Below are 54365 nucleotides of genomic sequence, written 5' to 3'. Positions count from 1 at the left end.
GCCGGGCGGCCCTCCGTGCTGGGCCGGCGCGGGCCGACCCGGGCCGACCTGGTCCACGCCTTCGTCGGCCAGGTGCTGACCGAGCAGCACGGCGTGACGGCCTGGGCCCGCTTCCGCAACGCCAGCGACATCTGGACGATCGACTGGATCCCGACCGAGACCGGCACGCCGGCGGCGGCCCAGGTCCGCGAGCTCCTCGACCAGGACCCGCAGCTGGCGCCGTTCAGCAAGAAGGTCCGCCTGCTCGGCGACGAGATGCGGATCGTCCACTGGGCGCGGCAGATGCTGCAGCCCGGCCGCGCCGTCCTGTGCGACACCGAGACGGTGGACCTGTGGGGGGCGGTGTGCGAGATCGCGGTCGTCGACTGCGCCACCGGCGAAGTCCTGCTGGACACTTTGGTGAATCCCGGCGTGCCGATCAGCGAGGGCGCCCGCGAGGTGCACGGGATCTCGGACGCTGACGTCGCGTCGGCGCCGACCTGGGACCTGGTGCTGCCGCGGCTGCTGGAGGTCACCCGGGGCCGGACCGTACTCGCCTACAACGCCGAGTACGACCGGTCGGTGACCGTGTCCGACACCCGCAGGCTCGGCCTGGACCCGCAGCACCTGGGCAAGGCGGACACCTGGGACTGCGTGATGGAAGCGCTGGCCGACTGGGACGGCAGCGGCCGGTGGTCGCCGTTGGGCGGCGGCCACCGCGCGCTGGGGGATGCGGGTGCGGCGCTGAGGGTGCTGCACGAGCTGGCCGAGCCGCCGCAGTGGTGCGTGCCGAAGAAGCTGCGCCGCCCGGCACCGGTCGCGGTGGGTGCGTGATGCCGCAGATCAGGCTGATGGGCTCCGACGAGAGCGCCGTCGAGGAGACGGCCCAGGCGATGCTGCGGGCCCTGCGGGCCTCCCCGGAGCTGGTGGTCGGCGACGTGTCGACGGTGCCCAACCGGCGCGGTCCGGGGATGCGGGTGTATGTCGAGCTGCTGCTGCGCGAGCCGGGCGAGCAGACGGTGACGGTGACCGTCGAGCGCGAGGCCCGGGCCGAGCAGCACCGTTCGCCGGCACGGGTGCGCGGCGCGCGGGCGGCGCTGCCGCCGGCGGCCTCGAGGTGATGGCCGGTCAGCCGATCCGCTCGGCGGTGTAGGAGGCGATTCGCTCCGCGTCGTGGCCCATCAGGGCGGACAGGTGTGCGCCTGCCCACAGGGCGAACGTCAGCGCCACCTCGCGGGCGTCCTCGACCTCGCTGCCTTCCCGCAGGTAGCGCAGGTACGGCACGGCGATCCGGGCCAGTTGGTCCGCCCCGGCGGGCTGGTCCGGGCGGGCGGTGGCGTCCGCGGCGATGACCGACATGATCTCCACGGCCGTCGGCCCGGCCGGGTGCGGGTGCTTCTGGCCCTGGCACACCCGGTCGCCCTCGTCGCGCAGCCAGCGGTCGAGGCGTTCCTGGTCTCCTTGGTGCTGGAGGACGTAGGCGATCATCTCGGTGGCGAGCCACTCGGTCAGCAGCAGGGAGTCCTCCGCCAGGGTCCCGGTGGCGTGCCAGGTCTCCAGTGCGGCGGTCAGCGCCCGGTACATCTCCCAGTTGGCTGGCGGCATGCCGTCGCCGCCTCGCCGGTGGTGGACGGCCTCGGCCGTGGCGGTCGTGCGGATCAGCTGGAACGCGGTCGTGCGCCGCGTGGTCTCGGCGGTGGTCTCGGGCATGGTGGGCCTTCCTGTGCCGGGGGCGGCGGTCAGCGGGGTCGGCTGGCGGCGAGTTCGCCGGCGAGGGCCTGGCGGAGCTGGGGCAGTGTCTTGGTGGCGCCGAGGGCGGCCAGGAACTCGTCCGTGCTCCAGCCGATCAGCGCGCCCTGGCGGGCGAGGTAGAGGCTCAGCACGCGGATGCGGTGCTGGTCGTCGTAGTCGAGCAGCAGGTAGCCGGCCAGCTGGTAGAGCTCGCGGATCCCGATGTTGGTCGGCTTCACGGTGGCTTTGCAGTCGATCAGTTCGCCGCCGGTGACGAAGTCGGCGTCGGCGCCGCCGACGTGCGCGCTGCCGGCGAACACCGGGCCGCACGCGACCTGGCGCCCGGGCAGCCACCCGAGGGCCTCGGGGTCCGCGGCGAGCTGCAGCTGGGCGTCGATGTCGGCGAGCGCGTACGGCGGGACCGCCTCGAGCAGGCTATCCAGCGTGCTGGCGGCGCTCGCCTCGGCGAGCAGCCCCTCGACTTTGCCGGAGCGGAAGACGGCCTCGAAGTGCGAGGCGAGGAAGCACAACCGGACCAGGCGCTCGCCCTCGGGCCCGGCCAGGGCCAGCGGCGGCGTGCTGGTGTGCGTGGTGAGTTCGGCGATCATCTGCTGACCGGCGCGGTGGATCGCGGCGCTGGCCTCGGGCGGCGGCCCGGCCGGCCGGCTGCCAGCGAAGGCGTCGACGCCGATCCGGATCGGCGGGCCGTAGGCGCTGCCCAGGCTGATGCGGATGCGGTGGTCGATGGTGTGGCCCAGCATCGGCCAGGCGATCTCGCCCTGGTGGCGCGGGCGCAGTGGCCTGCGCAGCTGCCCGGCCCAGTGCCCGTACCGGGCCGCGAGCTCGGCGACGCCCGGCAGCTCGCGCGCGAAGAACCGGGAGATCGGCGAGTCGGGCCGGCGCAGTTCCGAGGTGAGGCTCACCAGCGCATTCTCCCGCCCGGCCAGCCCCTGGTGACGGCCTTTCGGAGAAGTGCACCCCGGTGCTGGTCTGCGTCGACAAGTCGATCCTGGTTACCGGTTCTGGAGCCCGGCCCGGGCCTGTCAGCCACGGCGGCGCCGCGCCCGCCCACCGGCGGGCGGAGGCAGTCGAGCCGCGCGGCCGGCCACGGCTGTGCGGCGCAGCCACCCGCGCGGCGCCCGCCACCCCCGCTGTCGTTTGACGTCTCCTCGACCAGCCATCGGGGACTCTCAGGACCGCTGCCGCTCACCGCGGACAGGCGGATCGCAACGCACGCCGCACGCGAAGCGCGCTCAGCCACCGTCCTTGGCCCTGGGCCCTACGGGCGGGCGGTCTCGCTGCCGCCCCGCGCGGGCACCGCGGTGGAGCCGGCCGGGGCGGTAGGGGCGGGGGCCTACGCAGGCTCGACCCGGATCTCGAAGTCGAGTCCGCCGATCTCCAGCCCGACCCCGACCTCGCCCAGGAACGCGGAGATCGGACGCACGCGGGTGACCAGTGGGTGGGCGCCCAGCAGCTCCACGATCAGGTCCCTGACCCCCTCGCAGCTGGGGCCACTGGTCGGTGTGATCTGCAGGTCCTCGGCGTCCATGTCCTGGTCAACGACCGCGCCAGCGAGCGGGTGACGCCGCGATGTGCGCTCCGGTGCGCGGCTGACGATCATCTGCTCCGAACCACAGGCCCGTGACAGGGCGTTATGGCATGCTCACCCGAAGGGCGACGGTGGTCGCCATACGGACAACCGAGGTACCAGGGGTGGGACCAACATGCTGTCGGTCAGCGCGGCCGTGTTCTTCGCAATCGTTATCTACGCGCTGCTTGCCCGGCGTACCGAGGCCCGCAGCCGTGTGAATGAACGGCTGACCGCGTTCGTCTGCGTGGTGTTCGGCGTCCTCATCGCGTCGAGCTCCTGGGGGCAGATGATCCTGCACTTGGTCGGGAGCGTGGCCGACGCGGTGAACCAGGCGGTCCGCTGACGCTCTGGTGTGCGCTTCCGTGCGCGGCTGACGCTCTGTCAGGGATGGGTGATGTGATGGGTGCCGTAGGCATGTCCACGTACTGGGGGTGGGGCCGGGTGGCTCGGCTGGCACGAACCGCGACTGATCGCATCGGGGGCGGCCGGTGAGTACGCACAGACCTCCGGCTCGCCGCAGCGGCGGGCGCCGGCCGAAGAAGAAGGACGACGGGTCGGAGCTGCTGCTCGTCCTGGGCGGCGTGGTGGTGGCCGTCGTCCTCGTGCTCGCGGTGCTGCGCTGGCTGGCGGCCCACGTCTGGGTGGTGGTCGTGCTGGCGCTGATCGGGGTCGGCGTCGCGGTCTTCTTCGTGCGCCGGCTGCTGGAGCAGAAGCGGGCGGCGGAGGCCCAGCGGCTGGCCGACCTGGAGCGCCAGCGCCGGCTGCGGCTCACGCTGACCGGGCCGGGGGGCTTGGACCACATGCGGCACGACGCCTTCGAGTTCGCGGTGCGCGACCTGCTGCTGCGCGACGGCTACGCGGCTCAGCGGGTCGGGCAGGGCGGCGACCAGAGCGCGGACGTGCTGGCCACGGACCCGATGGGCCGGACTTGGGTGTTGCAGTGCAAGCACAAGCAGGACCCGATCGGCGGGGCGCCGGTCTCGGTCGGCGTGCTGTACAGCCTGGTGGGCGCCAACGAGCGCGTGCACAAGGCCCAGGTGCCGGTGGTGGTGACCAACGGCCGGTTCACCAAGCCGTCGCAGAAGTGGGGCGCCGAGCAGAGCGTGCTCCTGGTCGACCGCGAGGTCCTGGGGCGCTGGGCGTCCAGCGGTCGGCCGCTGTGGGAGTTGCTGCCCCGCATCCCGGGGCCGCGCGGCGGCCAGAACAACTGATCTGGCCTCACCACGAAGCAGGGCCCCGTGTTCGCGCGGGGCCCTGCTTCGTGGTGATGGTGTTCTCGAACGCGGGGCTGCTACTCGCGGCACTCGCAGTTCGGGTTCGGTGTCGGGTGGGCGGGTTGGCTCGTACGGGTGACGCTACGGGCCGGGGGCTCGGGTGTCCGGGGGAGTGCGAGCGGTCGGCGACCGCCGGCTTCCCTCACCGGACCGGCGGCGGCCTCGGGCTGGCCGACGGCCTCGCCGAACCAGATCGCCTCGGCCCTGGGTGTGTGAACGACGGGAGCAGGGGGCTCCTGGCGGTCGTAGCCGGAGCCGAGCTGGCGGCGCCGGGGTGGAGGCTGCGTCATGCTGCTGGGCTCCTGACCTCGATGGCTGGGCGGTCGATGGCGCGGGGGCGGGGGATCTCCTCGCCGGCCTGCAGCGCGGCGAAGTCGGCTTCGGCCTGAGCGACGGCCTCGGGGTACGCCTGGCGCTTGGCGTGCTCGGCCAGCGCCCGGTAGATGGTGGCCACGCCGGGGCTCTGGCCCTTGCGCTTGCCGGTGGGGATGATCAGGTCCGGGCGGATCTGCTCGACGGTCTCGCCGTTCGCGCGGCGGCGCAGCACGGTGTGCAGCATGTCGTCGGTGATGACGGGCGGCCGGCCGCCGTGCTTGCCCTTGCGGGCCGCGGTGTCGAGCCCTTCGAGGGTGGCCTCGCGGATGCTCTCGCGCTCGGTCTCGGCCATCGCGGCGAAGAAGCCGAAGAGCAGCCGGCCCGGGCCGCTGGGGTCGTAGATGCCGGGCAGTGGGCCGGCGAGCATCTCCAGGACCAGGCCGTGGGCGGTGAGGTGGTCGGCCAGCGCGGTGAGCTCGGCGGCGTCGCGCCCCAGCCGCTTCATCTCGTAGACGGTGAACAGCACGCGGCAGTGCGGGGCGTGGGCCTTGATCTCGCGGGCCGTGGCCAGGGCTGCCTCGAACTGCGGGCGGACCCGCACCCGGGTGCTGATCTTCTCGGAGAAGATCTTGTCGCGCGCGATGCCGTGCGCGCTGAGCGCGTCCAGCTGCGACTGCAGTTCCTGGGTGAGGTGGCTGCAGCGGGCGTAGCCGATGCGGATGTCGGCGCCGGGGGTGTCGGAGGTGGGCGGGGCCGGCGGCGGGGTGCCGGGGCGCCAGGGCTGGCCCGGGCCGCGGCCGGCCGGGGTCGGCACGCGCAGCAGCTTGGCGAGCCGGGGCACCTTGGTGAAGCGGCCGGTGTGGTAGATCGAGGCGACGGCGCCGCCGCGCGATCGGCAGGGCGATCCGGGCTGGACCCCGCAGCGGGTGCAGGGGTGGCGCTCGATGTCGTCGGCGTCGTCGGGGGGCGGTTCGTGAGAGTCCGTCACCCCCAGATTTTCTCACAATGCAGTTCCCACAAGGGGGTTGATCCCGAAACTGAGTGAGAACGTGTTGCGGGAACGGATCCGGCTCCCAGGGCACCTTCGCCGGCTTCGGTTGATCTTGCTCTCAGAACGGATCGTTTCAGGGAAATAGGAGGCGGACCGGCCGGGCGCCTTCGCACTCATGCACGACTGTCCAATGGCTTGACATGTCTAGTGAGTTGACACATCATCAAGTCATGAGCACTGAGCGTGAGCGCACGATGGCAGAACTTCGAGCCTGGGGCGCCGAGCCCGCCGGGACGACCCGCGCCCGGTTGGTGGCGGCGGCCTGGCGCGCGGGCGAGCGCAACATCAGCGCCCTGGCGGAGGCCGCCCGGGTCTCCCGCCAGACGATCTACACCGATCTGGAGTCGCACGGGATCGACGCCCGTGCCGAAAGGGTTCTGGGAGGAACCGTGTTCGAGAAGCTGACGGAGCTGGACGGCCACACCGGCGACCAGGACGCCGACAACCGGCTCCTGCACGAGCGCTGCCAGGCCGCGGCCACCACGGAGGAGGCCGCGGAACTGCTCAGGGAGTCGCTGATCCTGCACCACTCGATCAAGTGGCACAACAACCTGGTGGAGCTCGCGCCGAAGGAGATCGAGGCCCGGGCCGAGCGGGACCGCGCGCTGCACGCGGTGGACCTGCGATGGGAGGCACTGGCCACCACGCCGAACTTCCAGGCGGCCCACCACGCCTGGATCCTCACCCACGACCAGGCCCACCAGGCGGTCGCGGCCTGGCAGACGGCGGCCCAGGCGTGTGTCGACGTGCCGGGCTGGGCGGACGCGATCGAGTGGGGCCTGTACGCCAAGCACGTCCCGGAGGCCAACCGGATTCCCCGGATCACCGAAGACCCGGCCGAAACGGCGGCGGCCCTGCTCGACGCGCTCGACACCGAGCACGCCCGCCGGCGGGAGCTCGCCGCGCAGACCCTCGCCGTAGCCGGCGCCGCCCAGTAGCAGCGGTGCGGCCACGGAAAGAGGAAACGGGAAACCCCTGTTCAGGGCCCCAAACCACCGATGGAATGGACGACATGAGCAACGACAGCACCGCACCCGACGACCTGACCGGGTTGTACCCGGTCAACCACATCCAGGCGGTCTTCACGACCCTGGGCACCCTTCACGGGGACCTCCCGGAGGGCAACGGCCTGGTGGTCGACGTGACCCGCGCACTGCGCAACCCTCCGGACGACCCGCAGGTGCGCGACCGGATGCTCCGGCTCACCGGGCTGGACGCCGAAGTGCGGGACTACGTGCTCGCCACCCCCGGCGCCCGGCAGCTGATCGAGGACGTGATCGAGCAGGCGTGGCTGCTGCACACGCACTTCACCAATCCGCGCCGCAAGCTGCTGAACATCTACGTGAAGTGCAGGGGCGGGCTTCACAGGTCGGTGGTCGTAGCGGAGGAGGCCGCGGCCGGCCTGCGGGCCCGGGGCGTCGGCGTCGAAGTCGAGCACCGCGACATCGGCAAGGGCGTCGTCACCAAGTAGGCGGTCCGGGACCGTCGCAACCGGCCCCGGACCAGCACAAATGATCGCATCTCCCGGCCCCCGCACAGCAGTGCGGGGGCCGTCGCGTTTCCCGGAGAGGGCAATGGAGTCAACAGAGGTATTGGAGTGCGTGTTCTTACGGCGCGCACATCAATCGAAACCGCGACTCGAACTTAATGAATACTCGTCAACCAGTTGACAGATAGCCGAACTTGACGACAACCTGTTTTCAGGCGGAGATGCCGCCGAGGGAGGAGACCTGAGATGACGAACGATTCCGTGGCCGTGCCGGACATCAGCCTGGCCCGCTACGAGGCACCGCGCGTGAGCGTGACGCCGGTGGCCGAGGTGATCTCGTCCGAGCCGATCGGGGGCCGGATGGAACCGGGGCACTACCAGCACCTGCTGCTGAACACCGCCACCGGGGAGCTGAGCTTCCACGAGTCGACCGAGCACCTGGAGCCGTGGAACCCGGCCTGGCGGGCCATCAACGACGTGCCCCGCGAGACCTGGAAGCGCTGGCACCCGGGCGACCACTTCAGCTTCCGGGGGCCGCACATGTGGTTCCAGCCGGTCCCGGAGCTGCTGTCCTGGACGATCGACTCCGGGGTCAAGGAACTGCCCTACCTGGACGCCGTCGCAGCCAACGCGCTGCTGACCGAGCTGGCCCCGTACGCGCAGTCCCTGCTGAACAGCCTGTTCCAGGCGGGCGGCGAGCTGGACTGGTCCGCCGACTCAGCCCGCGCGGGCCGCAACATCGGACGGCTGGTCTCCCGGCACCGCCAGGCCGCCGGCCCCGAGGTGGACGCCGACCTGGTCGACTACACCGAGATCGTGCAGCGCTTCCCCCAGGTGTACAAGCCGGGCCTGCTCGGCAAGTCGCTCGACAAGCTCGCCGAGGAGTGCGAGTACATCACCCGCTACCTCGGCTTCAACGAGCACTGGCACCCGGAGATCAAGAAGGTCTACGGCACGCCCTCCAGCGACGGGACCTGTGTCCACCTGGACGTCATGGGCGTGCGGGCCTGGTACCGGACCCTGCTCCTGGACGGAGACCCGCGCCCGGTGCGCGACTTCGCGGACTGGGACGCCGAGCACGGCCGCCTGAGTGCCGGGGAGATCGTCTCGACCACCACCGACGCCGAGTTGGAGGGCTGGGCCGAGCGCGAGGAGGCACGCGCCGGGCAGGCCGGCCTTCGCCTGCTGGGAGCCCTGGAGGCCGCCCGCGGCCACCGCGCACGGCTGCGGGAGCAGGACTGGGACCGCCTCGCCGTGGTCGGCGCCGACGTCGCCCGCCTGGAGCGGGAGCTGGCCGACGCCCGCAGCGCGCGGCTGGAGCTGATCAACGGGGCGATCGCCTGGGGCCAGGGGGACACGCCCATTGCGGAACGCGCCCGCATGACCCGCCAGGCCGTGTACAAGATCCGCACCAACGACAAGGCCGACGGCGAGACCAAGTAGGCGGCCCGGGACCGTCGATACCGGCCCCGGACCAACCCCCATGATCCACCCCCGGGCCCCCGCACAGCCGTGCGGGGGCCCTTCGTGTCTCCTGAGGAACCAATGGAGTCAACAGAGGTATTGGGGCCGGACTGCGGGTTCAGCCGGATCGTCGCCGGCACCGCGAGCGCAATGGTGGAGGTGTCACGAACCGATTGTGGGAGACGGCACCGATGAGGGCAGCGCGGCGATCGCCGCCGACCACGGGTAGGTCTCCGGCTTGCTCTGCCCGGGCGGGTGGGGAACGAAGCCGTCCTCGCCGCCGAGCAGCACGTTCACTCCGGCGCCCCGCAGGGCGGTGACGTTGCGTTCGACGGCGGGGTGGGCGGCCTGGGCGTTGTTCCAGTGCGGCAGGGCAACCACGGCCGGGCGGTGCGCGAGGCCCAGGGCCTCGGTCAGCAGGCCCACCGCGAGGGTGTCGCTGTGACCGTCGGCCCACTTGTTGAGCGTGTTGAAGGTGAGCGGGACGGCCAGGAACGCGTCCGCCGGCGGCAGGACGTCGGCCTCGGTGGGCAGCTTGTACTGGTGCCGGACGGGGTGGCCGGTCAGCTCGGTCAACTCCTTGGTGCCGAACCCCAGCTGCGGGTCGGGGTCTTCGAGAGCCCAGCGGTAGGCGTAGGGGGTGAGGACGAGACAGACGTCCCACCCGTAGCCCTGGGCGAGGCGGATGCCGTGGGCGATCCGGCGCACGGGCGGGGCGGCACAGGCGACGACGTACAGGGTTCGACTCATCCGGGCAGTCCACAGCGATCGGCCAGTGCGCGCAAGCGGCCCTGGACGGGGCCGGTGCCCAGCAGCCGCAGGTCCTCGACCAAGCGGCGGGTGCGCGGGCGGCAGTGCACTTCCTCCGGCACCTCGTCCTCGGCCTTGAGCAGGGTGGTGACGGCGTCTTCGTAGCGGCCGGCCTGGGTGTAGCCGCGGGCGAGGTCACTGTAGAGGTGGGCCCGGCGTTCGCGTGGCAGTGCGGCGGTCGCCGGCGCAGGGATCTGGCCAGCGACGGCGACCGCGTTGGCGCCCTCGATGAGCTGCACGTGCGCGGCGACGCGGTACAGGCGGCAGTTGGTGGAGCCGAAGGCGGTCCAGAGTTCGTTGCCGTCGCGGCCCAGCCGGACGGCGTGCTCGTCGGCCTGGTCGAGGAGCTGGAAGACGGCCGCCGCGGCCGGCCTCTCGCCGACGGCCTCGGCGATCGCCGCCTGCGCGAGCGCGGCCTTGAGGTAGAGCATGCCGAGCACGCTGGTGCTCGCCGCCGAGCCGCCGCGCGCGGTCAGGTCGGGGGTGAGCCGGTCGGCGGCGGCCAGGACGAAGGCGGCGGCGGCCTCGGGCTGGCCGTGGCAGGTCATGGCGTCGGCCAGGTGGCGGGCGGCGGACGCCTTGATGACGGGGTCCTCGGACCGCTCGGCTGCGGCCACCGCGCGGTGGCCGGCCAACAGGGCCAGGTCGGTGTCCCCGGCTTTGATCGCGGCGGCCTCGGCGAGCTCCAGCGTCAGTGAGAGCAGTCGGCAGGCGGCCAGTTGCTCGTCTCCGGACAGCTGGGCGGCGGCCTGGTTGGCGGCGAGCACGAGGTCGGGGACGGTGCGCCCGACCGACGCGAAGTGGCCGGACTGGAAGGCGCTGCGGGCGTGCACCAGTTGGGAGCGCAGGGCGGCGACGGGCAACGGATCGCCGGCGCTGCTGCCCGCCGTGCCAGTGAGCACGTCGTGGTGCTGCAGCGCGGCCCGGATCATCCCGAGCTCGGTCTCATCCGCGCACTTCGCCGTCGGCGCGTCAGCGAGCAGCGCTTCCAGGGGGATCGTCAGGACCCGGGCGATGGACTCCAGCACCGACAGCCGGGGGTCGCTCTGCCGTCGGCCGCCCTCCAGGTCCTCGACCCAGCGCACCGACCTCTCCAGCAGCGAGGCGAGGACGTCCTGGGTCATGCGCCGGCGGATCCGCCAGTAGGCGACGCGGCGGCCGATTGCCTGTCCGTTCACGGTGCTGCTCCGGGCTGGGGGACCACAGGCCACGCACTATGCGTGGGTACGGTCCGTTGTACCCGGATTACGGTCCGAACATGGCCAGTTCATTGGAGACCGTGCCCGCCTCGGTGGGGTGGGCGGTGCTGCGGGAGCCGGACGCGTGGACCGTCCACCGGATGAGGTACGCCTGCGAGCACCACGCCGTGCTGGTGCCGTGCGGGGATGCCTGGGACGCGGTCGTGGTGGCGCCGCTGGAGCGGGGCCTGGCCGCGCTGGACGTCCTCGGCCTGCCGCTGGAGGACGGCTACGGGGTGCTGGCCGACTACGCCCGCCGCGAGCTGGTCGTCCAGGTCCCGCTCGGCGGCGCGGTGGGCCTGGCCGGTCTGGAGGGGGTGCGGGTGCTCTCGGCCGGCTCCTGGCTCCTGGTGCCCGCCAACCGCCTGCAGTGCCACTACGCGGCGACCTGGCTCAGCGGCATGGGCGAGTACGGCAGTTCGTACCTCGACCCCGCTGAACTGCGCGAGGCCCTGATCGAGGCGGACGCCACTCGCGCCCGCCTGGGCTTGGCCGCCTTGAGCCGGGCGGTGACCGGAGCGAGTGCGGGCGGGCCGGTCACCGCCCCCTGATTGGCCGGTACCGACCTATCCCCCGCGGCCGGTGCCGGTCCAGGCCCCCGGATCCCGTCCTGGCTCCGGGGGCCCTGTCGTGCCCGCCGCGGCTGGCCTGGGGACGACCCACGCACCGTGCGTGGGTGCGGCGCGCGGCGGCGCCCCTAGATTCCGGTCATGGCACACACCCTGAACTCCCCTGCAGAAGAAGAGGACGGAGCCGGTCTCTTCCCGGCTCCGCGGACCCCGGACGAGGCGCCGGCGCTCGAGGCCCGCTCGGTCCTGTCCGCCGTCGGGCGCGACCTGGTGCGCGCGGTGGGCGACGCCAGCGCGGCGGTGCGCTACCTCAACGCCGTCGGCGAGCACGACGTGACGGTCAGCGCGATCACCGTGCTGGAGTGCCTGGGCTCCACCCAGGCCGAAGCGCTGCAGGCCGGTGCGGACGCGCTGCGCTACGGCGACACGCTCACCGTGCACGGGCTGCTGTGGGCGCGGGTGCCCGGGGTCGAGGACCGGCTGGTGCCCGGGCCCGAGCAGGTGTGGAGCTACCGGCTGATGCTGCTGGTCTCCACGCTGGACCCGGAGCTGGGCGAGGTCGAGGACCCGACGCACCAGGCCGACGCCGGGAACTGCGGAGTGGTCATCTACCTCGACGCGGGCACCACCGCCCCCGAGCGGGCGCTGACGGGTCTGCCCCGCCAGGGTCTGACCCAAGCGGGAGCGCTGCAGGCGGCGGCGGACACCGTCCGTCAGCGCCCCGAGCTGGCCATCGAGGGCCTGCTGTGGGCGAGGGTTGCGGCGCGTCGCGCCGGCGCGTGGGAGTACCGGCTGACCCTGCTGACCGCCTCGGCGGGTGGGCGCGAGGGCGGGCAGCAGCCCGTCTACCTCGACCAGGCCGGGCGGTGACCGGGCGCCTGGGCGCCGCTCGGCGCAGGAGACCCCCATCCGACGGGTGGGGGTCTCCTGCGTGCCGGTTGGTGGCCCGCTTGCTCCCGCTGGTCAGGGGCCTGGGCTGTGACAGAGCCGGCCGCTACGGTCAGCGCAACGTGGTATCGGGGCGGGGGTGTTGCTGTGCTGTTGGGAGAGCCGGGCGGGACTGAGCTGGGTGCGCTGGCCTGCGGACAGGTCTGGGTGTGCCCGGTGTGCGCGTACGCGGTTCGCGGTGAGCGGGCCCGGGAGGCGGGGCTGCTGACGGCGGCCCACCTGCGGGCCGGCGGGCAGGCGTGGGCGGTGGTGTGTGATCCGGGCGAGGTCGAGCAGGCTGGGCTGGCCGCGCGCTGGCAGCTGTTGTCGGCCGCGTGGCGCCGGGTGGTCTCGGGTTCGGGCTGGGCGGCGGAGGCCCGCCGCAGCGGTCGCGTCGGCGTGGTGTGGTCCCCGGAGGTGACCTGGTCGGGGCAGGACGGGTGGCGGGTGGTGCTGCGGGTGCTGCTGCTGGACCACCCGCTGCGCGAGGAGCTCCACCAGGAGACCGTGGCCCGCTGGACGTCGCAGTGGGCGGCCGGTGCCGGGGCGAGCGGCGCACGGGTCTCCTGGCGGCCCGTCACGGACACGGTCGCCGCAGGCGGGCACGTGGCGGCGGTGTGCGACGCTGGCGCGGGGCGCCGACTGGGCGAAGGCGCCCTGGGGCCTGCGGACCTGCTCGCCCGGGCCCGGCGCACGGGGGAGGAGCCCTGGTGGGAGCTGTGGCGCGAGTACACCCGGGCGGCCACCCCGGCCGCCCGCGGCCACCGCAGCCCGGTGACGTTCTCCCGGGGGCTGCGCTCCGCGCTGCTGCCCGGCCTGGTCCACCGGGCCGACGCGGACCTCGCCGTCGAGCAGGCCCGCGCGACGGTGCCGGCGCTGACCGGCAGGGCCTGGCGACGGCTGGCAGCGGACGGCGCGCTGCAGCTGCAGGTGCTGGACGCCGCGCTGCGGGGCCCGGCGCACCTGTCCTGGACCCTGGCGGACCACGGCCTGGCCGCCGGCGAACCGGCCCGGTTAGCGGCTGCCTGACCTGCGCAGGTTTCATAAGTAGCCGGTCGAATGAGGCAGTTGGGGTACGCGTTCCCGCTGCGATGCCGGTAGCCGTGCCCGAACCGGGGCCAGGGCCGGACGCGCGGCGCCCCTGACCTGGGCAAGGGCGGCGGATGGTGTGATTTTTCGACCGCTTTTAAGGGGGGCCGCCCCGGTCAGCGCGGCTCCCAGTCGTACTCCTCGACATCGAAGACCAGGTCGTCCTGCTCTTCGCCGTCGGGCAGTTCCTCGTACTCGAACCCGTGCTCCTGGTCCACGGCGGCCTACCGGCGCCCGGAGCGCCGGCCGCTGGCGCGCAGGTAGCGGTCGACGTCGGCCTGGTCGATGTTGTTCTTCTTGAGCCGGGCCGGGTGAACCCCGTTCCTCGGCCGCTGGAAGCAGCGCTCGCCCTCGAATGCCTGGCAGGTGGGGCAATGGCCCTTCCGACGCGGATCGGTGGGCTGCTTGGGCAGGTCGGTGCCGGCGTCGGCGACCAGGCGGGCGATGCGGGTGGTGAGCGTGGTGGCGCGCAGGTCGAGGCCGGTGAGGAATTGGTCGGCCAGGGCGAGCGCGTCGGTGGCGAGCCCCGGGTCGGTGAAGGCTGCGACCAGCGACAACTGGGCTTGGCAGATGGCGCGTTCGCCGGCGACGGCGTGCTGCTCGGCCTCGGCGCGGGCGGCCTGGTAGGCGGCTGCGGCTTCCTCCATCTCGGCGTGGAGCCACCACAGGTCGCCGGTCACGCGCTGGTGGTGGCCCTCCCAGCCCAGGGACTGCGCGGTGGCCAGCGCGGTGGGGAAGTCGCCGGCCAGGCGGGCCAGGTGCGCCAGGCCGCGGCGGGCCGCGGGCGCCAGGCGGGTGGTTCCGGCGGCGACCTGGCGCATGCCCTCGTGGGAGTCGGCGGTGCGGCCGATGTCGCGCTGCCCCTTGGCCCGGTAGTAGCGGGCCAGGTCGGTCAGGTCGTCGGGCAGCAGGCCGCTGTCGAGGACGGCGGTGAGGCGCTCGACGGTGCGTTCGCGGTGCTCGTGCTGGCGGCGCGCGAGTGCGGAGAGGGTCTCGACCAGGGCGTCCGCGGGCGTCTGCGGTTCGCCGGTGGCCGCTCCCGGGCGCTGCGGTGGGGCCAGCGGTTCCCAGATGGAGTCGCCGATGTAGGCCCAGGCCGCCTGCGTGAGCCAGTCCAGGTCGAGGCGGTGGTCGCGGGCCAGGGCCAGGCCCTGGCGCAGGACCGCGACCAGCAGGGTGCGGCCCGGGTTGGTGCTGGTGGTCCACTGCTCGCCGAGGGCGGTGTGGGCGCGCTGGGCCGCGTCGCGCCAGTCCTGGGGTGACCAGCGGTCGTCGGTGCGGTCGTCGGCGCCGCGGATGGTGGAGCGGACCAGGTCGTGCAGGTTGAACGGCCACAGCGCCCACTCGTCCTGGCGGACCAGCGGCCGTTCGGTCAGGCGCAGGGCGGGTGCTTGGTGGTTCAGGCCGGCCGCCTCGGTCGCCAGCGCCACGTCCCAGGCGTCCAGCAGGGATACCGCGCGCAGGACGTGCCGCTCGTCGGGGGTGAGGTCCTGGAGGGTGCGGGCGACCAATGAGGAGAAGTCGTGGTCGAAGTCGCCCGGCTCGGGCTCGCGGCCGGTGCGGCGGATCTCCAGGAAGCGGGTCGCTGCAAGGTCCAGGTAGAGCGGCAGGCCGTGGCTGCGGGCGGTGATGACGGCGCGGATCGGTTCGCTGATGAGCGGTCGGCCGTCCTTGGTCAGGCGCCGGGCCAGGTAATCGTCACAGTCCTCGGGGGCGAAGTCCCCGATCAGGATCTGTCGGCCACCGCCGTGGCCGCCGGTCGCCGCGGTGCGGGCGGGCGGGACGTGGGCGGCCAGGCCCGGCCAGGCAGCGGGTCCGGTGTAGTCGAGCTGCCCCTGCAACTCGCTGTCGGCCCACTGCAGGCGGGTCCTGCCGGTCACCACGAAGAACGTGGCCGGCATCAGCCACACGATCCGTTGGACGAGGCGCTCGAGATCGCGGTGGGTGCGGTCCCCGATGTCCTCCCAGGTGTCCAGCAGGACCACCGGCACCACGGCCTTCTTGGCGGGCAGGCGGGCGATCTCCCAGGCCAGCAGGTGAGGGTAGAAGGACAACGCGTCCAGATCCGGGTCAGCCTCCAACAAGTCCGCCAGGCGTGCGCAGCCGGTCAAGGCCCGGGCCCGCTCGTGGCGCTGGCGCACCTCGTGGGCCAGCGCCGTCGTCAGCCGGCCCACCGCCGAGCCGACGAACCCGGGCAGCGCCAACTGCTGGGCGACCTCGCTGATCGCCGACTGCACCTGCCCCGGCAGCGCCTTGCCGAACCGGGCGGCCAGGCCGGTGCGCTGCAGGTACTCCTCCAGCGGCTCACCGGGATGGTTCGCATCCCACCAGCGGCGCAGCGCGATGTCGAACGCCGGCAGCGCCCGCCCGACATGCTGGGCCAGGGCCAGGCGCAGCGTCAGGACGATCCGCTCGAAGCTGACGTCGGCCGAGCGGGCCAGGTCGATGCGAACCGGCAGGATCCGGGCCCCGGCCGCCCAGGCCGGCTCGCCCCAGTGGGCAGGCCGCTGCTCACTGTCGGCCAGGGCGGCCTCCAGGTGCCGCGACAGTGTGCTCTTGCCGATTCCGCCCAGCCCGAAGAAGGTCAGCACGTTGTGCCGCGGGGCCTCCATGTCGTCGACGCTGAAGTCCGGTGCGGCGATACGCTGCAGATGATCGCTCAGCGCGGCGCTGAAAATCGCCCACTGGCCCTGCCGGTTGGTGAACGCCTCGTCCGCGGTCAGCGACCGGTCGTTCGTGCCGAACACGGCTCGCAGGTCCCTACCAGCCACCACTACCCCCAAAGATCAACTGACCTTCCAACAACCCTAAGCCTGCCCGGGCCGTATGGCTGCGCCTTGCGCAGAAGGCCAGGTCAGCGGGCCCAGTGTGGGGGACCCGCGGCTCTGGCTCCCGCAGGGCCCCCGCCGCAGCGCAGCGGGGGCCGCTCGCCGAGAATGGTCGGATTGCCCGTTACGACACCAAGGCGGTCCTCGTCATGCACGACCCTGTGAACCCTGCTGATCCCGGCGCCGGCCCCCTCCCCTCGGACGAGGCGTCAGGCAGCAGCTACGAGCGCGTCGTGGACCGGGTGCGGCGGGTGATCGCCTGGTACGGCGAGCAGATCTTCGCCGAACGCCAGCGGCCGGCTCCCGACGTGGAGCGTCTTCAGCGGCTGCTGGCCGAGCGGAAGGCGTGCAACGCGGACCTTCAGCGCCTGGACGAGGCCAACGCGCAGGAGCTCGCCCGGCTTGGGGACCTCTACGACGCCAAGCTCAGCGAGCTGGCCGGCCCGTAGAGCGGTGTGCGCCGCGCCGGGAGGGCGAGCGTGGTCGTGCGGCCCAGGCGCCCGGGTTGCAGGTGGGGCGGCAGCAGCGGCCAGGCCAGAGCGGTGATCTGGTCGATCTCAGCGCGGTACTGCGGCAGCGCCGCGCGCAGCTCGCGCTGGAGAGTGAGGAACAGCACGGCTTCCTGCTCGCTGTAGGGCCGCACGCGGCCGGTCGCCAGGGCTCGGGCGGCGCCGACCGGGCCGGCCCAGCGGCCGTCGGCGCCGAGTTCGCCTCGGAAGCTGGCGGTGCCGTCGCGCCGCACGACCGTGATGTGGTCCACCGCCGCGTCCCGCTCGGCCTGCCCGACGGCGTCGAGGACGGCGTCCGCGCACCGGTCGTGTCCCGACGCGGTGGTGAACGGGGCCGGGAGGTCGCCTCGGCTCAGGTCGGCGTAGCGCAGCGCGGTGCCCTGGCGGCTGTCGGCGGCCCGAACGTCCATGACCAGCAGCTCGATGCGGTGGCCGGCCCGGCGCCACTTGCTGGCGTTGATGAGGAACTGCTCGGCGCTGCCCGGGGTGATCTCGATGACGGCGTCCCCGCGCCGGGACCGTACGTACTCCTCGGCCTGGTCCTGCCATGCCTCGTAGTCCGCGCGGATGCGCGAGCCGGCGGTGCGCGGGTGCTCGCGCAGCAGCCGCAGGTAGTCGGGGTGGGCGGATTTGAAGTGGTCGCCGGAGATCCAGGTGGGCCTGCGCGGGCGCAGCGCCCGCAGGACCAGCTGCGAGGCCCTGGTCTTGCCCGCCCCGGGCTGGCCCATGATGTAGACGGTGACCGGCTGCTCGTGAGCGGTGATCTCCCCGAGGTCATCCAGGATCAGGTTCTCCCAGATCCAGCGGTGCTCCTCGGTGGAGAGCCGGTGGTAGTCGACGCCCGGCGGTTCGCGGCGGGGCTGCGCGATGCGGCGTACCGGCTCGGACAGAGCGAAGGCCCGCTCGGCGTCGGCCCGCACCGCCAGGCGCAACCGCTCCGGTACGGCGCTGGTGTGCAGACGCACCTCGGCCCGCGAGGACGTGGTCCTGAACGCCTGTGTCTCGACGGCGTTCCAGGGCCGGGCCCGCTCCGCCGCGACCGCCTGCGCGGCGCCCGGCGCCTGGGACCACGCCCCGTCCACGAGTTCGTTGCTGTACAGCACCTCCCCGCCGCGCCGCACCACGGTGACACGGTCGGCCAGGTGCTCGGCCTCGATGACGGCCAGAGTCGCGATCAGCCCGGCCGCGCACGCGTCGTGGTTCTCCCAGGAGACGTAGCGCGCCGTGCCGGTGGCGGTCACCTGCTCGACGAAGCGGTCCAGCACGCCGAGCTGGCTCCACGCCTGCGGCGTGGCCAGGGCCACGATCTCGATCCGGTGCCTTGAGCGCCGGTAGGCCCGCGCCTGGGCGCGGAACTCCTGCGGGTTGGCCAGGGCGCTCTCGACGACGGCGTCGAAGCCCCGCTCGCGGACGTGGTCCTCGACATCGCCCTGCCAGCGGCGGGTGTCGGTACGGACCTTCACCCCCGCGCTGCGCACGTCTTGGGCCAGCAGGCTCGCGTAGTCGCGGTGCTCGCCCTTGTACAGGTCGCTGGCGATGCGCACCGCGCCCCCGCGCCGCTGAAGAGCGGCGTGCACCACGTCGGCGACCTGGGTCTTCCCGCTGCCCGGCGGGCCGCTCACGACGACGACCACCGGCCTGGCCTGCCGTACGGCGTGCCCGGTCCAGGTCGGAAGGATGACCCCCTCCAGCACCTCGGCGCTCTCGGTGTCCGACAGCACCACCGGGGCAATGTCCCGCTCCCTCACCGCTACTCCCGCTGCTTCATGCCTTGATAGACGGACCGGCAAGGGCATCCACCCTCGGACTTGATCATAGCGTGTACGGGTACGTACCCGTACACGCTTTGCAAGACGGGTACGTACCCGTATCCTGAGGGCGACTGAAAAGGAGAACCCGATGCCCGACGCCAACATCCGCGTCACCGCCGAGACCCGCGACCGTCTCGCCGAGGTCGCCGCAGCCGAGAACCTGTCCGTGCGCGCCTACCTGGCCCGCCTCGCCGACAGCGTGCTCACCCCCGCCGAGCGCGCCGAGCGCGCCGAGCAGGCCCGCCAGAGGCTCCACGCCTGGAACGGCTACGACCCCGACAGCGCGCACACCGAGCAGCTGGACGCCGAGCTCGACCGGCGCCTGGCCCAGGCGGGCGGCCAGTGACCGACCTGCACGTCGTCCTCGACGACACCGCGATGGTCGCCGCCGGCCGCGGCAACATCCTCGCCTCCCGCCTCATCCACCGCGCCCACGCCGAACCCGGCTGGTACCTCTACGCCCCGGCCTGCGCCCTGGTGGAAGCCGACCGTGAGCGTCCCGGCACCGCCGAACACCTCGCCGCCCTCCCCGCGGTGACAGTCCTCGACCTCGACCTCGCCGCAGCCCTGGCGCTGGCGAAGGAGAGCACCTGGGCCGAGGCCCACACCCGGTACGCCGCCGCTCCCACTCCCGAGCGCCCGGACGGCGCGGTCGTCGCCACGGTCGACCCGATCCGCTGGAAGGGCCAGCCGGTCCGGATCATCGACCTCACGCCCTGACCCGACCGCCGCGCCGCCGCTGCCCGGCAGCCGCCGGCCGGTAGCGTTCGGGCACGCGCCCGCCGGACCCGAGACGTACACCTTGGGCCATCACCGGCGGGCGCGGCCATGCCCCGTGAACTGTTGCGATCCAGGGCTCGGGTACGACACATCGCGCCCGGTGCGGGCCCGCGCAGCATCCGGGCGGGCCGGTTCTCGTTGATCCCGGCATGGTGATGACTGTCGAAGACCTGCTCGCGTCGATGAAACTCGACGTCGGGATCTCTTGGGTGTGCTGGGCCTGCAAGGTCCAGGGATGGGCCGTCCACCCAGGGCTGGACGCCGCTCGCCACGATGCCGCCGGCCACGCCCTCGGGGTTCACCGCGACAGGCTCGCCCTCGCGCAGATCGCGCTGCGGCTGGTCTCCGCACAGGAGAAGGAGCAGCGGGTGGCGGCCATGCTCGACGGCCCGCCGATGATCCCGCCGGTCGAGGATCCGTACGAGCGGCCGGCGCTGACGGACCTGCAGCAGGAGCTGGTGTGCGATGCGCTGGGCTGCCCGCCGCACTCCCGGCACCGCCGGCGGCGGGCGTCCGCTTCGGCCTGAGCTACCGGCTCCACCCTGGTGGCGGGCTGTAGACGACGGGTTCCTGCAGCTCGGCCAGGCGGGCCTCGGCGGCGGCGGCCCGGCGCGGGGCTCCGACCGTGCGCAGGACGGCCGCCAGGCGCCGGCCCAGCTCCTCCAGCTGCGGCTCGTCGTCGTCCAGCGCCTGCCAGCAGGCCAGCGCGTTGCGGGCCGCGAGCTTGACCGTCTCCTGCTGCGGGTCCGTCCACTGGAGCCGGTGCTCGGCGGTGGCCAGCCACCGGTCGGCGGCGCGGACGTCGGTCCCGGCGGCAGCCGCGATCGTGGCCTGGACCTCCAGCACGTCGCCCATCAGCGGGGAGTGCAGCCCGGCCGAGCGCAGCACCGCGCGTTCCCACTGGGCGGCGAGCTCGGCGGCGGCGTGGTGGTGTCCGGCGTGCATGGCCTGCGCGATCGCGGGCCGCAGGTCGGTGACCGGCTCGGCGGCGGGCGGTGCGGGGGTGGGCGTCGGGATCGTGGCGAGCAGTTGCTGCGCGGGCCGGGGCCGGGGGACCTCGGGAAGCGGGGGTGCGGGCGGGGCGAGCAGCACGGTGCCGGGGGCGAGCTGGGCCTGTCCGGCGGCGAGCGCGTGGAGTTCGGCGAGGTGCCGGTTGCCGGGGGTGTGTCGCAGCAGGTCCGCCAGCGCCAGCGTGTAGGCCGGTGCCTGCCAGGGTCCGCGCCGCACCGGCGGCGCCACCGCGCCCCACGGGGTGATGTGGTCGGGCAGCTGCAGGTCCTCGGGCTGCATCGGCAGGCAGCTCGGATCGGCGACCAGGTCGAGGACCAGCGCGGTGGTGCCCGGTGGGCGCCGGGCGAGCTCCCGGGCCAGCCAGGCCCAGGGCAGCGCGGTGTAGCGGATGGTGCGGGGGGTGGTCGCGCGCAGTGCGAGGTGGATCTGGCGCTGGCGGTGGTCCCTGATCAGTTGCCCGCACAGGTAGACCAGCAGGGGGCCGCCGGCCGTGGCGGCGGTCTGCAGGCGGGCCAGCACGGCCTGGGGCTCGCCCGGGTCGACCACCTGGACGAGGTCCACCGCTCCGGTCCACCCGGGCAGCAGGGCGCTGGGCGCAACCGTCGCGAGGGCGTTGACGCCGAGCTCGGGGTCCAGGAGCCGGCGGCGGCTCGCGCGGGGGGCCGCGGCCAGCAGCAGCACGTGGCCACGGGCGGAATTCCGGTCCTCCCCGATGATCGTCATACCGGCACCGTAGCGCTCACCGGTGTCGACCAGCGCAGACGAAAGGCCCGGACCGTGCGGACGGTCCGGGCCTGCCGTGGAAGTCGCCATCGTGCGGGGGTGGTTAGGGCGTCTGGGCGGCGCCGGCCCCGCCGGTGCTGGTCACCGCCGGGCTCGGATTGTCGGTGGTGGTGCCGGCGGTGTGGCTCCCACCGCCGAACAGCAGCAGCAGGATCAGCAGGGCCACTCCACCGCCACCGCCGGCGGCGGCGACCGTCGTGCCGCTGATCTGCCGGGTGTGGGCCCGCACGTACGTGCCGTCGGCCCGGGTGTGGCTGCGCACCGGAACGGTCAGGGTGCCGCCGGCGGCGGCGTGACCACCGACCGCGGCGGTCCTGCCCCCGTTGACCTTCCGGGTGTGGGCCCGCACGTACGTGCCGTCGGCCCTGCGGTGGCCGCGAACAGGAACGGTCTTGGTCATGTCTCCCCCAGGAGGGTTTGTTGACGGTGCTCCCCGCACAACCGTCGAGTACAGCACGAGCCACTGACAACTACCGTTCTGTACGGGGAGGTTGGGCCCTGACGTGCGCATTGGACAAGCGTTCGGACATGTCAAAGGGGCCCGCGCCCCCGGCGACGGAGGTACGGGCCCCTGGGGTAGGGCGGGTCAGCCGGTCGGTCCGGCGATCTGTCCCTGGGGCAGCAGCCGGTACACCTCGCCGAACTTCTCCTGCAGGGCCTCCCAGGCGTCCCAGTGCTCGGGCCAGGCGTCCTGGTGCTCGGGCTCCTTGGTGTTCATCCCGGTGTAGGACTGCTCGATGGCCTGCAGCGCGTGGTAGACCGCGTCGCGGTCGGCCAGCCGTGCCCACGGCATCCCCGGCGTCGGCGCCGGAGCGAAGACCGGGTCCCCTCCGCGGTCCTCTTGCATGACGTAGCAGACGCGGTCGCAGGCCATCGTCAGTGCGCGCAGCACGGCCTGGAAGTCGGCGTGGGTGGCGGCGAGCCGCCAGTGGTGGGCCAGGCGGTGCAGCAGGATCTCGATCTGCACGACCGCGTTGGCCCGGAGGTCGCCGGCCTGCCGGGCCCGGGTGTCCAGACGCTCCAGCAGCGCGGTGTCCATGGCCGGGTCGAGGGTGCGCCAGTGGTCGAGCACGCAGTGCGTGGCGTCCAGCACCTCGCCGTCCCGGTCGTCCTCGGCCAGGGCGTGGAACCAGTCGATGTCCTGTTCGTAATCGTGCTCGCGCGGGGTGTAGCAGTGCAGGAAGCCAGCGCTGGCGCGCTCGGGGTCGCGCCGGGCGACCAGCTGGCCCATCCCGTCGGCGTGGACGGCCAGGGCCGCGATGTCCAGCCGCTCGCAGACGTGGTGCGCGCGCTCGGGGTCCGGGTGGATGACCAGCAGCTCCACCGGGTGGCCGGCCTCGCCCGTGTCGGACAGGAGGCGCAGTTCGGCGGCCAGCAGGTCCCAGGTGAGGTACGGCCACACCAGCGCTTGGCCATCCAGGTGGGGGCGGGCGGTCAGCGTCAGCACCCGGCGCGGGTTCCACCGCCCGTAGGTGCGCAGGTCGGCGTTCACCAGCACGAGGTGCCGCAGGTGGCGGTCCTTCTCCTGGGCGCTGACCCAGGCGATCGCGCGCTCGTCGGTGGTCTCGGGGTCCCAGGTGTCCAGCACGTACTCGGTGAGCCCGTCCATCCAGGCGTCCAGCGGCACCACGCGGTCGCCGGCCGGGTCGTGCGGGTCCGCCTCGGTGGCGGTCTCGGTGGTGTCGGTCATTGAAGTTCCCTCCGGTGCTGGGCGGTTGGCCCGGGCGGCGGTCACCGCCCGGGCGGGGCTTGCTACTTGCCGCCTGCGGCGGCGATCGCGGCCGGGCGGTGGGCCTCCAGCGCCCTCTCGGCCTCCTGGTAGAGCTGCAGGTAGTGCTCGCCGAGCTCTTCGGCTCCGTCGCCGGCGCCCTGGTCGCCGACCGAGTCCCATGCGGCGACCAGCGCACCGACACGGTCGGTCAGGTCGCCCAGGATGGTGCGGCGCACCGACAGCCAGCCCCACCGCTCCAGCGCGCCTTCGGGCTCGCACGCCTCGACGCGCGCGAGCCGGGCCTGGTCGTAGTGCAGCGCGGCCTTCGCCTCGTCCGGCGTCAGGTACTCCTCCTCCACCGTCTGCTCCCTCACAGGTCCATCTCGAAGTCGTCGTCGCCGGGGCGCAGGTCGGGGTCGTGCGCATCGCCGGGGGTGAAGAGGGTGCCGGGCAGGCCGGGGCCGTCCTCGACCGCGCGCAGGTAGTAGGGCTCCTCGACCCACGGCTCGGTGGGGATCAGCTCCATTTGGTAGAAGTCGAGGTCGACCTGGTGCTCGCGCATCTGGTCCGCGTAACTGCGGTTCATCTTCGTCTCCTTCACAGGGAGATGGTGGCCCGGACAGGGCCACCACCGGGGTCCTACAGGTCGATCTCCACGTCCAAGGACGGCGGCTCCACCGGCGCGGCGACCGGCTGCTCTTCCTCCCAGGCGCGGTCCTGCTCGGCCCGCTCCAGCTGCGCCTGCTGCTGGCGGCGGGCGTCGTCGGCCTCCTCCATCTGCTGCTGGTGCTGCGCGAGGGCGGTCTGCAGGGCGGGCAGGTCGGCGGCCACCGGCTCGACGGAGGCGGTCTCGGTCACGGTCGGGCTCCTTCGGTGGCGGGGTAGCGGGTGACGCGCAGGACGGTGGAGCCGTACATCGGCGCCTCGACGACCGTGTAGCCGTGCCGCTCACGCAGGAACTGCGCGAGCTTGGCGCGCTGATCGGCGCGCTCTTCCTCGCTGCCGCCCAGGTGGTCGACCTCCACGGCCCGGTACCGACTGCGGGCGACGAACCCGGGCAGCCGGGGCGCCAGGCGGCCGGCGCCGTCGCCGTAGACGGTCTTCGCCCGCTGGAACTTCTTGGCGAGCTGCTGGGAGACGGTGGGGGCGCCGATCGGCAGCCGCTGCCCGTCGCGGTAGACGAGGTAGTCGCGGCGCACGGCCTCGATCGGGCTGCCGGCGGCGAAGGTGAGGTCCTTGTAAACCAGGGCGGCGTGCAGAGCGGCCGCCGCGGCGAGGTGGTTGTCCGGGTCGGCGAGCGCGCTGCGGTCGAGCACCGCGGCCTGACGCAGCGCCAAGTGCTGCTCGTCGGTGGGCGGGATGTAGGCGCGCTCGCGCCGGCGGCGGGCGTGCTCGACGGTGAGCGCTGCGACCGCCTTCACCTCGACCTCAAGATCGGGGGCGGTAGCGTACGGGTCGAGGTGGACGGTGGTGTTCACAGGTCGATCTCCATCTCGGCGTCGCTGTCCGCGCGGTCCGGGCCGGACTCGGTGGGAGGTAGCTGGTTCCAGGCGGGCACCCACAGGTCGCCGTCGAGCTCCCAGCCGCCCATCGCGGCGCGCACGTCGGCGCCGGTCAGGCGGTCGCCCTGGTCGGCGAGCGCCTGGGCGACGTTGCGGGCGGTGTCGATGAACCCCTCGCTGTGCAGGATGGCCACCGCGTCGTGCTGGGCGCGCTGCCCGTCGAGCCGGTAGCCCTGCGCGGCGGAGTCGGTGATCACCTGCTCGACGATGGCGCGGTCGTTGAACCCGAGGGCTTCGACGGAGAACTCGACGAGGTCTTCGGGGTAGCCGGCCTCGCGCAGCTCCTGGGCGCCGCCCTCGGCGCCGATCAGGTACACCACGGACTGCAGCTGGGAGTCGGCCGCGGAGTTGCGGTACTGGCCGCCGAGGGCGACATCCCGGTCCGGATTGGCCCACACGTCCACCACCGGGATTCCAAGGGCCTCGCTGGCGACGACGTGCGAACTCTCGTGCATCCGGGTCATCGCGGCCCAGTCGGCGGGGTCGATCGCGTGGTGCCACGGTGTACGGCTCACAGCTGGTCCTCCGTCTGGCCAAGCCGGGCATCGGGGGCGCTCAGGCAGGCCGGGCAGGTGACCTGACGGCAGCCCACCGTGAACTCGACGATCTCGGGGAACGGGTAGACCGCGCACGCCAGCGTGTGACCGCTGGCGGAGCCGCGGGCGCCGTGGACCGTGCCGTCGGCCTCGATCGAGCGGGCGAAGTAGGCCAACGGAACCAGCGGGGCGCTCACTTGACGGCCTCGCGGGCCCCGGGCGGCGGTCCACGCCTCCACCTGCTCGGGGGTGGGCTGCTGCAGCACGTCGCGCAGCAGGCTGCCCGCGTCCAGTTGCGGTAGCGGGCCGCGCTCCAACTGCGGCACCGACGAGGTGGAGGTCAGCACGGTGCCGGGCACCGTGCTGGTGGCGGCGTCCAGGCCGGTGCGGTGCTGCATCGCCTCGACCAGCGCGACGGCGTAGACGCCGGCCTCGCGCTGCTGCTGGATGCCGAGTTCGGCCAGTTGCAGCTCGCGGTAGGTCCGCAGCTCCTCCATCTTCATCTCGTGGCGGCGCGTCTCGCGTCCGCGCCGGTCCTGGCGCCAGCCGAGCGCGGCCAGCACGTAGGCCAGCGCGGTGGGGGCCAGCGCCATGGCCAGCGCCAGCGGGGTGGAGGCGGTGGCGGCGGCGACGTCGAAGACGGCCAGCGCCCCGCTGATGCCGAAGGCGGAGGCGGTCAGCAGGCTGTCGCCGTGCTGCTTGGACGCCGAGACGAGGCCGGCGGCGGCGGTGGCGGCGGCCAGGGCGCCCAGGGTGACGATGTTCGCCACGTCGGTACCGCCGTCCATGTGCAGCCAGCGCGCCAGCGAGAAGCCGGCCACCCCGGTGACGGCGGGCCACACCTTGGAGGGGTTGGCCGTCAGCCAGCGCAGCAGCCGGGTCATCGTGCTGGGCTGGGCCGGGGTCAGCTGGGCCAGCCCGTAGCCGCGCTGGGCGAGGAACCAGGCGGGATCGGAGGGCAGGTGCTTGCTCACAGGTCGATCTCCATCTCGGCGCGGGGCGCGGGCACGCCCGCGGTTTCGGGGTTCTGGGTGGGGCCGTCGAGGGCCAGCAGGCGCTGGTGGGTGGCGGTCAGCGGGGCGATCGCGGCGCTGGAGGCGGTCAGCAGCGCGGGCACCGACAGCGAGGTGTCGGCGGCGAGCTGGGTGACGTGGGCGCCGGCGTGGTCGAGGCGGTCCAGGGCGGCGGCGCCCAGCACGGCGCGGCCGGCGTACTCGGCCTGGCCGGGCAGCGAGTCCCGCTCCAGGCGGTCCAGGTGCGCGGGGTCCAGCGGCACGGTGCCCCGCTGGGCTTCCCAGGTGACGGTCAGCGCGTCGATCGGGGCCTGGCGCTGCGTCAGGCGCTCGATCGCCCGGTAGACCGCCGCGTGTTGGGAGTCGGCGAAGTCCGCAGCGTGCAGCCAGCGCCCGACCTCCTCCATCTGCTGCGGGTAGCGCAGCAGGGAAGCGACGGTGGTCTCCTCGGCGACCGCGTCCACCCGGGAGCGGACCAGTGGCGGAGCGGGCGTCGGCGGCCGGTCGGCGGCGGTGTCCAGCAGGGAGCGCACGGTCTCGGGCACGGTGGCCCAGCGAACCCCCATCCCGGGCAGCTGCTGGCCGGTGGCCACCGCGTCGGCGACCAGCTGGTCGGCCTCGTCCAGCTGGCCGTGGGCGGCGCGGGTGCGCAGGTCGGAGCCGACGAAGTCCACCGCGCGGTGCAGGGCGGCCTCCAGCACCATCCCGCCGTACAGCGGGGCGTGGGCGGCGTTGGGGCAGGAGGCCACCATCCCGGCCACGCGGTGCGGGGCCAGGATCTGGCGGGTGCCGGGGTCGGCGTCGGCCAGCGCCGCCGTGATGGCCACCGGGTGGACCCGGTCGGGTCCCATCCGGTGCAGCGCGTTCCACAGCCAGCCGCGCGCCGGGGTGGCGAAGTCGACCGGGTCGATCCAGCGCAGCCCCGGCAGTTGCTCGGGCCGCAGTATCACCGCGCCGAGCAGGGCGTGTTCGGCGCGCTCCACGGTGCCGCTCATGCCCAGCCCTCCCGGCGGCGGTGGCGGCGAACGGCCAGCGCCAGGGAGGCGAGGATCACCGCGGTGATCCGCACGCTGGAGAGCGCGACCGCCCACGGGTCCACCCGCTGCCAGGCGACGGCGATGGCGACGGTGAGCCCGTAGCCGGCCCCGAGTGCCTGCAGCGGGCCCACCCCGGCCGCCGGGTGGGTGAGCGCGAAGGTCAGGGCGAGGACGGCCACGAGCAGGGCGGCCATCGCCACGATCTGGGTGCGGGGCTCCTGGGCCCGCTCGGAGACGGTGTTCACCGCTGGGCCCCGCTCTCGTCCATCGCCAGCAGCAGCAGGACGGTCGCCTCGGCGACGGCCAGCGCGTCCGCGATGTCGGCGGTGGCCATCCCGGTGTCGGCCAGCGTGCGGGCCATCTCCGCCCAGGCGGCGGGCCGCTGCTCGACGGGCACGTAGGGGGAGGGGAGCCCGGCGGGCTCCAGCAGGCCGGACAGCTCCCGGCGGCGGGTGAACAGCGTGCGGCCCAGGAACGGGCCGGAGTAGGTGCTGGCCACGGCCGCCAGCGCCAGGCGCATCCGGGCGGCGGCGCTCTCGGGCACGGCGCCGTACTCGGCGATGATCTGCTGCTCGCAAGCGCTCTGGCTGAGCTTGTGCAGGGTGGAGCGCACGTGCAAGCGGACCTCCGCCGGCGCCGGGGCGGTGCCCTCGGCCAGCGGGAGGGGGCTGGCGTACAGCAGCTGGGCCAGCATGAGGCGCACGTCGTGGACGGCGTCGAGCTTGGTGGTGCGGGGCATGACAGCCTCCGGAAGATCACACGAAAGGGGTGTGGGTGCGGAGGGCGGCCCGGCCCGGGTCGGGAGTGTTCACCGCCCGGGCCGGGCGCCCGGCGGTGTCAGGTCGGCTGGCCGACGGGCTGACCGGAGGACTGCGGGGAGCCACCGCTCCACGCGCCGCCCGCCTCGTTGCCGTGGTTGAGCGCTCCGGCCTGCTGCTCGCGCCAGGCGGTCTGCGTCTCGGGGGAGTGGTGCCGCGCGTAGTCGGCGGCGGCGGCCTGGAGCTCGGAGGCGACGCTCATCGGGCACCCGCCTCGGGGCCGCAGGCCGGGCAGTACACGGTGACCAGCTGGTTCTCGCCCGTGTCGATGTCGCGGACCGTGATGAGCGCCTCGCCGGCGCCGTCGCAGTGCGCGCAGGGGTCGAACGCGGGGCCGCGCTTGCCACCGGCGATCAGCTGACGGCCGGAGGCCGCGAACACGGCCGCGTCGAACACCTGGACCTCAATGGTCCGGTCCGGGGCGGGGATGAAAGACTGCTGCACGGAAATCCCTCCAGATAGGGGTGTCCCAAGCCCGGGGAGCGTTGGCTCGCTCGCCTGGGCGGAGAGGGCCGGGCCGGCAAGCCCGGCCCTCTCGCTTGCCCTTCCAGGTTAGCTCAATGCCTCCATTGACGTCAATGCCTCCATTAGATATCTTGGAACGTGTCGGGGAGGGCGCTGGCCAGGGAGGTGAGACGGTAGTGCGGTCAAAGACTCCATTGGAGGGAGTGGAAGTAGTGCGGGTAAAAACGGCAAAGACTGCAGTAGAGGCACTGCCTCATCCGCGCCGCGCGGTGTTCCTGATCAGGGGACGACGCGTGATCATCGTCGTCCTGAACCAGAAGGGCGGCGCCGGCAAGACGACGACCGCCGTGACCTTGGGCGCCATCTGGGCGGAGGAGGGCGACGTCGTCTACATCCTCGACGCGGACCCGCAGCTGGGAGGCAGTAGCGGGTGGCTGCTCAAGAAGACGCTGCTGTCCGACGAGGCGACCGAACTGCCCAAGGGGACCAAGAGCCTGCGGGGGGTCTACTTCGAGGAGCACGGCCTGCTGGAGGCAGCCATCGAGGTCTCGCCCCGGCTGTGGCTGGTGCCGTCCGACAAGAGCCTCAAGGACGTGGAGACCGTCCGGCCGCCCGGCGGCGAGTCGGCCCTGCGCGAGGCGATCGACGCCCTGCCGGAGGACGCGGTCGTCATCATCGACTGCCCGCCGAGCCTTGGGCTGCTGGCCGTCTCGGCCCTGGTCGCCGGCAACCAGCTGGTGATCCCGGTCCGGGCTTCCGGGCTGGACCTGCCCGCGGTGCGCGAGCTCAACGGGACCCTCCGGATCGTCCGCCGGCGCCTGAACCCCCAGCTGGAGACCGTCGCCGTACTGGTGACGGACTCCCACCCGGACAAGCTCACCGATCAGACCTTCAACAGTCTGCGCAACGAATACGAGGACACCGCGGTCATGAAAATCAGGCACAGCGTGCGCGCTGGCGAAGCCCCCACCCTCGGCAGGACGCTGCCGGCGCACGCGCCGGACGCGACCACGACGAAGGACTATCGCACCCTGGCCAACCGGCTGCGGCCCGGCTCGGTGACGGTGAAGAAGCACCGCGGCCTGGTGGTGCCGCGTGGCTAAGGGACCGGAGTTCGAGGTCCCCTCCACCAAGGGCGCCAAGGACGACCTGGACGAACTGCTCGGCGGCGGGCAGCAGAAGGCCAAGCCGACGGCCGCCGCTCGGAAGATGAACGCCTACGTCGACCCGTCCGTCCAGGCTGCGGCGAAGCGGGCCCAGTTCTGGACCCAGACCCAGCCGCACGGGTACCGGACGTTCTCCGAGCTGGTGGAGTCGGCGCTGGAGCTCGTCACCAAGCAGCTGCAGGACGCCTACCACGAGGGCGAGCCGTTCCCGGAGATCCCGGACAGCAAGGACAAGCTCCGCTCCGGACGGCGTACCGGCACGTAGCAGGCAAAGCCTCCAGCAGCTCCAACGGAAGCATCAGAGGCAATGCCTCTAATAACAGGAAATGCCTCGACGGCGCTTAGGACCGCCGTCGAGGCGAACGCGCAGATTCGGAGACCCGCATGCGTCATAACCAGGGTACGGCCAGTCGTCCCGGCTGGTCAGCCACAGAATCCAGCCAGGCCAGCGGCCTGAACCTCCATCAGCTGAACGTTCTGCACGGCGTCTCGCCCTCCGTCCTGGTGGCAACCGCCGGCGCGGTCGCGATCGCGGTGATCGTCGTCGCCTACTTCGCCGGCAAGGCGCTGTGGCGAAGCTCGGCCCGCGCGCGCAGGCGCACCCGGGCGGCGGTGGTGGCCACCGACGGCCGCAAGCCCCGGTTGTTCGCCGGCATCGGCCCCCAGGCCGTGGTCGCCCTCGGCGGCGTCGCGGTCAGCGTCTACGGCCTGTGGGGGTTCGGCACCGACTTCGCCAAGCTCCCGCTCGAGCTGCGGGTGGGCTTCGTCTCCGTCTTCGACGCCGCTGAGCTGGTGTTGTTCGGGATGCTCTACCGCAGCGCCGACCGCGATACCGGTTGGACCGACGAGCTGCGGCTCATGCACCGCACTGCCTGGACACTGGTGTCGTTCAGTGCGGCGATGAACGCGGTGCACGCGCCGAACTGGTGGTCGCGGCCGGTGCTCGCCGCGATCCCGGCGCTGTCGGCCTGGCTGATCGAGCTGCAGCTGCGGGCCAAACTGCACGACCCCAACGCGGATGAGGACGAGGGCGCCGTCGCCGGCCCGCTGCGGCTGCTGGTCCTGCTGTGGCAGAGGGCCTGGGCCGAGCTGTTCGCCAAGCTCGGACTCGACCCGCGCACCACCCGCGGGAAGCTCGCCCGCAGCGCCCTCGCCCAGCGCGCCGCCCAGAAGGCGTACAAGCTCGGCCTGGTCCTGGAGCCGATCGTCGCGCTGCAGGAGAAGAAGGACGGCGGCACGGCGCTGAGCCGCGGCGAGGAGAAGCGGCTGCAGAAGGGCCTCAAGGACGTGGTGGCCTTGCGCAAGCGGGCCCAGACGGCGATCGACCGCTCCGACATGGCGACCGACTCCGCGCAGGCCCTCGCGCTGGTGCGCCGCCTGGTCGGGCTCACGCGCGTGGACGACGTTGCGCTGGCCGGCAAGAAGGACCCCCAGCAGATCATGTCCCTGCTGGAGGAGCTCGCCGTCGTGCCCGCCGCGAACCTGATCGAATCCTCGGCGCGCGCCGCAGAGGCGGAGAGCGCGCGGCAGCGCGCGGAAGACGCGCGGTTGGCAGCCGAGACCGCGCGGCAGCGCGCGGAAGACGAGACGAAGGCAGCGCGGGAGGAGGCCAGCCGCGCGCAGACCGCGCGGGAGGAGGCCGAGAAGATCAAGGCGGACGCCCTGATCGAGACCGCGAATGCGAGGAAGGCGGCGCAGGACGCCGACGGTGCGCGGCAGCGCGCGGAAGACGCGCGGCAGCGCGCGGAAGCCGGTTTGTCCGAGGATGCGAAGAAGGTCGCAGACCTGCAGTCGGAGGCCGACGAGGCCGTCGCTGCCCGTGACAAGGCGCTGGAGGAGCTCGAGGAGATCCGCTCGGCGACGGCTGCGGCGGTCGGCGAGCACCAGTCGATCGCCGAGCAGGCGGAGGGCGCCCAGCGCGACCTCACCCAGTTGAGCGAGGCCCGCGAGCAGGCGGCTGCCCAGCGGGCGACGGCCCAGCGGGAGCTGGAGCGCGCAGCCTCCGAACTGACCCGGGTGAAGGAGTCGATCGAGGCCCTGGGGAGCGACCACCGGCAGGCGAGTGAGGCGGCCCGACTGGCCGCTGACCAGCAGAAGGAGATCGAGGACCGGGCCGCGGCGGCGAAGTCCGCGCTGCGCGAGCTGGGCGAGAACGAGGCGGCGCTGCGGGTGCGGATCAGCGAGGCGGCGGCCGTGCTGAACCGGCTGCGTGGGGAGGTCGCCGACAGTGTCGATCCCGATCTGTCGACGCTGGGCGAGGGCCCGGTGTGGAAGTCGGAGGCCAAGGAGGCCGGCTGGCGGGACTGGCTCCGCGAGATCCTGGCGGGGCGCGCGGAGCCGACCGGCGCCGAGCTGGCGGCCCGCCACGGGGTCGATGACGGCACCGGGCGCAACTGGCTGCTCACCTTCCGGGCCAAGCGTGCTCAGATGATCGCGGCGGAGGCCGTTTCGGCCGACGCGCGCCTGCCGCGCGCTGCCGCGCAGGAACCGCGCGCCGACCACGCGGAGCCGCGCACCAACCGCGCACCCGCTCCCGAAGAAGGCGAGGACGGCCCGCGGAGGACCCGTATCAACGGCCAGCGTCAGCCGGTCTGAGGCGCCGTACAAGAGGGGTCGGTCCACCGGGCCGGCCCCTCTTGCCATGCCGCCGCGCGGCGCGCGGTTCCAACCGCGCGCCGCGCACCCCTAACCACGCGCACCGTCGGCGCTGGCGCTCGCCAACTGCACGCCTGCCGCGCGGCGCGCGGTTGGAACCGCGCGCCAGCCGCGCGCTGACATTGGAGGCATTGACGGTAATAGAGGCATGGTATTTAATGGAGGCGGTACCGGCAGCCTGACGGCTTGGCCCAGCGCGAACGTAAGCAGCGGGGCGGCCCGCACCACGGTGGCCCACGGAAATCCCGTGGGCTCCCACAGATCCCGGTGCGTACTCTGCGTCAGAGTTCGCGCCGGGATCGTGACAGTCTCGTGCCCCAGAAACACCGACTGGCACAGCACGTCCGCTCTACAACAGCAGAGTGGCCCCGGTGTCTTGCTTGGCGGCTACACCGGGGCCCCAGACCACGAAGGAGCAAGCCTTCATGACCACCTCCAACCGTAGGGCCCGCAGCGCCCTCCGCCGCGCCCGGGCCACCGCTACCGCGCACCCGTACACGGCGGCCGGGGCTCCGGCCGGCCTGTTCCTGGCCGCTCCTCCGGCGTTTCACCACGCGGCCCTGGCCGCGGCCACGGCTCCGGCGCCGCTGCCCAACCCCAACGGTTCCTCGCTGATCAACGTCATCAACGACGTGGCGACCGCGCCGCTGCCGCTGACCATCGGCACCGTCGCCGTGGCCGGCGGCCTGGCCGTGGGCGCCATCCACTTCTGGAACGGCACCCAGTGGGGCGGCGCCGCCGACACCGGCTTCGCCACGCGCCACCAGCTGCGGCGCAACATGGGACCGCGCCAGATGCGCTCCAAGAAGCGCCGCAAGGAGCTGCGGCCCGCGCTGGTCTCGATGCCGCGCCGCCAGATCCGGCCCATTGACCTGGGCTTCTACACCGGTACCTCGGTCCACAACAAGGTCGACACCTACGCCAAGATCGGCGACGCGCTGCTGATCGTCGCCCCGCCCGGCGCGGGCAAAACCGAGTACTTGGCGCGCAGCATCCTGGACGCGCAGGGCTCCGTCGTGGCCACCAGCACCAAGCTGGAACCGATCTTCGACGACATCGCGGAAATCCGGGCCGAGAAGGGCCCGGTGGAGTGGTTCAACCTGGAGCGCCTGGGCGACCGGGACAGCACGCTGATCTGGGACCCGGTCATCGGCTGCGCGGATGCGCGCACCGCGATGCGCCGCGCCGGCTACCTGCTCAGCGGGTCGGCGGCCACCGCCGGCACCGAGAACCGGGCGTTCTGGCAGGGCAGCAACTTCGACATCCTCAAGAGCCTGCTGTGGGCGGCCGACATGGCCGGCCTCTCGCTGCTGGACGTCGCCCGGTGGACGAAGAACCCCGCCGACCGCGAGCCGATCGAGATCATGGAGCGGTTCGGTCGCGGCGTGCCGGAGGGCTGGCGCGAGGACCTGGAGCAGGCCCAGCAGAACCCGAAGGACAAGACCGTCGTCTCCATCTACAAGACGCTGGCCCTGACCTTCTCCTTCCTGGCCGATCCGGCGATCTCGGCGATCATCAAGGGCGCCCGGCAGCAGGCGAACGCCTTCGACCCGGTCAAGTTCATCACCAGCAACGGCACCCTGTTCCTGCTCGGCGAGGACAAGGACTTCGCCGGCGTGGGCCCCATCTTCACCGCGCTGACCGGCGAGCTGTACCACTACGGCAGCCAGCTGGCCGCGGCCAACCCCGCCAACCGGCGCCTGGACCCGCCGCTGACCTTCGTTTTGGACGAAGCCGCGCTGATCTGCAGCGTCCCGCTGGAGAAGTGGACCTCGGACGCCCGCGGCAAGGGCATCACCATCCACATCGCCATCCAGACCATGTCCCAGGCCCAGGCCCGCTGGGGCCGGTACGCGGCCGAGACGATCTGGACCAACTGCACCCGCCTGATCCTGGGCGGCCTGGCGGTGCCCGAGCAGCTGAGCAACATCTCCCAGATGTGCGGCGAGCGCGAGGAGAAGTCCACCACCAGCACGATCTCCGGCGGCAACGGCCAGCAGGGCTCCGGCTCGAAGAGCACCTCGACCAGCACCCGCCGGGTGCCGGTGATGACGCCGGCCGACATCACCGGCCTGGAGTTCGGCACCATGCTGATGCTGCGCCGCCAACAGAAGCCGGTGCTGGTCACCTACACGCCGGCCTCCCAGCTGCCCGCGATCAAGGCGGTGCGGGCCCGCCACGCCAAGGCAGCGGCGAAGGCCCGCTGGGCCCTACGGCGCAAGAAGCTGGCCGCGCTGCGCGAGCAGTGGACCCCGCAGCGCGCGGCCGTCACCCAGGAACAGGCGGCGCCGCTGTGGGCGCCGCAGGAACCGCAGGACGACCCGGTCTACCAGTGGTCCGCCCCGGTGCCACAGCAGCCGTCGGCGCCGCAGGACGCCCTCCCGGCCCACCAGGCGCCCGTCCAGGCCCCGGTGACGCTCCACAAGGCCCCCGTGGAGCCGCCGAAGCCCGCGCACTCCCCGACCGTCCACCTGCAGCCGCAGGCCCCCGTCCAGGCCCCGGTGACGGCCGCTCAGCCCACCGCCGACAGCCTGTTCACGATGCCGGATGACCCCTGGGCCGGCGAGGCTCCGGAGGACCCGTGGGCCGATGAGGAGGCGATCTGATGGCGCTCGACCCGGAGCGGGTGCTGTCCAACCTGATGGGCGACGTCGCCCTGCTGCGCTCGCGGCTGGACAAGTTCGACGAACTGCAGATCCCCGAGCGCCTCCAGCTGCTCGACCAGGGCCTGGTCCAGGTCGTCGAGCAGACCAGCCACGTCGCCCAGCTCCTGATGGAGCTCCAGCAGGAACAGGAAGAGGTGGAGCCGGACTTCGACCCGACGGTCGCCCCGGACTTCCTGACGCTGAACCAGGACCAGGCCACCGAAACCTGGGACTGGCTGGTCGCCTGGTGCGCCAAGGTGCTGCGGCCCGCCTACCTGGGTGCCCGAACCCGCTGCTGGCGGCCCTGCTGGTACCACCACCGGCGCGTCCTGCTGGAGCTGATCTGGGCGTGCGCCTTCTGGCACTGGTCCTACGCGAAGGGCGCCCCGCCGGCCCGGGCCGCCGAGTGGCACACCCGCTGGCTGCCCCACCTGGAGACCTTCCTGGCCAAGCACTTCGAGGCGTGCGGCGCCGGCGAGACGTACACCACCGGGAACACCGCCAAGCCCAAGGTGCGGATCCACCGCCACCCCGATAAGTACGTCACCGCGTTCTCCTTCCCCTACGCCGCCGACTACCAGCCGGAGCCGTGGGAACTGGACCCGGACCGCAAGTGGCGCCCGGTCCCGCTCACCGAGTTCATCACCGCGGACATCAACCGCCGACCCCTGGCCGACCCGAAGAAGACCAAGAAGGGCCCGACCCCGTGACCAGCCACAATCCGGACCTGCCCAACAACGAGGACATGTCGCACGGCCTGCTGCTCGCACTGATCATGCACCTGGGTGGCAGTGTCGACCTGCCCGCCAGTGCCTTCGAGTCGGACGCCTTGGGCGGCTCGCAGGGCGAGTTCTACGCGGTCCAGCTCGACCCGCTGAACGACACCACCGTGCGCCTGTCGGTCGTCCCCCGACCGCCCGGGGTCTGATCCCGGATCACCAGGTGGGGCCGCTCCGGACCGTCCGGAGCGGCCCCACCGCCGTATTCGCGCAGGTCACGCGGGAAAGGGTGGCCGTACCGATTGCCGGTACGGCCACCCTTGCGTGCTGTTCAGTGGTTCGCTGTCCAGTGGTAGAGCCCGGACCAGGGCTGGTCCTCGGTCTGCCCGAGCAGCCACATCGCGGTGTGCTGAACACCGACGGCGTAATCCCGTGGGACGCCCCGGCTGTGGATCAGCTCGTCAGCCACATCGTCTTCCCTGTCCAGGGCGGCCTCGTCGACCGGCCCGGCGTGGCCGGTGACGGGCCCAGGGCGGCGGCCCAGCGCCCAGTGGTAGGTGTCGAGGATGGCGTCCTCGAACTTGCTCTCAAAGGACTGCGGACGGCTCCGCTCCTGCTCCATCGCCGTAACGATGGCTTCGACCTGGGCACGTTCCCGCACGCCGATGAGGTGGGCGGTGGGTGCTGCTGCCGGGGGAGGGGGCACGGCGCCAGCGGGCCAGCCCTGTGCGGGCCCGGCGGGGGCGGAGGTCGGCTGGGGCCACGGCGTGCTGTCCATACCGGCACGGTAGCCGTCGGCGGGGACACAGAACAGCGGCTCCGGCGAAGCGCGCCGGAGCCCCTGCGCGTTTCTACATCCCCATCGAGGGGCCCTCGGCCTGCGGCGGCCGGTAGGCGGGGGCCTGGTGCTCGGCCCTGGCCGGTGCCGGGGCCGCGCGCTCGAGCGTCGGCGCGGCGTCCTCAATCTGGGGGAACAGCTGGTCGCGACGCATCCGCTCCAGCTCCTCCGCGCTGAGCGAGGGCTCCTCGACCGCTGGCGCGGCGGTGGCCTGCTCGCGCTGCTGAACGCGCTCCTCGATCGTGCGCTGGGCCTGCTTGGCCACGCCCAGGATCTGGTCCAGGTACTCCTGGGTGTAGACCGGCCCGGCGGGCTGGCTCGGGGCGGTCGCCGCAGCGGTGTCCGGGGTCTCGGGCTGTTGCGCCTCGGGGCCCTGGGCCGCCGTCGGCTCGGGTGCCTGACGGTGCTCCAGCTCCCGGGCCGCGAGCTGGGCGTCGGTGCGCGTCTGCGTGGTGTGCTCGTACCAAGCCTTCCGGGCCTCGTGGACCTTCGAGAGCACCCCGGCCCGCTCGTCGGCAGTCTCCGACATCGCGCGCAGGGTCTCGGCACGCTCCTCCATCTCGGCCTGCAGCTCGCTGGCATCGACCCCGCCGTGCAGGTGGGGGACCTGCTGCAGCGCCAGCATCTGGGCCGTCGCCTGGTCCTCGGGCGACAGCTCCGGGCCGGTCATCGTGCCCAGGACGGCTTCGCTGACGGCCTCCTGGTGCTCGGCGACCTTCTGCTCGGCGTCCTCCTCCGCCCGCAGCTCCAACTGCAGGGCCTCGCTCTTGTAGTCGTCGCGCGCCATCGTCTGGGCCTTGAGCTCGTCGGCCACGTACGGCGGCGCCCACGCCTCCTCGCGCTCCTGGCGCTGGACCATCGCGGTGAGCTCGGCGTCGCTGGCCCGGGCGATGTCGGCTGGCTCGCCGTCGACGCCCAGGGCGCGGCGGGCCGCCTCCCAGGCGCTGTTCGCCGCGACCGCGCCCTCGGGCGGGGCCGAGCCGATCGCGTCGTGCTCGACCGTGTAGCCGTGCTCCTCGCGGTAGGCGGCGACCAGGCCGGCCCGGCGCCCCCAGTCCTCGCGGGCCAGCGGGTCCTCGGGGACCTCGCCGAGCCGGGCGATCGCCCACGGCGGGGGGTTCTCCGCAGCGCGTTCGCCCAGCTCGACGGCACGCTCGTCCATCACCTCGGTCAGGAACTGCAGGTAGTCGCCCTTCGGGCCGTCCAGCCGGCGGGTGCGCTGCTCGTAGCCGAGCCGGTCCAGGCTCGCGGCCTCGGCGGCAGCGGCCTCGCGCTGCTGCTCGTACCGGTGGTGCACCTCGGCGTCCTGCCAGCCGTGCAGCACCTCCGCGCCCAGGTTGACCGCCATGAACTGGTCCAGCGCGGCCTGCTCAGCGGCGGCAGCGGCTGCGGCGTCGGGGGCCTGGATGTCGAGGGTGACCCAGGTGTTGGTGGTGAAGTCCCAGACCTGCGGCGGCTGCGCGTTCTCCTCGGCCTGCGGCTGCCAGACGTCGGGCTCGGTGGGCGCCGCGCCGGCCAACTGCTGGGCGGTGACGGCGTTCAGCACCGTCTCAGCCTGCGTCTGCACCGCAGCAGTGGCCTCGCGCTCCTCGGCCGCAGCCAGCGCCTGGGCCTCGATGCGCTCGGCCCGTTCCGCGGCCCGGTCGGCCTGGCGGACCTCGTGCTTCATCCGCCAGTGCAGCACCTCGCTGACGCTGTCCGCGTCGTCCAGCCCGCGCGGCGCCTGGACGACCTGGGTGAGCATCGCCTCGACGTCGTGGCCCCGGGTCTCCTCGTGCATCGCCAGACGCACCAGGCTGCCGTACGCCTCCTCCTGGCTGATCTGCCGGTACGCCTCGACGCCCAGGGTGTCGACCAGGACCTGGCCGACCCGGCGCTGGGCGTCCTCCTCCAGCAGGTCGGAGCGGATCGGCCCGAGCACCGCGAGGTGCTTGGCGCGCTCCATCTCGGCGCGGATCACCATGGTGGCGGACTGCTCGCGGTCCTCACGCTGCAGCACGCCGTCGAAGACGGCCATCATCTCCAACCGCGGCGGCTCCTCGTCGAGCGCGACCTTCTGCACGTCCGGCTCGGTGATCGCGTAGCCGTAGTTGCCATCGCGTCCACGGGTCAGCGCGACGTACAGGAAGTTGCGGTTCGCGGTCGGGTCGACCAGCGCGTGACACGTGCTCACCGTACGGCCTTGAGCTGCGTAGACGGTGCCCGCGTAGGCGAGGTCGACGTGGCCGGCGACGTACTGCTTCGGCAGGCTCAGCAGGTCCCCGTTCTCGTAACGGACGGTCAGGGTGCCGTGCTCGTCCAAGCCGACGACCGTCGCCACGTCGCGGTTGACGGCCCAGCGGCCGTCCGTGCCGACCAGCTTCCGGTCGTTCTTCCGCAGCTGGATCTCGTCGCCGATCCCGACCCGGATGACCTGCTTGTCGCGGACCAGGTCGACGCCCTCGGCCTGGACCCGGCCGGCGCGCACCAGGTCCGCGCGGGCCCGCATCGCCAGCTCGTGGGCCTGGTTGTTCGTGGCGGCGATCAGCAGGGAGTCGGTTCCGCCCAGGTGGTCGGCGAGCCAGCCCTGGTAGGCGCGCTCCTTCATCTCCTCCGCGCTGCCGCCGCGCAGCCGACCATGGGCGTCGTAGTCCAACAGCACCTGGCGGTCGCCGTCGCGCAGAGCAAGTGACGCCGTCTTCTCCCAGTCGCTACGGAACCGCATGACCTCGTCGAGGACGTGCACGTGGTCGAGGTCTTCGGCGAGCTGGCGGAACATGCCGCCGGCGCCCACCGAGCCGAGCTGGGCGTGGTCGCCGCTGAGCAGGACCTTTGCGCCCGCGCGCTCGGCCAGGCGGCGGATCTCGTCGAGGTCGGTGGTGTCAACCATGCCGGCCTCGTCCACGATCAGCAGGTGCCCGGGCTGGAGCTGGTAGAGCGCGCGCTCTTCCGCGGACACGTACTCGCCAGCCTCCATCCGCTTGTTGGAGTTGAGCAGTTTGGTGAGGTTGGCGACGTGTTCGACGCCTTCCTCTTCGAGGACGTTGGCCGCGCGCTGGCCCACCGCGATGCCCAGCACGGAGCCGCCGGCGTCCTCCCAGACGCCGGTGAGGGTGGCGACCAGCCGGCTCTTGCCGGTGCCGGCGGGGCCGACGAGGACCTCCATCGCCCGGCCGGAGGTGGCGATCGCCTCCAGCGCGGCGGCCTGGCGGGTGTTCAGCGTGCCGTTGGCCAGCGCGGCGTCGACCAGGTCCCGGTCCACGACCCGCCCGCCGTATGCCTCGGCCCGCTGCCGGATCCGGTCCTCCCGCTTGAGGTTGTCCTCGGTGGCGTACCGGACGAATCCGTTGGGGTGCGATTCGTAGAGGAAGGTGCCGTCGGCCCGGGTGAGCTCCTCGGGGATCGGCACCAGGTGCGGAACGCTGGTGCGCACCACCCCGGTGCCGGATCCGGGCTGCAGCGCGGCGTCGGCGAGCTCGCCGAGCAGGCCGGTGACCTGCTCGGCGCCCAGCGCGCCCAGGCAGTCGGGCAGCTCCTTGTTCAGCGCGACGATCAGGTCCGGGCGCGTCCAGGTGCTCTTCTCGACCTGGAGCGACGCGATGGCCTGGTCGATCACCCGGCTCGGGTCGAACGGCTTCACCTCGTCGGCCTGCAGGGACTCCCAGCGGACCTTCGCGGGCACGTCCTTGAGGCTCTCGCGGGTCTGCGCGATGGCGTGCGCCTCCCACCGCTCCAGCAGGGACTCGCGGGTCGGCGCGGTGTGCTTCTTGCTTTCCCGCAGGTCCAGCGTGACGAATTGCGAGATCTTCGACAGCTCGTAGGCGCTGGGAGTCCGGCCGTATGTCTCCTCGAATTCCTTGACGTACGAGCCGACCTCTTTGCGGATTTCCGTGGAACGGGTCGAGAACTCCTCGCGCATTTCCACGGAGATGCCCAGGATCTCGCGGGCCTGGCCGTCCGGGCGCATGCCGAAACGCACGCCCTGCAGGCGCGTGAGCTCCTCCTCGGCGACCCTTTCGGCGATGTGTCCGCCGGCCTGCTTGTGCTTGTAGAGCTCCTGGCCGTGCAGCGCGCGCCACACGGTCCGCTCTTCGCCGGTCACCGGGTCCACGTCGATGGTGGGCACCTTGTTGAGCACCGGCACGTGAACGTGAAGATTGGGCTCGTCGTTGCGATTGGTGTGCTGCCGGAAAACGGAATAGACCCACGTCTTCGCCTCGACGAAACGCCCCGAGGCACGTCCCTCGACGGGCTGCCCGTGATGTCCCGCGCGGGACATTCCGGCCTGCTCCTGCATGTATTCCATGCCCGCGTTGACGCCGGTCATCCACGCGTCCCAGACCTGCGCGGCCTCCTCGTGCCGACCGGCAGCCTGCAGCGACGCGTGATAGATCGACCACGACTTCGGCGCGGAGAACGTCAGGTCGAAATAGGTATTCGCCTCACGGGTCTCCCGGCGGACCTTCTGCTCGATCTCCGCGCGGCGCTCCGGAGTCGCGTCCGGCTCCTTCGCCAGGGCCGTCTCGATCCGCTTCGGAATGCCCTGCTTGTAATCGCGCGGCGCGTCACCGAGCAGGTATCCCTTGCGGATCTTGCGGCCCTCGGCACTGTCGGCCTCGACGCCGGCGGCCTCCAGCTCGGCGAGGTAGGCGTCCCGTCGGCGGGGGTCCAGGAAGTCCTTGTAGAGGTCCTGCATCACGGCCTCGCCGTGCGGGTCGATCGTCCCGCCGAGCCCGAGCATCTCCGCGCCCTGGCCCATCCACAGGCCCGCCGGCTCGCCGGCCTGCTCGATCGCCTTGAGGTAGTAGTGCTCCGCCCCGCGGCCCACCTCCTTGGTGAGGTAGCCGGGGTCAGTCCCCTTACCGATGCTGAGCACGCGGTGACTCTACGCAACATAGCAAGATCGCGCAAGCGTCCATCGGGTCGTGATGCATAGGAGTGGGGGATTTGGTCTTTGACGTGCATTGATTACGGAGGGTGAGTTGGCTTGGTTGAGTCGTGGCATGCGTGGTGCTTTTGGTCTTGTGGGGTCGCGTAGGTGATCTTGTTGGGCTTGGGATGTTGCTGGGGCTTTTGATCTTGGTGGGGCATCGGGTGATCGGTACGCGGGTGTGGGCCCTGGGGCCTTGGCTTGATCGCTCAGGGATCTTGGAGAGGGGGCCGTCGCCGGCGGGCGGCGGCCCGGGCTGCGGGGCGGCGTGCGGGTCTGGCCGCTGCGCCCTTCACCAGAGTCAGCGCGGCGGTGGCCGCGGGCCTTCCCGGCCTCGGCCGCTGCGCCCCGCGGGTTTTCCCGGGCCGTCGGGGAGGCGGTTCGCGCTATCCTGGCGCGGCGGTTCCACCGGAGGTCCGAGCCCAGCGCCCGCGCGTCCGGGGCGTGTTCTTCCGGGAATGTCGGATTCTGGACGGCGGTGCTCAAGGTCGCTACCATCGCCCCGAGCAGTCCACACCACGCAAAGCCCCCGGGACGGATGTCCCGGGGGCTTTGGACTGTTACCCAGTGGGGGTTTACCAGAGGGTTTCTTGATGGCTCTTGGACGGGTTTCCCGCCGCGATCGCGGCGGTGATCGCGGTTTCCACGTCCGCGCTTTCGGCGAGGGCGGTGGTAATGGCGTCGCGGATGGCGACCGCCCGGTCGTGCGGGCCGCGCACGTCGCCCAGCGCGTGCCCGGCCAGGCCGCGCCGCGCGAGGAAGTCGGCGACGTTTTCCAGCCGTTCTCCGCTCCTCCAGTGACGGGGGTTCTGGCACGATCCCTCGTCGCACGTGTGCCTCACCACCCGGCCGTCCGCCAGGGAATCCGGGCCGTTCTCGATCGCCCAGCCGAGCTGGTGGGCGTTCACCACTCGCCTGGTCCCGTCGGTCCGCGACCCGCACCGCAGCTTCCCGTGGCCCGAATCGGAAATCCCGGACAGCCAGTACCAGCACTGATCGGCGCCGCGCCGGTGGATCTTTTCGAGGTAGCGCCGGACGATGCCGGGATCGGCGACCAGCGCGGCCCAGGGGACCGGCGGTCGGGAATTCACAGGTCCCATTCCGGGCCGTCCTCCTCGATTCCCTCCTCGCTGCGCCGCACGTCCCGCCAATCCTGCGGCTCGATATCGGCGGGCCGGCGGGCGACCGCGCTGCCGGTGCCCTCGCAGTGCCCGCACTGCTGGTTGCCGTCCACGTGCGCGTTGCGGTTGGTGGCGCTCTCGTCCATCACCAGGCCGAGCAGCCACTGCACCTGGCCCGGCTGCAGCTCGACCGCGCCCTGGGCGCCGGCGAGCGTGAGCACGGTGGCGGGCCCGGTGTCCTCGGGGTCGGTGGGGTACTCCTCCATCAGGTGCTGCAGCGCCGTCATCAGGGCCTGCGGCTCGACCTCGTTCTTCACGTGCTCCTCCTTCGCGAGCGCGGCCGGCTGGCCGGTGACGGTTCGTCGGTTTCCCGGCCGGATCGGGCCGGTCGCGCTGTACGTGCTGCCCGGGGTCGGGTATCTCTCAGAGGGGGAGAGATGTCCCTCCGTGGCGTGATGGGTGATGACGTGGGAGTCGCGATGCAGCGCGAGCACCTGGGCGGCGTCGGCGACCGCCGGGCCCGGCCCGCGGGGCCGACACTCCTCGAGGTGCTGCCGGCCCTCGCGCTGACGGTCCTGGCCCTGGCGCTCCCGCTGTCCGGGCTGCTGATGCTCGCGGTGAGCCTGGGCTGGTGGACCTGCCTGACCAGCGCGGTGATCGCGGTGGTCGCCGGGCTGGTGGTGCTGCGCTGGCACCGCACGCGCTCCAACCGCACCGAGTCCGAGCCCGCTGCTCCCGCCGAAGCCGCGTCGGTGCCGGCGGCTGCCCCGCCGATGCCGGCCCGCGCGCCGCACCCGGCCGGAGCCGCGCAGATCGCGGCCCTGGACGACGCGGGCTACCGCGCCGCGGTCGCCCGGCTGCTGGACCGCGACGGCTGGCAAGTCCGCGAGATCCCGGTGGGCGACGACGTCCACCTGGTCGGCGACCACCGCGCCGACGGCACCCGGATCGGGCTGCGCTGCCTGCGCGGCGAGTCCTCCGCGGGCGAGGGCGAGGACAGCGCCGCGCCGCTGCGCCCGATCGGCGCCCCGCCGGCGGGAGCGCCCACCGGCACGCTGTGGCTGATGGTCTCCACCGGCAGCTGGTCGCGCGCCACCGTGCGGTGGGCAGTGCGGACCAACGTGCGGCTCGTCGACGCTCCGCTGCTGGACCGCTGGTGTGCCGGTGAGGACCTGGCAGACCTCCTGCACCTGCGCGCCGACCCGCCGGCCACCGCAGCCCGGTAGCCGCCCGGCCCGACGGCCCGTCACGGCAGGTCCGTCTCGATGCCGATCCGCAGCCGCAGTTCCAGCCGCTGCCACAGCGCCGCGCCGGCCTCCGCCCGGCTGACCCGCAGGTCGAAATCGGCCTCCGCGCGGGCCTGGACGTCGGCGACCAGCACCGTTCGGATGCCGTCCTCCCGGCGCGGAACCGCGCCGCTGATCGCCCAGTCGGCGGCGTTCAGGATCTGCCGGCGCCGGTGCTCGGCGCCGCGCTCCGCCGCGCTCCGCGCCCGCTCGGCGGGCCTGTTCACCCACAACCGCCTGCCGGTGGCCACCGCCGCGGCCGCCGCGACGGTGGCCGTCCACCCCGTGGCCTGGTCCACTGCGCTCCCCTCCCCGCGATCCCCGCCAGCCCGTTACGCCTGGCGGGGGTCGGCGATGCCGTGCTGCTCCAGCAGCGCGCGCAACCGGTCGGTCTCGACCTCGGCCTTGCCGGCCTTGCGCTCAGCCTCATTGCGCTCGCTGGACAGGGTGTTGACGTCGTCGCGGCGCTCGTCGGCGGCTTTCTGCAGCTTGTCGATCCGGTCGTTGGCGGTCTGCAGGCTGCCGACGAGGGATTCCAGCGCGGTCTTGCTGGCCTCGGCGGTGGCCGCCGCGTCGCCGGCGGTCTTCTCGGCGGAGGCCACGCGCGACTCGGCCGCCTCCTTCTCCGCGACGGCCTTCGCCTCCTTGTCCTGGGCCTCCTTGATCGCCTTGTCGGCCCGGGCCCGGGCGTCGGCCTCGGCCTTGCTGATCCGGGCCTCGGCGTCGGCCTGCAGCTGGCTGACCTTCGCGTCGTGCTCCGCCTGCAGCTTGGCCAGCAGCTCGGTGTGCTCGGCGGTGCGCTGGCCCTCGGCGGTGGCGAGCTTCTCCAGCAGGCCGGTGTGCTCGGCCGCGCGCGTCTCCTCCGCGTCGGCGTGCTCGGCGACCAGGGCGGCGTGCTCGGCCTCGCGCGCCTCCTCCTTCTCCCGCAGTTCGGCGAGCTCGACCTCGTACGCCTGCGTCTTCGCGTCGAGCAACTCGATCGCCTTGCCCGCTGCCTCCTCCGCGAGGTCCTTGGCTTCCTCTGCGACCTCGGCGCGCTTGACGGCGGCCAGCCGCAGGACCTTCTCGTCGGCGGCCTGCTTGTTGGCCTTGGCCACCTTGCTGTTGGCGTCGCCGGTGATCGCGTCGATCTGGAATCCGGCGGCCTCCGGGTCGCCGGCATCCCGCAGCTCCTGCAGGTAGCGCGGCAGTTCGGCCATCAGGTCGTCGATCTTCTGCTCGATCTGACCGCGCAGCTTGCTGGCGGCCGACATCGCGTCGGTGACCGGGCTCGCACTGATCTCGGGCTCCGCCGCTCCGCCGGCCGCCGAAGCGCCGCCGGCCTTGGCGGCGCGCTTGGCCCGGAACGCGCTGACGGAGTTGTGCTCTTCCAGCTCGCAGTAGCGCGGGGCGGGGCCGGTCTTCGTCGGGTCCTTCTTCGGCTCCGGCGCGTTCGTGCAGCCGGGGAAGGCGCACGTGACGGGCTTCGGCTGCTCCTCGTCCTCGGCCTGGGGCGGGGTCTCGGTGTCGGTGGTGTCGCTCACGGGTGGTCTCCTCGTCAGATCCAGGTGCGGGTGGTCACGGTGTACGTCGGCAGGTCGCGCTCGTGCGGACTGCCGTCGTGGTGCCGGTCGATGTAGCGGTAGGTGCCGGTCTGCAGCTCGACGGCGTCCAGGCCCGGGCCGTCCGGGTGCTCCCGGCGGAGCCAGGCGAGCAGCTCCTCGGCGCTCGGCTCGGTGCCGGGGATCGTCTCCAGCACGGCCTCGGAGGTGTCGTAGCCGGCGCCGTCCTCCCAGTCCTGCAGGGGCATGGCCCGCCACTGGCCGTACTCGGCGCCGGGCCACGCCGGCTCCCAGAACAGCACGTGCGTCGCGGCGGCCGGGGCCTGCGGGGAGGCGGTGGGCACCGCAGCGACCGGGCCCGGCTGCGGCTCCTCGGCCTCCCGTTCGCGCCGGCAGTAGCTGCAGTCGTTCGACGCGTACCCGATGGGCGGCGACCAGGCGGTCCGGGTCACGTTCGAGCACGGGGTGAACGTGACGCTGCCCGCGGAGAACGCCGACGCGCTCACCGAACTGCTGGCCGCCGAGCGCCGGCACTTCGACAATGCGCACCCGGGCGGGTCCGGGCTGTGCGCGCACTGCCACGGCACCGGGCTGGCGGTCGGCGACCAGGTGGCCCCGGGCGCCCGCCGGGCGCTGGAGCTGCGGCACCTGCTGGTGACGGCGGAGGCCCTGGTGCTGGAGCGCGAGCTCGGCGGCTGGGTGGAGCCGCTGTACGTCTGGGACGTGTTCGAGGCCACCGAGCCGGCCCGGTTCACCCCCGCCGAGGTGAACGCCGCGATCCGGGCGGCGATCGCCCGGCACCAGCTGGAGGACGTCGCCGTCGTCGAGCACAGCTGGAACCCGGACTGGCACTGCGTCGTGCACGGCGAGTGCGGCGACGGGGAGATCTGCTGCAGCGCCTGCGCGAACCTGGCCCCGGCGCGGGTCTCGTTCTGCACTGTCGCTCCTCCCGGTGCGGGTCGAGTGGACCCCAACCCCCTCGCATCCATTATAACTCATCTCACCCATCATGGAAATGAGTTGAGATAAGATGAGTTTTAGAATGGGTTGAGTTGAAATGTATTGGGTGTCACGGCTCGGTTTGCCGTGCATCGGTCGGTCGGCCTGGTGTAGGCGGGCGCAGGGGGCTGCCGGCGGGCCCCGGGGCGCCCCGCGCCATGGCTCGGACCTGAGCTGGGTGGTCCCCTCGTTGGTCGGCAGGCGCAGCCCAGCGGGCCGGCCGTCGGGGTGCAACCCCCGGCTTTTTGGGGGTTGCGGCCTGGCGGGTGGTCTGCTGCCCTCCGGTGTCGACCGGCGAGGGGGCCGACCAGCGCACCCGGGACCTCACCACCCGCTGCGCCGCACCCGGCCGCCGGGCCCGGGCCCCTTCCCTCCGCAGGGCTGGCCGGGGGTTCGGGGGCAGCGCCCCCGAGGGCCGTCACCACCCGGGGGTGTGGGCGGGCGGGCCGGGCCGGATCGCGGCAGGCGGGTGGATCGTTGAGCCGGGCATGGACTCCGACCCCGCCCCCACCGGTGGCACCGTCTCCGGCCGCTCCTACACCCGCACCCGCCCGCGCGGGTTCGCCGACTGGAAGCCGCGGGCCGAGACCGCCCAGCTGATCAGGCAGGTGAAGGCGATCCTGCGGGAGTACCGCGAGCACCTGCCGCTGACCGGCCGGCAGGTGTTCTACCGGGCGGTGGCGGCGTACGGGTACCCGAAGACGGAGGCGGCCTACGACCGGCTGCTGGAGCACCTGGTGCGCGCCCGGCGGGCCCGGCTGATCCCGATGGACGCGATCCGCGACGACAGCACGGTCGACCACCACGTCGGCGGCTACCGCGGCCCGGCCGAGTTCTGGGAGGGGCTGCGTGCCCAGGGTGAGTACTACCGGCACGACCCAACGGACGGTCAGCCCCGGGTGCTTGAGCTGTGGGTGGAGGCGGCCGGCATGGTCCAGATGCTGGTGCCCACCGCACGCCAGCTCGGGGTGTCGGTCTTCTCCGGCGGCGGGTTCGGCAGCGTGACCGCGAAGTACGCGGCGGCCGAGCGCATCTCCAACCGGCGCCGGCCGACCACGGTCGGCGTGGTCGGCGACTTCGACCCCTCGGGCCTGTCAATCCTCGACGCCGCGGCCCAGGACGTCGTCGCGTTCGTGGACGAGCTGGGCGGCCACCGGCCGCACTTCGTCCACCTGGCGGTGACCGAGGAGCAGATCGACCGCTACCAGCTGCCCACCGCGCCGCAGAAGGCCCGGGACCGGCGCGGTGCGGTCATGCCGCAGACCGTCCAGGCGGAGGCGCTCTCGCCCGCCCAGCTCGTCACGATCGTCCGGGCCGGCCTGGAGGAGCACCTCGACCTGCAGGCCCTGGAGACGGCCCGGCGCCGGGGCGAGATCGAGCGCGAGCAGATCATTGCCGAGTTCGACCGCCTCGGGCTTCAGTAGCGAAAACCGCCGGCCCCGCCAGGGGCCGAGCAGGCCCGGCGGCCGGGCTGTGAAACGATATCGATTGTGTTCCCTGGGCGGTGGCTGCTGCAGCGGGCCCCTGGAGGTGAGTCGATATCGTTTCACAGGACAGCGAGCCTTGATCCACATTCCCGGCCTGGCGTGCTGGAGGAAGGGTCCGCTCGGGGCTGTACGTCCGTTCGGGCCAGGGGCTGAGGTCGCGTCATCTGCGGGTGGTGGGTGGCTTGCCTCCCGGCGGCGTTCCGCCTTCTGTCAGACCCGCTCTGACCTGGGGAAACGTGGGTGCTGTGGTAGGATGGTGGATACTGGAATGCCTGTGCTCGCACGGGTGTTGAGCGTCCGTCAGGGTCTGCGGTCGGGTTCTCCCGCTGGTCGGGTCCCGAGTAGCCGCGGGTACAGCGGTTAGCGCTGAGATGGATCTTGGGGACGGATCGACGCCGGGGCCGGCGGCCGGAGAGGCCGCTGGGAGCGTGCGGACGGTCGAGGGGCGGGGAACCGCCCGACGGTGTCACGGCAAGCCGTGCAACGGCCACCACGGCCCCGGATCTGGGCCACTGTCGTGAGCCTCTCACTGAAACACAAAACCGCAGGTCAGCCGCACTTTTTCACCGGGCGGTAAACGATATCGAATCCGGTTGGGCCCCGGCGCGCATGCGCGCGGCCCAAGAACCGGGTCTTGCTTACTGGGGCAGGGGGCGGCGCGCCGGTCAGCCGGTGAGCTCGACCAGGTGCAGGTACGGGGTGTCTACGACCTGGTCCTGGTCCTGGAGTTGGACGGCGCGGTGCCACAGGCCGGCCGCGCCGAGCCGTTCCGCCTCGATCGCCCAGGCCCGCTGGTGGTCGGCGCGCAGCAGCACGTTGCCGTCCGGCTGGGGTTCGGCGACCTGGGGGTAGGCGCGGGCGGTGGGGTCGGCGCCGGGGAGCACGCCCTGGTCGGGGCTGGGGCGTTGGCCGTGGCGGCGCTTGGCGGCGCGGTCCAGGCGGCTCCACTCGACGTGGGCCGCCCACCAGGCGGCGACGGCCTGGTCGATCCGGGCGCGCACCGCGAGGTCGGCCACCCGGCCCAGCACCCGTGCGCCGCGGGCGGCCTGGGCGAGCGTGACCTCGGTGCGGTGCCAGCGCCCGGCCTTGTCCTGGGCGATCAGCTGCAGCTCGGCCAGGGCGGCGAGGTGGCGCCGCGCGGTGGCCGGCCGGTAGGGGCTGGTGGCGATCAGCTGGTCGGTGGTGGCCACGACCAGGTCCTCGACGGCGAGCAGGGTGTGGCGGGCGTGGTGGCCGATGGTGTGCCAGATGTCGCCCTGCTGGGCGACGATGCGCGCGGTGATCGCGGCGCGCAAGTCCATCACGGCGGGGGCGTCGGCGGGTGCCTCGTAGACGGCGCAGACGTGCCCGGCCTCGCCGGTGCACACGTGCTCGGTGGCCAGGGTGAGGCGGCGGGCGGTGCCCTGCTGCAGGTCGGCCTCCTCGGTGAAGCGCACCCAGCCGTCGTCCCGCACCCGCTTGAGCGCGAGGTTGGCGGTCTGGTGGCTGCGGTTCATCAGCACGCCGGTGCGCCGGCAGTCGGGGCTGATGTCGATGCTGCCAGCCAACAACATCTGGTAGCCGAGCGCGGTGATGGCGGCGAGGTCGGAGGGGCCCGACGGCCGCGCCCAGCGCTCCTCACCGGCGACGGCGGCGCGGGCAAACAGGTCGGCGACCAGCGCCTGGACCTCGCTGTAGGTGAGGTTGCCCTGCTCGGCGCCGCGCGGCATCCGGGCCGCGTCCTGCACCGCGAGGTACCAGACCCGCCGGATGCGCCGCTCGGCCTCGCGCTCGTCCAGCGGCACCCGCCCGCCGGCGGCGCGCGCGGTGCGCAGCCACTCCAGCGCGGGTGTCGCCGCGCGGTCGCGTGCCAGGATCCGCAGCTCGGCGATCGTGCCGCCGGCCAGCGCGAGGGAGCGGGCCCGGCAGTGCACCAGCCGGGAGTGGTCCTCGTCGGCGGCGGGCCGGTAGGCGAGGGCCTGCACGGCGGCCTGGCCCAGCGGGCGGCGCTTGACGTCCAGCCGCAGGCCGTGGCGGTCGATCACGATGTCGCGCTGCACCGGTCCGCGGGCGGCGATGCTGGCCGGGACGCCGCCCTCGCTCCCCTCGGCGAGCGGCGCGGGCAGCAGGCCCGCCGCCCGGGCCAAGGTCTCCAGGGCCTCGACCAGGCGGCCGTAGGCGGCCGGGGTCGCCCCGCGCTGCAGCACCCGCAACGCCGTCTCGACGTCGTCCCCGTCCAGCACCGAGTGCCCGCCAGCCCGGTGGGCCGCGCCCGGGGGACGCAGGCACCCGGTGCGCGGGTTGAGCAGCGGGGCGATGTCCAGCGAGGGGCACAGCTGCTCGGCGGCGCGGGCGATCCGGGCCACCAGGTGCGGGCCGAGCCCGGCCGGGCAGGCGGTCCACAGGTGGCGCCCGCCGCTGGGGCCGGAGGTGGCCACCACCACCGGGATACCGGCGGACAGCAGCAGCGCGCGCAGCCGGGCCTCGTCGGCGGCGACCTGGTCGAGGCCCCCGCGGCTGGCGTCGAGGTCGAACGCGACGATCCGGAACACCCAGCCGAGCTGGCGGGTGTACACGGCCAGGTTCATCGCCACCGGCCGCACCGGGTCGACGGCATCCAGCCGGATCCCGGTGCCGTAGCTGTTCGCCCAGCCGATCTCGGCGGCATCCGCCGCGCGCACGGTCCAGCGCGGCGACACCGCCCTGACGAAGCGCTCCACGTCCGTGAGCTCACGGCGGGGCCTCGGCAGGAGCCTTGGGACGGTGCAACCGCCCTGGTCGCACGGGGCTTTGGTACTGGCTCGATCGCGTCGGTGGGACACACCGGCACCAGGCATGGAGGTGCCGTCGAGCCGGGGTGTTGCTACGATGACGCTGCTCCCGGTTCGTATATGGGTGCACGCGAGGGGCCCGCCCGGCTGGTAACCGGAACGGTCGCGAGCGAGTGGTGCTGTTCAGTTTTGGGACTGTGCAGGACTGTGCAGTTGGTTTGTGTGTTTTGTAGGACGACCTCCTTGTCTCTTGCTTTCTCTGTCTGCTGTTGGTTCAGCTGACGGGCGGGCGGGCGGGTGGGTGGTGTAGGGACTTCGGCCTCGTTGGCTTCTCAGGGCTTTGGCTGAGGTCCCACTGGACGGTGCGTGGTCCCCGGTTGGTAGGCCGGGGCCTTTTCGCATGTCCAGAACTGCGCAGGGGTTACCCGGTAGCGGGCAGCTCCTGCTGAGTGGTTACAGGCTTCGCGGGCGGAGCCCAGGTGGGCCGTCCTTCCGCATCGACCGGCATCCGTTCGATGAGCTCGACGAGGAGCCCGGAGACCGATAGTCCGGCCAGCCGGGCTGCCTTGATCGCCTTGACAGCAGCGTGCGGTCGCAGGGCGAACCCCGACCGCCACGGCTTGCCGGATGACGGGTCGTAGGTGGGCATCTTGTGGGCTTGAGGCTTGCCCATCGGATATCCAAGACCACTCATGGTGGCGATCCTTTCACGTCGCGCGCTTGGTTCACTACGGATATGCGATTTGTTCGGCGTGTCCTGAGCGAAAGTTGCGCCGTTGGGGAGCCGATGGGGCATTAGTCCGATTTGCCTATCCGCCTGCTGACAGCCAGTCCGGCTGCCGCTGGTGTCACAGCGCGGCGTTACGACGGACACAGACTGGCGGGGCCTGCAGGAGGTTCCCGGGCGGGGAGAGATCAGCATCACCTGATCGAGTGGACCGGTCAAACCAGCATGGGGTTGACGGCGAGCAGCTCCGAGCATCGGTCAGTCCTGCTCGTTGGCGGGGGCGGTGTGCTGCAGGAGGTAGGCGCCGCAGTGGGCGGCGGCCTCCTCCTTCGTGTCGTAGGTGGCCTCCGCCTCGGCGAAGGTGCGGTCGGCAGCCCGGGCGGACCACCACCAGCCGCCCTCGTCGGCATGGAAGTTCAGGTAGCCGGTGCCACCGCCGACCTCGAAAGACACGGGGTCGGGCGCGTAGGGCGGGGAGGCCGTGTTCACCACACCGGGCCAGCGGGAGCGGGCGCTCTGACGGGTGATCTGCCAGGCGGCGCCGAGCTGGGGATAGCTGGCGCCGGCCATCCCGGCATCGGTGGCCACGGTCTTCGCAGCGTTGTCGACCGCCTTGGCGACCTCGCGCAGCGAGCGCAGCAGGGCGAGCTGGACGTCCAGGGCCTCCTCGGCCTCGGCCCGCCAGCGGGGCCCGCCGGCGTCCAGGTTGCGGGTGCAGATGGTGCGCGCGAGTTCCCAGGCGACCTCCTTCACCCGTTCCTCTAGGCGGTCCATGTGGCCTTCGGGCTCCCGGTAGGCCGGGTCCAACGGCAGCCAGGACGGCTGATCATCATGATCCATGCTGGAATACTACCCTGTCTTGATTCCATGCGACAGAGAAATCTGTCAGATGCGCGTGTGTTCGCCGTTGGCAGAGCGTCAGCGCGGGGAGTCGGGCGGCCCACACCCCGTTTAGCGTGAGGGGTGCTGGGTCGTGGGGCTGGGGGTGGGGTGGCTGGTGGACTGGGTCGGGGTACTGACGGTCAGCCAGCCGTGGCCGAGGGCTATGACCGCCAGGACGGCCAGGAAAACCACAAAGCCGATTCCCCCGCCGCTGCTGGCGGCGGAGGAGCCGTAGGTGGTGGTGTAGCCGCACGGACGGGGCCGACGGTAATGGGCGCGGACGAGTCGGCCGTTGCGGTAGTGGGCACGGACGTGGGGCACAGGCGGTCCTTCGGGTCGCAGGAGGGGTGCTGACGGTACGACGATAGGGACGGGGTCTCGCGAGTTTCGGGGCCTTCAACGCGGGGGTCGAGAAGGCGGGTTCGACCCCCGCGTTGGAACGCCTGCGCGCTGTCGGTGCGGCCTCGTACTGTCGTGGTTATGCCAAGAAGCCAGCCCAGCAGGGCGGACATGCAGCTGATGGCCGACGTGCGGACGGCCGGGGTGTCGGTGAGTGCAGCTCAGTTGGAGCGCTGGCGGGCCAAGGGGCTGCTGCCTCGGGCCACGCGGGCCTGGCGAGGCCGCTACGGGACGCACAGTCTCCTGCCGGAGGGCAGCGTGGAGTTGGCGACCGCCTTAGGCCGACGCTCGCGCCGGGGCCAGGACTGGTCGGAACTGACCGTCCTGGTCTGGCTGGACGGCGCGCCGGTGAAGGACTCGCTGCTGACCGGTGCACTGCGCAGGGTGGCGCGTCACCTGTTCGAGACGGTCCTGCGCCAGGTGCAGCGGGAAATGGAGCGCCATCCGGTACCCGAGGGCTGGAGCCTGGGTCCGGACTACGACATTGCTGAGGCCGTCGCCCGTCTGATCATGCAGGGCGCCGGGTCGGCGCCGATCAACCGCGAGCTGCGGGCACGGTTGCGGGCCGCCGGCTACCAGGACATCCCTCAGGCGCCGCTGATCGACCTGCTCATCAAGGCCATCACCGGGGAGGACCCGGACGAGGAGATGGTCCAGGAGTGGCTGGTGGCTCTGGGCCTGAATGGCGCTGACCCAGAGTCGGAGGAGGCTCGGCGTGCGGGTCTGGGTCTGTTGGTGGGCGCCGGAGTACAAGAGCTGACGGGGCAGCGCGGGCTGGGCGCGGTGGGCCAGCACTGGGTGGATTTCATGAACGGGGACTTGGCCGTCACTGCCGAGGAGCTGCACACCGCACGGCGCGACCTGGTGTGGCTGCTGGACGCCATGGGCATCGCACCAGCGGACCGTCAGCATCCGGCCGAGCACCCGATGGTGGGCCAGACTGTCGGCTTCTACAGCCTGCTGTGGGCGTTGATCCGGCGTCTTCTACCCGAGGGGTACGGGGTGCGGGACGTGGCCTTGGCAGGGCTCGGGTCGCTCAAGGAGCGCGCGCAGCGGGAGGGGCCGGCTCCGCTAGTGCTGGCCGGCTGACCGCCAGCCCGGGGAGCAGATCGTGGGAAACGGGGTGCCTAATGGGGCCGAGTACGGCAGGATCGCCGGCTGGCCGTCTCATGCGGGTGACGGATGCCCACAACGGCCGGCTGACCCGCATAAGGGAATCTCAGCAGATCGGGCCATCGGCACGTCTGTGGTGCGGCAGGATCGGGCCCATGGTGACGATCGGCGTTCGCATCGACTTCTACGACAGGCCCGCCCAGCAGGCGGGAGAGAAATCCCAGGGCTACCTCGGGTCCATGGTCAACGAGGGCGGGTTCACCGCCCAGACCGCGCCCGCCGTCGGCGAGTCGTTCTCGGCGACCAGCCTGCTGCTGCAGCCGCAGGGCCTGAAAGGCCCCTACGTGCACACCTCGGGCGGATACCCGTTCCTGCGCGTCCGCGAGGTCGAGCACTACCCCAAGCCGCTCGGCGACGAGCGGGAGGCGGCCGTCATCGTCGTGCTGCACGCCCAGCTTGGCTACGACGGCGAGCGGCTCGTCGACTTCGTCCGCGAGTACACACGTGCCGGCTGGCACTGGATGACAGGGGCCAACGACGAGCTGACCAAGGCATGGTCCACCGCCCAGGCGCAGCTGAACGCGACAGCATGACGGCGTACCAGCCAGCGCAGTACCCGCGCTGCAACGGAGGGCTCGACGCCAGCGGCCACTGCCGGGACTGCAACCTGACCTGGCGGCGCTGATCGCGACGTGACACGAGTGTGGGGGCCGGCGCATCGAGCGTCGGCCCCCACT

59 protein-coding genes (1 of these 59 running past the window's edge) are annotated in these 54365 nt (G+C 72.7%); 25 read left to right on the top strand and 34 right to left on the bottom strand.

Going from position 1 to position 54365, the window contains the following annotated elements; translation table 11 throughout:
* Together ACSMTC_RS39975 and ACSMTC_RS39970 are read left to right on the top strand one after the other, a co-directional pair.
* Positions 1-813, top strand: the 3' portion of a protein-coding gene (locus tag ACSMTC_RS39975; protein WP_436565039.1) for a 3'-5' exonuclease. Its footprint begins 807 nt before the window's first position; the window shows 813 of its 1620 coding nt (coding positions 808-1620); the start codon falls outside the window, past its left edge; the stop codon is at positions 811-813.
* Entirely contained in the window at positions 813-1100 is a 288-nt protein-coding gene (locus tag ACSMTC_RS39970) for a hypothetical protein (protein ID WP_436565038.1), read from the top strand. The genes ACSMTC_RS39975 and ACSMTC_RS39970 overlap by 1 nt, the downstream gene beginning before the upstream one ends.
* A 7-nt stretch (positions 1101-1107) precedes the next feature.
* On the opposite strand, the gene ACSMTC_RS39965 is transcribed toward ACSMTC_RS39970, so the two are convergent.
* The 3 genes from ACSMTC_RS39965 to ACSMTC_RS39955 all read right to left on the bottom strand — a co-directional run bounded on the left by ACSMTC_RS39965 (position 1108) and on the right by ACSMTC_RS39955 (position 3259).
* A complete protein-coding gene (locus ACSMTC_RS39965; protein WP_436565037.1) occupies positions 1108-1689 on the bottom strand; it encodes a hypothetical protein in 582 nt (193 codons plus the stop codon).
* Between the two features lie 29 nt (positions 1690-1718).
* Positions 1719-2633: a hypothetical protein gene (locus tag ACSMTC_RS39960; protein ID WP_436565036.1), complete on the bottom strand. Its 915-nt coding sequence runs from the start codon at positions 2631-2633 to the stop codon at positions 1719-1721.
* Positions 2634-3064: 431 nt separating this feature from the next.
* On the bottom strand, positions 3065-3259 hold the full coding sequence (locus ACSMTC_RS39955) for a hypothetical protein (protein ID WP_436565035.1): 195 nt from the start codon (positions 3257-3259) through the stop codon (positions 3065-3067).
* A 175-nt stretch (positions 3260-3434) separates the two neighbouring features.
* Between ACSMTC_RS39955 and ACSMTC_RS39950 the strand changes: the two genes are divergently transcribed.
* Together ACSMTC_RS39950 and ACSMTC_RS39945 are read left to right on the top strand one after the other, a co-directional pair.
* A complete protein-coding gene (locus ACSMTC_RS39950; protein WP_436565034.1) occupies positions 3435-3644 on the top strand; it encodes a hypothetical protein in 210 nt (69 codons plus the stop codon).
* 145 nt (positions 3645-3789) lie between these two features.
* Positions 3790-4512, top strand: coding sequence for a restriction endonuclease (locus ACSMTC_RS39945; RefSeq protein WP_436565033.1), 723 nt, complete (start codon positions 3790-3792; stop codon positions 4510-4512).
* Positions 4513-4592: 80 nt separating this feature from the next.
* Here ACSMTC_RS39945 and ACSMTC_RS39940 read toward each other — a convergent pair whose 3' ends face one another.
* Both ACSMTC_RS39940 and ACSMTC_RS39935 read right to left on the bottom strand, forming a co-directional pair.
* Positions 4593-4865, bottom strand: a complete 273-nt coding sequence (locus tag ACSMTC_RS39940; protein ID WP_436565032.1) for a hypothetical protein — start codon at positions 4863-4865, stop codon at positions 4593-4595.
* On the bottom strand, positions 4862-5878 hold the full coding sequence (locus ACSMTC_RS39935; protein WP_436565031.1) for a recombinase family protein: 1017 nt from the start codon (positions 5876-5878) through the stop codon (positions 4862-4864). Before ACSMTC_RS39935 ends, ACSMTC_RS39940 begins: the two co-directional genes overlap by 4 nt.
* 233 nt (positions 5879-6111) lie before the next feature.
* Here ACSMTC_RS39935 and ACSMTC_RS39930 point away from each other — a divergent pair, with 233 nt between their 5' ends.
* The 3 genes from ACSMTC_RS39930 to ACSMTC_RS39920 all read left to right on the top strand — a co-directional run bounded on the left by ACSMTC_RS39930 (position 6112) and on the right by ACSMTC_RS39920 (position 8873).
* Positions 6112-6879, top strand: coding sequence for a hypothetical protein (locus tag ACSMTC_RS39930; RefSeq protein WP_436565030.1), 768 nt, complete (start codon positions 6112-6114; stop codon positions 6877-6879).
* Positions 6880-6953: 74 nt separating this feature from the next.
* On the top strand, positions 6954-7412 hold the full coding sequence (locus ACSMTC_RS39925) for a RapZ C-terminal domain-containing protein (RefSeq protein WP_436565029.1): 459 nt from the start codon (positions 6954-6956) through the stop codon (positions 7410-7412).
* Between the two features lie 264 nt (positions 7413-7676).
* A complete protein-coding gene (locus ACSMTC_RS39920; RefSeq protein WP_436565028.1) occupies positions 7677-8873 on the top strand; it encodes a hypothetical protein in 1197 nt (398 codons plus the stop codon).
* Between the two features lie 183 nt (positions 8874-9056).
* Here ACSMTC_RS39920 and ACSMTC_RS39915 read toward each other — a convergent pair whose 3' ends face one another.
* Together ACSMTC_RS39915 and ACSMTC_RS39910 are read right to left on the bottom strand one after the other, a co-directional pair.
* Positions 9057-9644, bottom strand: coding sequence for a flavoprotein (locus ACSMTC_RS39915; protein ID WP_436565027.1), 588 nt, complete (start codon positions 9642-9644; stop codon positions 9057-9059).
* Positions 9641-10882 (bottom strand): helix-turn-helix domain-containing protein, encoded by a 1242-nt coding sequence (locus tag ACSMTC_RS39910; RefSeq protein WP_436565026.1) that lies wholly within the window; start codon positions 10880-10882, stop codon positions 9641-9643. Before ACSMTC_RS39910 ends, ACSMTC_RS39915 begins: the two co-directional genes overlap by 4 nt.
* 80 nt (positions 10883-10962) lie before the next feature.
* Here ACSMTC_RS39910 and ACSMTC_RS39905 point away from each other — a divergent pair, with 80 nt between their 5' ends.
* The 3 genes from ACSMTC_RS39905 to ACSMTC_RS39895 all read left to right on the top strand — a co-directional run bounded on the left by ACSMTC_RS39905 (position 10963) and on the right by ACSMTC_RS39895 (position 13467).
* Positions 10963-11493, top strand: coding sequence for a hypothetical protein (locus tag ACSMTC_RS39905; protein WP_436565025.1), 531 nt, complete (start codon positions 10963-10965; stop codon positions 11491-11493).
* A gap of 159 nt (positions 11494-11652) precedes the next feature.
* The gene (locus tag ACSMTC_RS39900; RefSeq protein ID WP_436565024.1) at positions 11653-12381 is read left to right on the top strand and encodes a hypothetical protein; all 729 of its coding nucleotides are present in this window, start codon (positions 11653-11655) and stop codon (positions 12379-12381) included.
* Between the two features lie 165 nt (positions 12382-12546).
* A complete protein-coding gene (locus ACSMTC_RS39895) occupies positions 12547-13467 on the top strand; it encodes a hypothetical protein (RefSeq protein WP_436565023.1) in 921 nt (306 codons plus the stop codon).
* Between the two features lie 284 nt (positions 13468-13751).
* On the opposite strand, the gene ACSMTC_RS39890 is transcribed toward ACSMTC_RS39895, so the two are convergent.
* A complete protein-coding gene (locus ACSMTC_RS39890; RefSeq protein ID WP_436565022.1) occupies positions 13752-16274 on the bottom strand; it encodes an ATP/GTP-binding protein in 2523 nt (840 codons plus the stop codon).
* A gap of 230 nt (positions 16275-16504) precedes the next feature.
* On the opposite strand from ACSMTC_RS39890, the gene ACSMTC_RS39885 reads away from it, so the two are divergent.
* Complete coding sequence (locus tag ACSMTC_RS39885; protein WP_436565021.1) at positions 16505-16804, top strand: hypothetical protein; 300 nt, start codon at positions 16505-16507, stop codon at positions 16802-16804.
* On the opposite strand, the gene ACSMTC_RS39880 is transcribed toward ACSMTC_RS39885, so the two are convergent.
* A complete protein-coding gene (locus tag ACSMTC_RS39880) occupies positions 16768-18612 on the bottom strand; it encodes a zeta toxin family protein (RefSeq protein WP_436565020.1) in 1845 nt (614 codons plus the stop codon). The two genes, ACSMTC_RS39885 and ACSMTC_RS39880, sit on opposite strands and share 37 nt — an antisense overlap.
* Before the next feature lie 151 nt (positions 18613-18763).
* Between ACSMTC_RS39880 and ACSMTC_RS39875 the strand changes: the two genes are divergently transcribed.
* The 3 genes from ACSMTC_RS39875 (at position 18764) to ACSMTC_RS39865 (ending at position 19982) form a co-directional block, all read left to right on the top strand.
* On the top strand, positions 18764-19021 hold the full coding sequence (locus ACSMTC_RS39875; RefSeq protein WP_436565019.1) for a hypothetical protein: 258 nt from the start codon (positions 18764-18766) through the stop codon (positions 19019-19021).
* A 5-nt stretch (positions 19022-19026) separates the two neighbouring features.
* Complete coding sequence (locus ACSMTC_RS39870) at positions 19027-19395, top strand: PIN domain-containing protein (RefSeq protein WP_436565046.1); 369 nt, start codon at positions 19027-19029, stop codon at positions 19393-19395.
* Positions 19396-19610: 215 nt separating this feature from the next.
* Positions 19611-19982, top strand: coding sequence for a hypothetical protein (locus ACSMTC_RS39865; RefSeq protein WP_436565018.1), 372 nt, complete (start codon positions 19611-19613; stop codon positions 19980-19982).
* A 1-nt stretch (position 19983) separates the two neighbouring features.
* On the opposite strand, the gene ACSMTC_RS39860 is transcribed toward ACSMTC_RS39865, so the two are convergent.
* The 14 genes from ACSMTC_RS39860 to ACSMTC_RS39795 all read right to left on the bottom strand — a co-directional run bounded on the left by ACSMTC_RS39860 (position 19984) and on the right by ACSMTC_RS39795 (position 28370).
* A complete protein-coding gene (locus tag ACSMTC_RS39860) occupies positions 19984-21189 on the bottom strand; it encodes a hypothetical protein (RefSeq protein ID WP_436565017.1) in 1206 nt (401 codons plus the stop codon).
* A 103-nt stretch (positions 21190-21292) separates the two neighbouring features.
* Positions 21293-21649, bottom strand: a complete 357-nt coding sequence (locus tag ACSMTC_RS39855; protein ID WP_436565016.1) for a hypothetical protein — start codon at positions 21647-21649, stop codon at positions 21293-21295.
* A gap of 186 nt (positions 21650-21835) precedes the next feature.
* Positions 21836-22939 carry a hypothetical protein gene (locus ACSMTC_RS39850; protein ID WP_436565015.1) on the bottom strand — a complete coding sequence of 368 codons (1104 nt, stop codon included), beginning with the start codon at positions 22937-22939 and terminating at the stop codon, positions 21836-21838.
* Between the two features lie 62 nt (positions 22940-23001).
* Positions 23002-23334, bottom strand: a complete 333-nt coding sequence (locus ACSMTC_RS39845; protein WP_436565014.1) for a hypothetical protein — start codon at positions 23332-23334, stop codon at positions 23002-23004.
* The gene (locus ACSMTC_RS39840) at positions 23331-23546 is read right to left on the bottom strand and encodes a hypothetical protein (RefSeq protein ID WP_436565013.1); all 216 of its coding nucleotides are present in this window, start codon (positions 23544-23546) and stop codon (positions 23331-23333) included. The genes ACSMTC_RS39845 and ACSMTC_RS39840 overlap by 4 nt, the downstream gene beginning before the upstream one ends.
* Positions 23547-23599: 53 nt before the next feature.
* Positions 23600-23818: a hypothetical protein gene (locus ACSMTC_RS39835; protein ID WP_436565012.1), complete on the bottom strand. Its 219-nt coding sequence runs from the start codon at positions 23816-23818 to the stop codon at positions 23600-23602.
* Positions 23815-24438: a hypothetical protein gene (locus ACSMTC_RS39830; RefSeq protein WP_436565011.1), complete on the bottom strand. Its 624-nt coding sequence runs from the start codon at positions 24436-24438 to the stop codon at positions 23815-23817. Before ACSMTC_RS39830 ends, ACSMTC_RS39835 begins: the two co-directional genes overlap by 4 nt.
* Positions 24435-25037 (bottom strand): hypothetical protein, encoded by a 603-nt coding sequence (locus ACSMTC_RS39825; RefSeq protein WP_436565010.1) that lies wholly within the window; start codon positions 25035-25037, stop codon positions 24435-24437. The genes ACSMTC_RS39830 and ACSMTC_RS39825 overlap by 4 nt, the downstream gene beginning before the upstream one ends.
* Positions 25034-26032 carry a hypothetical protein gene (locus ACSMTC_RS39820; RefSeq protein ID WP_436565009.1) on the bottom strand — a complete coding sequence of 333 codons (999 nt, stop codon included), beginning with the start codon at positions 26030-26032 and terminating at the stop codon, positions 25034-25036. The genes ACSMTC_RS39825 and ACSMTC_RS39820 overlap by 4 nt, the downstream gene beginning before the upstream one ends.
* Positions 26029-27066 (bottom strand): DnaB-like helicase N-terminal domain-containing protein, encoded by a 1038-nt coding sequence (locus ACSMTC_RS39815; RefSeq protein WP_436565008.1) that lies wholly within the window; start codon positions 27064-27066, stop codon positions 26029-26031. Before ACSMTC_RS39815 ends, ACSMTC_RS39820 begins: the two co-directional genes overlap by 4 nt.
* Positions 27063-27353, bottom strand: a complete 291-nt coding sequence (locus ACSMTC_RS39810; RefSeq protein WP_436565007.1) for a hypothetical protein — start codon at positions 27351-27353, stop codon at positions 27063-27065. Before ACSMTC_RS39810 ends, ACSMTC_RS39815 begins: the two co-directional genes overlap by 4 nt.
* Positions 27350-27847 (bottom strand): hypothetical protein, encoded by a 498-nt coding sequence (locus ACSMTC_RS39805; RefSeq protein WP_436565006.1) that lies wholly within the window; start codon positions 27845-27847, stop codon positions 27350-27352. Before ACSMTC_RS39805 ends, ACSMTC_RS39810 begins: the two co-directional genes overlap by 4 nt.
* A gap of 98 nt (positions 27848-27945) precedes the next feature.
* The gene (locus tag ACSMTC_RS39800; protein WP_436565005.1) at positions 27946-28128 is read right to left on the bottom strand and encodes a hypothetical protein; all 183 of its coding nucleotides are present in this window, start codon (positions 28126-28128) and stop codon (positions 27946-27948) included.
* Complete coding sequence (locus tag ACSMTC_RS39795) at positions 28125-28370, bottom strand: hypothetical protein (protein WP_436565004.1); 246 nt, start codon at positions 28368-28370, stop codon at positions 28125-28127. Before ACSMTC_RS39795 ends, ACSMTC_RS39800 begins: the two co-directional genes overlap by 4 nt.
* Before the next feature lie 314 nt (positions 28371-28684).
* Between ACSMTC_RS39795 and ACSMTC_RS39790 the strand changes: the two genes are divergently transcribed.
* The 6 genes from ACSMTC_RS39790 to ACSMTC_RS39765 all read left to right on the top strand — a co-directional run bounded on the left by ACSMTC_RS39790 (position 28685) and on the right by ACSMTC_RS39765 (position 35785).
* A complete protein-coding gene (locus ACSMTC_RS39790) occupies positions 28685-29494 on the top strand; it encodes a ParA family protein (protein ID WP_436565003.1) in 810 nt (269 codons plus the stop codon).
* Positions 29487-29822 carry an HAD family hydrolase gene (locus ACSMTC_RS39785; RefSeq protein WP_436565002.1) on the top strand — a complete coding sequence of 112 codons (336 nt, stop codon included), beginning with the start codon at positions 29487-29489 and terminating at the stop codon, positions 29820-29822. Before ACSMTC_RS39790 ends, ACSMTC_RS39785 begins: the two co-directional genes overlap by 8 nt.
* A 119-nt stretch (positions 29823-29941) precedes the next feature.
* Positions 29942-32152, top strand: a complete 2211-nt coding sequence (locus tag ACSMTC_RS39780) for a hypothetical protein (RefSeq protein ID WP_436565001.1) — start codon at positions 29942-29944, stop codon at positions 32150-32152.
* 485 nt (positions 32153-32637) lie between these two features.
* Complete coding sequence (locus ACSMTC_RS39775; protein WP_436565000.1) at positions 32638-34818, top strand: type IV secretory system conjugative DNA transfer family protein; 2181 nt, start codon at positions 32638-32640, stop codon at positions 34816-34818.
* Entirely contained in the window at positions 34818-35567 is a 750-nt protein-coding gene (locus tag ACSMTC_RS39770; RefSeq protein ID WP_436564999.1) for a hypothetical protein, read from the top strand. Before ACSMTC_RS39775 ends, ACSMTC_RS39770 begins: the two co-directional genes overlap by 1 nt.
* Entirely contained in the window at positions 35564-35785 is a 222-nt protein-coding gene (locus ACSMTC_RS39765; protein WP_436564998.1) for a pRL2-19, read from the top strand. Before ACSMTC_RS39770 ends, ACSMTC_RS39765 begins: the two co-directional genes overlap by 4 nt.
* 122 nt (positions 35786-35907) lie before the next feature.
* On the opposite strand, the gene ACSMTC_RS39760 is transcribed toward ACSMTC_RS39765, so the two are convergent.
* The 4 genes from ACSMTC_RS39760 to ACSMTC_RS39745 form a co-directional block, all read right to left on the bottom strand.
* Entirely contained in the window at positions 35908-36354 is a 447-nt protein-coding gene (locus ACSMTC_RS39760) for a hypothetical protein (RefSeq protein ID WP_436564997.1), read from the bottom strand.
* Positions 36355-36427: 73 nt separating this feature from the next.
* Positions 36428-41269, bottom strand: coding sequence for a MobF family relaxase (gene mobF / locus ACSMTC_RS39755; protein ID WP_436564996.1), 4842 nt, complete (start codon positions 41267-41269; stop codon positions 36428-36430).
* A 629-nt stretch (positions 41270-41898) separates the two neighbouring features.
* Positions 41899-42423, bottom strand: a complete 525-nt coding sequence (locus tag ACSMTC_RS39750) for a hypothetical protein (RefSeq protein ID WP_436564995.1) — start codon at positions 42421-42423, stop codon at positions 41899-41901.
* Positions 42411-42761, bottom strand: coding sequence for a hypothetical protein (locus tag ACSMTC_RS39745; protein WP_436564994.1), 351 nt, complete (start codon positions 42759-42761; stop codon positions 42411-42413). The genes ACSMTC_RS39750 and ACSMTC_RS39745 overlap by 13 nt, the downstream gene beginning before the upstream one ends.
* Before the next feature lie 120 nt (positions 42762-42881).
* Here ACSMTC_RS39745 and ACSMTC_RS39740 point away from each other — a divergent pair, with 120 nt between their 5' ends.
* Complete coding sequence (locus ACSMTC_RS39740; RefSeq protein WP_436564993.1) at positions 42882-43670, top strand: hypothetical protein; 789 nt, start codon at positions 42882-42884, stop codon at positions 43668-43670.
* Positions 43671-43690: 20 nt separating this feature from the next.
* Here the strand turns inward: ACSMTC_RS39740 and ACSMTC_RS39735 are convergent, their stop codons facing one another.
* From ACSMTC_RS39735 to ACSMTC_RS39725, 3 genes are read right to left on the bottom strand one after another with little or no spacing between them, the layout of a single operon-like run.
* Positions 43691-44029: a hypothetical protein gene (locus ACSMTC_RS39735; RefSeq protein ID WP_436564992.1), complete on the bottom strand. Its 339-nt coding sequence runs from the start codon at positions 44027-44029 to the stop codon at positions 43691-43693.
* A gap of 33 nt (positions 44030-44062) precedes the next feature.
* Entirely contained in the window at positions 44063-45253 is a 1191-nt protein-coding gene (locus ACSMTC_RS39730; protein WP_436564991.1) for a coiled-coil domain-containing protein, read from the bottom strand.
* 14 nt (positions 45254-45267) lie between these two features.
* Positions 45268-45723: a hypothetical protein gene (locus ACSMTC_RS39725; protein ID WP_436564990.1), complete on the bottom strand. Its 456-nt coding sequence runs from the start codon at positions 45721-45723 to the stop codon at positions 45268-45270.
* Between ACSMTC_RS39725 and ACSMTC_RS39720 the strand changes: the two genes are divergently transcribed.
* Positions 45695-46300, top strand: coding sequence for a hypothetical protein (locus ACSMTC_RS39720; RefSeq protein ID WP_436564989.1), 606 nt, complete (start codon positions 45695-45697; stop codon positions 46298-46300). The two genes, ACSMTC_RS39725 and ACSMTC_RS39720, sit on opposite strands and share 29 nt — an antisense overlap.
* Before the next feature lie 458 nt (positions 46301-46758).
* Complete coding sequence (locus ACSMTC_RS39715) at positions 46759-47694, top strand: hypothetical protein (protein WP_436564988.1); 936 nt, start codon at positions 46759-46761, stop codon at positions 47692-47694.
* A 728-nt stretch (positions 47695-48422) separates the two neighbouring features.
* Here ACSMTC_RS39715 and ACSMTC_RS39710 read toward each other — a convergent pair.
* The 4 genes from ACSMTC_RS39710 to ACSMTC_RS39695 form a co-directional block, all read right to left on the bottom strand.
* On the bottom strand, positions 48423-50456 hold the full coding sequence (locus ACSMTC_RS39710; protein ID WP_436564987.1) for a hypothetical protein: 2034 nt from the start codon (positions 50454-50456) through the stop codon (positions 48423-48425).
* Positions 50457-50928: 472 nt separating this feature from the next.
* Positions 50929-51201, bottom strand: a complete 273-nt coding sequence (locus tag ACSMTC_RS39705) for a hypothetical protein (protein ID WP_436564986.1) — start codon at positions 51199-51201, stop codon at positions 50929-50931.
* Positions 51202-51492: 291 nt separating this feature from the next.
* Entirely contained in the window at positions 51493-52074 is a 582-nt protein-coding gene (locus ACSMTC_RS39700) for a hypothetical protein (protein ID WP_436564985.1), read from the bottom strand.
* 111 nt (positions 52075-52185) lie between these two features.
* Positions 52186-52437, bottom strand: a complete 252-nt coding sequence (locus ACSMTC_RS39695) for a hypothetical protein (protein ID WP_436564984.1) — start codon at positions 52435-52437, stop codon at positions 52186-52188.
* A gap of 189 nt (positions 52438-52626) precedes the next feature.
* Between ACSMTC_RS39695 and ACSMTC_RS39690 the strand changes: the two genes are divergently transcribed.
* Entirely contained in the window at positions 52627-53604 is a 978-nt protein-coding gene (locus tag ACSMTC_RS39690; RefSeq protein WP_436564983.1) for a hypothetical protein, read from the top strand.
* 179 nt (positions 53605-53783) lie between these two features.
* Positions 53784-54221: a hypothetical protein gene (locus ACSMTC_RS39685; RefSeq protein WP_436564982.1), complete on the top strand. Its 438-nt coding sequence runs from the start codon at positions 53784-53786 to the stop codon at positions 54219-54221.
* The last annotated feature ends 144 nt before the right edge of the window (positions 54222-54365 follow it).

The organism is Kitasatospora sp. HPM-01-4 (assembly GCF_051374625.1).
Classification (GTDB): domain Bacteria; phylum Actinomycetota; class Actinomycetes; order Streptomycetales; family Streptomycetaceae; genus Kitasatospora.
The sequence above is the reverse complement of the archived record's forward strand: the minus strand, read 5'-3'. Positions and strand labels throughout refer to the sequence as shown.

Excerpts from the sequence above, each read along its gene's own strand:
- ACSMTC_RS39850 (WP_436565015.1), bottom strand. The coding sequence starts at position 22,939 with ATGACCGACACCACCGAGACCGCCACCGAGGCGGACCCGCACGACCCG.
- ACSMTC_RS39970 (WP_436565038.1), top strand. The coding sequence starts at position 813 with ATGCCGCAGATCAGGCTGATGGGCTCCGACGAGAGCGCCGTCGAGGAG.
- ACSMTC_RS39780 (WP_436565001.1), top strand. The coding sequence starts at position 29,942 with ATGCGTCATAACCAGGGTACGGCCAGTCGTCCCGGCTGGTCAGCCACA.
- ACSMTC_RS39750 (WP_436564995.1), bottom strand. The coding sequence starts at position 42,423 with ATGGGACCTGTGAATTCCCGACCGCCGGTCCCCTGGGCCGCGCTGGTC.
- ACSMTC_RS39775 (WP_436565000.1), top strand. The coding sequence starts at position 32,638 with ATGACCACCTCCAACCGTAGGGCCCGCAGCGCCCTCCGCCGCGCCCGG.
- ACSMTC_RS39940 (WP_436565032.1), bottom strand. The coding sequence starts at position 4,865 with ATGACGCAGCCTCCACCCCGGCGCCGCCAGCTCGGCTCCGGCTACGAC.
- ACSMTC_RS39875 (WP_436565019.1), top strand. The coding sequence starts at position 18,764 with ATGCCCGACGCCAACATCCGCGTCACCGCCGAGACCCGCGACCGTCTC.
- ACSMTC_RS39955 (WP_436565035.1), bottom strand. The coding sequence starts at position 3,259 with ATGGACGCCGAGGACCTGCAGATCACACCGACCAGTGGCCCCAGCTGC.
- ACSMTC_RS39805 (WP_436565006.1), bottom strand. The coding sequence starts at position 27,847 with ATGCCCCGCACCACCAAGCTCGACGCCGTCCACGACGTGCGCCTCATG.
- ACSMTC_RS39900 (WP_436565024.1), top strand. The coding sequence starts at position 11,653 with ATGGCACACACCCTGAACTCCCCTGCAGAAGAAGAGGACGGAGCCGGT.
- ACSMTC_RS39700 (WP_436564985.1), bottom strand. The coding sequence starts at position 52,074 with ATGGATCATGATGATCAGCCGTCCTGGCTGCCGTTGGACCCGGCCTAC.
- ACSMTC_RS39950 (WP_436565034.1), top strand. The coding sequence starts at position 3,435 with ATGCTGTCGGTCAGCGCGGCCGTGTTCTTCGCAATCGTTATCTACGCG.
- ACSMTC_RS39925 (WP_436565029.1), top strand. The coding sequence starts at position 6,954 with ATGAGCAACGACAGCACCGCACCCGACGACCTGACCGGGTTGTACCCG.
- ACSMTC_RS39720 (WP_436564989.1), top strand. The coding sequence starts at position 45,695 with ATGGGCGGCGACCAGGCGGTCCGGGTCACGTTCGAGCACGGGGTGAAC.
- ACSMTC_RS39815 (WP_436565008.1), bottom strand. The coding sequence starts at position 27,066 with ATGAGCGGCACCGTGGAGCGCGCCGAACACGCCCTGCTCGGCGCGGTG.
- ACSMTC_RS39740 (WP_436564993.1), top strand. The coding sequence starts at position 42,882 with ATGTCCCTCCGTGGCGTGATGGGTGATGACGTGGGAGTCGCGATGCAG.
- ACSMTC_RS39715 (WP_436564988.1), top strand. The coding sequence starts at position 46,759 with ATGGACTCCGACCCCGCCCCCACCGGTGGCACCGTCTCCGGCCGCTCC.
- ACSMTC_RS39915 (WP_436565027.1), bottom strand. The coding sequence starts at position 9,644 with ATGAGTCGAACCCTGTACGTCGTCGCCTGTGCCGCCCCGCCCGTGCGC.
- ACSMTC_RS39770 (WP_436564999.1), top strand. The coding sequence starts at position 34,818 with ATGGCGCTCGACCCGGAGCGGGTGCTGTCCAACCTGATGGGCGACGTC.
- ACSMTC_RS39705 (WP_436564986.1), bottom strand. The coding sequence starts at position 51,201 with ATGAGTGGTCTTGGATATCCGATGGGCAAGCCTCAAGCCCACAAGATG.
- ACSMTC_RS39885 (WP_436565021.1), top strand. The coding sequence starts at position 16,505 with ATGCACGACCCTGTGAACCCTGCTGATCCCGGCGCCGGCCCCCTCCCC.
- ACSMTC_RS39840 (WP_436565013.1), bottom strand. The coding sequence starts at position 23,546 with ATGAACCGCAGTTACGCGGACCAGATGCGCGAGCACCAGGTCGACCTC.
- ACSMTC_RS39760 (WP_436564997.1), bottom strand. The coding sequence starts at position 36,354 with ATGGACAGCACGCCGTGGCCCCAGCCGACCTCCGCCCCCGCCGGGCCC.
- ACSMTC_RS39690 (WP_436564983.1), top strand. The coding sequence starts at position 52,627 with ATGCAGCTGATGGCCGACGTGCGGACGGCCGGGGTGTCGGTGAGTGCA.
- ACSMTC_RS39860 (WP_436565017.1), bottom strand. The coding sequence starts at position 21,189 with ATGACGATCATCGGGGAGGACCGGAATTCCGCCCGTGGCCACGTGCTG.
- ACSMTC_RS39685 (WP_436564982.1), top strand. The coding sequence starts at position 53,784 with ATGGTGACGATCGGCGTTCGCATCGACTTCTACGACAGGCCCGCCCAG.
- ACSMTC_RS39905 (WP_436565025.1), top strand. The coding sequence starts at position 10,963 with ATGGCCAGTTCATTGGAGACCGTGCCCGCCTCGGTGGGGTGGGCGGTG.
- ACSMTC_RS39865 (WP_436565018.1), top strand. The coding sequence starts at position 19,611 with ATGACTGTCGAAGACCTGCTCGCGTCGATGAAACTCGACGTCGGGATC.
- ACSMTC_RS39855 (WP_436565016.1), bottom strand. The coding sequence starts at position 21,649 with ATGACCAAGACCGTTCCTGTTCGCGGCCACCGCAGGGCCGACGGCACG.
- ACSMTC_RS39965 (WP_436565037.1), bottom strand. The coding sequence starts at position 1,689 with ATGCCCGAGACCACCGCCGAGACCACGCGGCGCACGACCGCGTTCCAG.
- ACSMTC_RS39920 (WP_436565028.1), top strand. The coding sequence starts at position 7,677 with ATGACGAACGATTCCGTGGCCGTGCCGGACATCAGCCTGGCCCGCTAC.
- ACSMTC_RS39930 (WP_436565030.1), top strand. The coding sequence starts at position 6,112 with ATGAGCACTGAGCGTGAGCGCACGATGGCAGAACTTCGAGCCTGGGGC.
- ACSMTC_RS39800 (WP_436565005.1), bottom strand. The coding sequence starts at position 28,128 with ATGAGCGTCGCCTCCGAGCTCCAGGCCGCCGCCGCCGACTACGCGCGG.